We start from the raw sequence: 57,671 nt of genomic DNA on the forward strand, positions 1-57,671 counted from the left end.
CACGGGCTGCGCATCGTCGACGACCAGGTCACCGAGGACGAGTTCTTCCTGCTGGCCGAGCGCGGTTGACCCACCGCGCCCGGCCGGCAGCGACGCTCAGTAGCGGTAGAACCCCTGGCCCGCCTTGCGGCCCAGCTCGCCGTCGGCGACCTTCTGCTCCAGCAGCAGGCAGGGCTCGTACCGGTCCTGCCGGGTGCTCTCCCGCAGGTGCCGCAGGGTGAGTACGACGGTGTCCAGGCCGATCAGGTCCGCCGTCTCCAGCGGGCCCATGGTGTGCCCGAAGCAGCGCTTGAACACCTGGTCCACGACTGTCGGCTCGACCCCCTCCTCCTGCACGAGACGGGCCGCCTCGTTGAAGAAGACGTGCGAGACGCGGTTGCTGACGAAGCCCGGGAAGTCGCCCACCACGATCGCCTGCTTGCCGAGGGACCGCACCAGCTCCCCGACGTACGCCAGGCAGGCGTCCGAGGTGTTCCCGCCCCGCATCACCTCGACCGCCTCGGTGGCGTAGGCGGGGTTCATGAAGTGGATGCCGATGATCCACTCCGGCCGGGTCGTCTCGGCCGCCAGCCGCTGGATCGAGATGCTCGACGTGTTCACCCCGATGCCGACCTGCGGTGGCAGCACCGCGTCGAGCCGGGCGTACAGGTCCCGCTTGACCGCCCAGTCCTCGGTGACGTTCTCCACCACGAACTCACAGCCGGCGAGCTCGCCGAGGTCGACCGTGTACCGGACCCGCTCGGCCAGTTCGGCACGGGACAACCGGCCGAGGCCCGGCCGCAGTACCGGCGCGAAACGGACCCCCTCGGCCACCTTCGTCGCCGCCGCGGCCAGGGTCTGCTCGTCGCGGTCCACGAAGACGATCTCGAAGCCGTGCAGCAGGAAGTCGACCCCGACACTGGTGCCGATCGCGCCCGCCCCCACCACGCCGATGCGCCGCCGCACCGCTGCTGACTCGCCCATCACGCCTGGTCTTCCTTGTTGTCGTACGCGGTGGAGAACTGCTCCACGACCCAGGTGCCGAACTGCACCGGCTCGTAGTGCGGCGGGTCGTCCTCGCCGCAGCACTCCGGCACCGGGGCGATCACCGCGTCGAAGGCGGGCTCGAAGAAGAACGGCATCGAGTAGCGGTGCCGCCCGCCCGGGAACCGTACCCGGTGCCAGGTGGCGGTGTAGCGGTCGTTCGTCCAGCGCTGCATCATCAGGCCGATGTTGACCAGGAGCGTGCCGGGGATGTGCGGCGCGTTGACCCACTCGCCGTCCGGGTTGCGGACCTCCAGTCCGTCCACGCCGTCCTGCTGGACGATCGCGAGGAACCCGTAGTCGACGTGGGCGCCCATACCGAACTCGACGTCGTCGAGGCTGCGGTCCGGCTGGAACGGCGGGTAGTGCGACAGGCGCAGGTCGCACAGCTCGTCGCCGGCGTACTTCTGGAAGAACCCGGCATCGAGGCCCAGGCTGAGCGCCATCCCGGTGGCGAGCTGCTCGCCGAGCCGGGTGAGCGACGTCCACGCCTCCATCATCACCGGCCGGAACTCGGGCAGGGCCGTCGGCCACTGGTCCGGGTCGTCCAGCGGATGCCGGCCGGCGCGGGCGCTCTTCGTTGCCGCGATGGTCTCGGCGTCCCGGCCGGACAGCGGCTGGAGGTCGAGGCACTCGTGGTAGTCCCGCTTGGTGGCGGTCACCTCGGCGAGCATCGGGATGTAACCGCGGAACTGGCTCGTCTGACCGAGCCGGAGCTTCATCTTCTCCTCGATCGGCAGGTCGAAGAAGGCCCGCGTCTGCGCCATCATCCGCTCGGAGAGACCATCGGGGAGACCATGGTTGCGCACGTACAGGAACCCGACGTCACGGCAGGCGTCGCCGATGCGGCGTACCGTCTCGTCGAGTGCCTGCGGGTCCGGATCCGGGACGACCAGGGCACCCACGTCGATGACCGGGACCTCGTGGAACGTCTGCTGCCTGCTCACTTCGCCACCTCCTGCTGGTCGGCGCTGCGGGGGAAGATCTCGTGCACCCGGGCCCACTCGCGCTCGCCGACCACGAACGGCTCGACGGCGTCGCCCTTCTCACCGGGACGCAGCCACGGGTTGTCCGCCGCGACCGCGACCGCCACGTCGGTGCCCTCCGCCGCGACCGCCTCCGCCGGGTCGATGGGACGCAACACGCTGCCGAGCTCCGGGATGAAGAAGGAGATCACCGACACCCGGTCGCCGCGCAGGTTGTCGGTGTGCACCCGGTGCCGGCAGGCCGGGTAGTAACCGCCGCTCCACAACCCCATCAGCTCGCCGGTGAAGACGACACACGCGCCCGGCGGCGGCGACACCAGCAGCCACTCGCCGTCCTGGGTACGCACCTCGAGGCCGTCGGAGTCCTGGATGCTCACCGTGAGCATGCCGCTGTCGGTGTGCTCACCGAGCCGGACGTCCTCCCCCCGGTACTCGTCGGTGTCCCGGTAGTAGATCAGCCGGGAGAACCAGTGCAGGTCCTCGCCGAAGGCCGAGTCGGGCCTGCCGAGGACGTCGTGCTGCCCCATCGACCGGGCGAGCGCCTCGACGACGGTCCGGCCGACCTGCGACACCCACTCCGTGTAGCGGTCCACGGCAGGCCGGAACCCGGGCAGCCGGGCCGGGTCGGGCCACTGGTTCCCGCCGTACATGACGAACCAGTCCTGCGGCTCGACGTCGGCCGGCGGGGTCGCCTCCCGTCCGAACTCCCAGGACTCCTTCAGGTCCGCGATGCCGTTGGTCGACTCCTCACGCGGCGCGACGAAGCCCCGGTAGTGCGGCGAGTGCCGGACGCTGATCGCCGACTTGACCTCGTCCGGGGCGTGGAAGAACCGGCGCGTCTCGCCGAACAGGTCCTCGAAGGTCTCCGCGCCGATCCCGGGTCGCAGGTCGAGGTAGAAGAGGCCGATCTGCCTCGTCGCCTGCCGTACCGCCGTGACGGCATCAGGGTCGTGGGCGGCCAGCGCACCGATGTGCACGGTCGGAATCCTCATGATGTCACCTCCTCGATCTGTCGTAGCGAAGTGTGCGGACCGGCGACGACGGCCCGCACCGTCGCGACGAGACGATCCGTCCAGTCGGCCACCTGCGCGGCGTCGTACACGTCCGTGCGGTAGTCGACAGTCAACTGCATGTGGTCACCCGACTCGATGAGGTCGAACCGGAGGTCGACCAGGGCCGCGCGGGCCGGTACCGGGCGGAACCGCGCGGACAGGCCCTGGAACTGCGGTGCCGCCACCGTGTGGTCGAGGTTGAAGACGGTACGCAGCGGGAAGACCCCGTCGCCGCCCAGCAGGTCGGCGAGGTCGGCGAGCGGCAGCTGGTGCGCGAGGCCGTCGAGCACCGACTGCCGCAGGGCACGGTGGTGGTCCTGGAGCGTGCCGTCGCGGTCGAGCCGGCTGCGGATCGGCAACATCTCGGCGCAGTAGCCGACGACGGAGACACCACGCGGATAGTCGCGCCCCGCCACCGGCACCCCGATCACGACGTCGTCGGTACCGAACTGGTGGTGCACCACGAGGGCGTACGCGGTGAGCAGGACCTGGAACGGCGTGCTGCCGAACTCCCGCGCGGCCTTGTGCACCGCTGCGGTCAGCTCGGCGTCGACGATCGCGAAGTGCCGGCCGCCCGCGTCGTCCTGCCCGACCGGCGCGGAGTACGGGGAAACCCCGGCGAGGGCCGCCTGCCAGTACGCCCGCCCACCCGCCACGTCCCGCAGCGCGAGCTGGGCGAGGTGGTCGGTGTACTGCACGGCCGGCCCGGTCGGGCCGGTGCCGCCGTACGCCGCCGCCAACTCGTCGAGCAGCACGGTCATCGAGATGCCGTCGGAGACCAGGTGGTGGGCGTACAGCACCAGGTGCCGCTCCCCGCCGCCCTGGACCAGGAGGAACCGGGTCAGCGGCCCGGTGGCGAGGTCGAACGGCGCGGTGAGCAGGTCCTGCCACCACTGGGCGTAGGACTGCGCCGTCCCGTCGAGGTCGACGACCTCCAGCTGCGGCGGCGTACCGCGCAGCGGCCGACCGTCGCGGAACACCACGCGCAGTGCCTCGTGCCGGTCCACGACGGAGTCGACCGCCCGCCGCAGCGCCCCGACGTCGACCGGACCGGACAGCTCCACGTCCTCGGCCACCGTCCAGTCGGGGGCCTGGGGCATGGCGGCGGACCGGGCCAGCAGCGCCGCCTGCGCCGGGGCGACCCTCGGTGGAACCTCGTCGGTGACGAACCCACCGCCCCGCATGGCCAGCACGGCCTCGGTGGCGGCGGTGACGACCCGCTCCACGTCCGCCCGGGTGTGCGCGGTCGACAGGAAGCAGGTCCGGCCCTCCCAGAGGTAGATCCCCCGCAGCAGCAGGTGGAAGTGGAACACCTCCATCGCCAGCGGCTGGTAGGCGTAGCTGGCGTTGCCCTTCCAGGTGAACCGGAACAGTGACCCGTAGTGCAGCACCCGGATCGGCGCACCCTCCCGGCGGAACATCGTGTTCAACGTGGTGGCCAGGTATTCGGTCTCGGCGTTCAACCGGTCCTGGAGGGCGCCACCCTGCTCGCGGAGGTGCCTGAGCATCGCCAGCGTCCCCGCCACCGTGGCCGGGTGGTTCTCGAAGGTGCTGCCGATGTAGGTGGTCTCCGGCACCGCCTGGCCGGGGCCGTCCTGCCAGGCACCGCCGTCCACGGCGTCCAGGTAGCGGGCCGCACCGGCGACCACCCCCACCGGGTGACCACCGCCGATGCACTTGCCGTACGCGGCGAGGTCGGCCTCGACGCCGAACCACTCCTGCGCGCCGCCGAGCCTGACCCGGAACCCGGTGATCACCTCGTCGAAGATCAGTGGAACGCCGGTCCGTGCGGTGATCTCACGCAGCCGGCGCAGGAACGCCTCGGGCCGTACGCCCGGGTTCCGGCTCTGCACGGCCTCGACGAGCACGCCGCCCAGCTCGTGGGCGTGCTCCTCGATGATGCTCAGCGACCGTTCGCTGTCGTAGGGCAGGATCAGCGCGTCGGCGGCGGCCGACGGCGAGATGCCGGGCGCCATCGGCACCGAGACGAGCGGGTCGCCGTGCACGTCGGGCAGGGCCAGCACCCGGTCGTCCTGACCGTGGTACGAGCCGGCGAACATCACGAACCGGGACCGGCCGGTCGCCGCGGCGGCCACCCGCAACGCGCCCCGGACCGCGTCGGTGCCGCTGACCGTGAAGAAGGCCCGTTCCTTGCCGGTGAGCTCGCAGAACAGCCGGGCCACCTGGTCGGTGCCGTCGACCACCGGACCGACCGAGATCCCCCGGGCGGCCTGCTCGGCGACGGCCTCGGCGACGAACTCGGGATCGTGCCCGCAGAGCAGCACCCCGAAGCCCATCGCGAGGTCGACGTAGTCGTTGCCGTCGATGTCGGTGAGGTGCGATCCGGCGGCGCTGTCCGCGACGATCGGATAACAGGCCCGCCGGGTCTCCGGGCGTACCGTCCGCATCCGGGTGTCCACCCGGTACGCCCGGTGCGTGCGCGCCCGTTCGAGCGACCCGGCGGTCCGGGCGGTGAACGCGTCGAGCAGTTCGTCGAGGTGGTGGCGTTGCTCGTCGGTCAGCTCGGACCGGGCGGCCTTCGCCACTGTCGGCACCCCGGCGGCGACCGGCGACGGGGGCGGCCCGGAGCGTGCCGCCGTCCGGTCGACCGTCCCCGGCGTCCGGGGGGCGGGCGCGGCGGGCACCGGGGCGCCGCCGAGCAGGTCGAGCTGCCGGTTCATCAGCGCGATCTGCGCCTGGACCAGCTCCCGCAGCCCGCCGTCGGCACCCGGCTGCGCCGTCGGCCGCACCGGTTCCAGCTCTCCCACCGGCCCGGCCGGTTCCACCTGCCCGACCGGCACGGCCGGCTCCGTGGGCCGCTGCGGTGCGGGCGGACGACCGTGCGCCCGGAGGTCGTCGGCGAGGGCGGTGACGCTGTCCAGCCCCTCGAAGAGCTGGCCCACGTTGAGCCGCACGCCGTAGCGGTCGTTGACGTCCTGAACGAGCCGGGCCATCACCAGCGAGTCGGCTCCCAGCTCCAGGAACGAGGCGGTCGGCGACAACAGGTCCGCCTCGGTCTCGAGGTAGTCGGCGAGCTGCTCGACGACGAACCGGCCCGGATCGTCCACCGGCCCGGACACCACCGCCGGCCCGGATTCCGCCGACCCGGGCACCACCGCCGGTGTCGGCAGCGCCGCTGCTGCCGACACCCGGTGCGGTACGGGTGCGGCGTCCGCCGGTGGGCGGGCCGGTGCCGGCTCCACCCAGTGCCGGCTGTGCTGGAACGGATATCCGGGCATGCTCACCGGGGTCCTCCCTGGCCCGTGCAGGCCGTGCCGGTCGAGGTCGACGCCGATCGTGTACAACTCCACGGCGGCGGCGGCCAACTGCTTGCCGTCGTCGACGTTCTGCACCAGCGACGAGGCCCAGACGATGGGCGTGCCGGTCCAGTTCTGCCGCCCGAGCAACGTCAGCACCGGTGCCGCGCTCACGTCGAGGGCCACGTCGCAGCCGTGTCCGACGAGCGACCGCACGCTGTCGGTGAACCTCACCGGCTCGCGGAGCTGCCGGCACCAGTAGTCGGCGTCGATCCGGTCCACCACGGCACCCGTCACGTTCGAGATGAGCGGCACGGTGGGGGGCGCGTACGTCAGCCGGGCGGCGAAGGCCCGGAACTCGTCGGTGACCGCGTCGACCATCGGGGAGTGGGGTGCGTGCGGCACCGTCACCGTACGGTGTTGCAGGCCCCGCTCACCGCAGGCGACCAGGGCGGCGGCGACACCGTCGCGGGGGCCGGCGACGAGCGTCTCCCGTGGGCCGTTCCAGGCGGCCACGGTGACCTCGTCGATCCCGGCCAGTGCCGCCTCCACCTCGGCGGCGGGGGCGAAGACGGCAGCGGTGCGTCCCCGGCCACCCGTGGCGGTGTCGATGAGCTGGGCCCGGTGTGCCACCAGGGACAGGCCCTCGGTGAGCCCGAACACCCCGGCCACCTGCGCAGCGGCGAACTCACCAGTGGAGTGGCCGAGCACGACCGACGGCTCGACACCCCGGGCCTGCCAGACCCGGGCCAGCGCACACTCCACGGCGTACACGGCGGGTTGCGCGTAGCGGGTCTCGTCCAGCCGGGCGTCCGGCTCGTCGGCATAGAGCAGGTCGACCAGCCGGACCTCCCAGCCGGCGTGCTCGCTCAACCAGCTGTCGCAGGCTTCGACGGTGTCCCGGAAGACGGGGTCGGCGGCGTAGAGCCCGCGACCCATGCCCGGGTACTGCGATCCCTGGCCGCCGAACAGGAACGCGACCACCGGGCGGCGCTTGGCCTCCCGCTGTCGGACCCGGGCCTTCCGACCGTCGAGGTGCCCGCCGAGCTGTTCTGCGGCGGCGGCACCGCTGGTCGCCGAGAGCGCCAGCCGGTGCTGGTCGCCGGCGTACGCGGCGGAGGCGGCGCAGACGTCGGCGAAGGCCTCCGGGGTCTGCGCGGCGGCCAGCACCGGCACCACCCCGCCCGCGAGCGTCCGCAGCGCCTCCGGGGTACGGGCGGACAGGGTCAGCACCCGGTGCCCGCCGGCCGGGGCCACCGGCACGGCACGCTGCGGTGCCCGGCCCACCACGACGTGGGCGTTGGTGCCGCTGAACCCGAAGGAACTCACCCCGGCCAGCTCGCCCGCCAGGTCGGTGCTCTCGGTGGGCACGGTGACCGGCGTGGACTCCCAGTCGACGTGCGGGTTGAGCCGGCGGAGGTGGGTGGCGGGCGGGATCTCCCCGTGCCGCAGCACCAGGATCGTCTTGATCAGCCCGGCGATGCCCGCCGCGGCCTCCAGGTGCCCGATGGTGGCCTTGAGCGCGCCGACCGGCAACGGCCGCGAGCGGTCGCCGAAGACGGCGGTGAGCGCGTCCGCCTCGACCGGGTCGCCCAGGGCGGTGCCGGTGCCGTGCGTCTCGACGTAGCCGATCTCGTCCGGGGTCGCGCCCGCGTTCGCCAGGGCCGAGCGGATCACCGACTGCTGGGCGAGCCCGCTGGGCGCGGTCAGGCCGTTGGTCCGGCCGTCCTGCTCCACCGCGCTGCCCCGGATGACCGCCAGGATCTCCTCGCCGTCGGCGAGCGCCTCGTCCAGCCGGCGGAGGACAAGCACGCCGCAGCCCTCACCCCGGCCGTAGCCGTCGGCGGCGGCGTCGAACGCCTTGCACACCCCGTCCGGGGCCAGCGCGCCACCGTCCATGAAGGCGGTGAACGTCTCCGGCAGCAGCAGCGCGTTGACGCCACCGACCACCGCGAGCTCGGATTCGCCGGAGCGCAGGCTCGACACCGCCAGGTGCACCGCGCTCAGCGACGACGAGCACGCCGTGTCGAGGGAGATGTTCGGACCACGCAACCCCAGGTGGTACGAGATCCGACCACCCGCGACGCTGCACGCGTTGCCGGTGACGCCGTACATCGCCGTGCTGCCCGCACCCTGCCGTTCGGCCAGCCGGGCGTACTCCGACTCGGCGATGCCGACGAACACCCCGGTGCGGGTCCCGGCCAGTGTCCTCGGGTTCCGGCCGGACGACTCCAGCGCGTGCCAGCTCACCTCCAACAGCAGGCGCTGCTGGGGATCCATCTGCCGGGCCTCACGGGGTGAGACGTTGAAGAACCCGTGGTCGAAGCCGTCCAGGTCGGGCAGGAAACCGCCCCGGGCCCGCCACGGACGCCCCTGCGCGTCCACCGGCGGGGTGTCCCACCGCCCGGCGGGCACGTCCCCGATCGCACTGCGACCCTGCCGTACCAGCTCCCAGAACTGCGCGACATCGGCGGCGCCCGGGAAGCGGCAGGCCATGCCGACGACGGCGACGGGCCTGGTCGCGGCGCCCTGCAGTTCGGCGACGGACGCGCGCAGGGTGCGGATCGTCCGGGCCGCCTTGCGCAGCCGGTCGAGATCGTCGGAACTCTCCGTCGACAACTCACACCATCCCTTCGTCGAGTTCCCCGAGCTCCTCGTCGAGGATGCGGCGCAGGTCCTCCGCGTCCGCCTCGTCGAGGTCCCGGGCGGGTGGCCGGCGGGCACCCGGTGCCGGGGCTGCGGACGGCGGGGGTGCCAGCAGGGCCAGCAGGTGGCCGGCCATCTCCCCCAGCGACGGGTGGTCGAAGACCGTCGACGCCGGCACCGACACCGACAGGTCCCGTTGGATCCGCTGACGGAACTCGATGAGGACCAGCGAGTCCACCCCGACCTCGGCGAAGAGCGTCCGGTCGTCGAGCGGCACCCGGGCCGGCAGCCCGGTGAGCCGGCGGACCACGCCCGCCAGGTAGTCGGTCATCGCCGCCGGGGTGCGGGGCCGGTCCACAGTGACGGGCGCGGCCGGCGACGCGGCGGTCCGGGTCTCGGCGGTCCGGGGCGCGGCCGGGCTCCGGTTCGGGTCCACCACGACCGTGGCGGGCGTGGCGGTGCCGGCGGTGAGGAGCCGGCGCAGGACGGCGGCACCGGTGTCCGGGTCGATCTTGCGGAGCCCGGTCAGGCTCGCGGCCATGCCGTCCCCCGCCCACGGCCCCCAGGCGATCGAGAGCCCCGGCAGGCCGTCGGCCCGGCGGCGGGCGACCAGGCCGTCGAGGTACGCGTTCGCCGCGCCGTACGCCCCCTGACCGCCGCGTTCCTCGACGGCGGTGACCGAGGAGAAGACCACGAAGAACGCCGGGCGGTGTTCCCGGGCGACCCGGTCGAGCACGGCCCCGCCGTACACCTTGGGGTGCAGGACGGTGGCGAACCGCTCGGCGGTCTGACCGCGCAGGACACCGTCGTCGAGGGCACCGGCGGCGTGCACGATCCCGCCCAGCGTGCCGGTACGCGCGACGGCCCGCCGCACGTCGGCCTCCACGGCGACGTCGCCCCGGACGAACTCCACCTCGACGCCACGCCCGCGCAGGTCGTCGAGCACCTGGTCGGGCGGGGTGCCGCGCCCCATCAGGACGATCCGTCGTGCGCCCGCGTCGGCAAGCATCCGGGCCGCCCGCCGGCCCAGCGCGCCGGTGCCACCGGTCACCAGCACCCCCGACCCCGCGAGTTCCACAGGCGTCGGCGGCACGAGCACCAGCTTGCCGGTGTGCCGGGCGCGCTGCATGTACCGGTACGCCTCGGCGGCCCCGGTCATCGGGAAGGCGCGCAGCGGCAGCGGGGACAGCTCGCCCGTGTCGAACCGGGGCAGCAGAGCGGCGAACAGGCGGGCGACCACTGTCGGATCCTGCTCGGCGACGTCCCCGAAGTCGAACCGGTGGTACCGCACGTCGGGGCGGACCCGCCGGGCCTGCTCGGCGGTCCAGACGCCCACCCGGCCGAGTTCGACGAACCGGCCGCCGTCGGCCAGGGACCGCAGGCCGGCGGCGATGCTCTCCCCGTTGAGGCTGTTGAGCACCACGTCCACGCCCCGCCCGTCGGTGAGTTCCCGGACGCGGTCGGCGAAGTCGGTGCTGCGGGAATCCAGCACGTGGTCGACCCCGATCCGCCGCAGGACGTCGTGCTTCGGCGCGCTCGCCGTACCGAACACCTCCGCGCCGGCGGCCCTGGCCAGCGCGACGGCTGCCTGCCCGACACCGCCGGCCGCGGCGTGGATCAGCACCCGCTCCCCGGCGCGCAGCTGCGCCAGGTGGTGCAGGGCGTACTGCGCGGTGAGGAACGCCAGCGGCAGCGTCGCCCCCTGCGCGTGACTCATGCCGGCGGGCAGCGCCGCCGTGTGCTCCGCCCGGACGGTGACGTGGGTGGCGAAGGCATGCTCGGTGTACACGACCACGTCGTCACCGACCGCCCGGTCGGTGACCCCGGCCCCCACCGCCACCACGACCCCCGCGCACTCGAAACCGAGCGGGACGTCGGCGGCCCGGGTGATGCCCCGGTCGTCGGCGTAGTGCTCGGCGAGCATGCCGAGGGAGACGAGCACGTCGCGGAAGTTCAGCCCCGCCGCGCGCACCTCGATCTCGACCTCGCCCGGTCCGGGCGGCCGGCGGTCGAGCGGGACCGTCGTCAAAGCGTCCGGGCTGCCGTAGGAGGTGAGGACGAGCCGCGTCGGCCCGGCCGGGCCGGGCGGATCCACCTCGGCGAACACCTCCCGGTGGGCCTGGCCGGCGCGGATCACCAGCCGGTCACCGGAGTCCGCAGCGGCGATCCGGGCCGCGGCCTCGGCCAGGTCCGCCTCGTCCGCCACGTCGACCGCCCGGCAGCCCAGGTCGGGATACTCGGCGGCGACGGTACGCGCGAAGGCCCAGACCGCGGTCTGCGACGGTGCCACCACAGTGGCGTCGACGGGCTGCCCGCCCCGGGTCAGCAGGGTCAACCGGGGCGGGGTGTCCCGGTCGCCCAGCCGGCGCACCTGCCGGAGCAGGGTGTCCAGGAACCGGGTGGTCGCCCTGGCGTCGTCACCCGTCGGCGCGAACGCGACCACGACGTGGGCGGCGCGGTCGCCCTCCTCGCCGAGATCGCCGTCGAGGTCACGTCGGGGGCAGCCGAGTGCACCGGCCACCGCCGCCGCCCACGGGGTGTCCTCGGCGAGCAGCAGCGGTCGCTCCGGCCGGGCCGGGTCGACCGCCCCGGCCGGCTGCCACTCCTGCCGGGCGAACCAGCCGCTTTCCCACCGGGGGGCGGCCAGGGCGTCCCGGTCGACGACCCGGTCCTGGAAGGCTTCGAGGAGACCGACCGGCTCCCCGTCCGGGGCGAGGATCGTCAGGTGCCAGGCGTCGTCGGCGGCCCGCCGGGCGTGCACGTACCGGGCCCGGTGCAGGGCCGGGCCGTCGAGGGTGAGCCGGCCCAGCGCGAAGGGCAGCCGGGCCACGGTGTCCGTCGCGGCCCGCATCGCCTCGGTGAGCTGGAAACAGGCGTCCAGGAGGCCGGGATGCACGCTGTCCGGGCGCGGTGCCGGCGGGTGCGGTTGCGGCGACAGCTCGGCGAACGCCTCGTCGGCACCGACCCGCACCGCCGACAGCCACCGGAACGTCGGCCCGAGGTCGACGCCGCCCGCCGCGAGTCGCCCGTACAGGTCGACCGGGTCGACGACCCGGTCGAGCCGGGACCGGAGCACCGCCGGATCGCGCCGTTCGCCCAGGTCGGGCGGGACGCCCAGCCGTACCTGCCCGACGGCGTGGATGACCGGTCCGCCGTCGGTGACCGTCTCCAGCGTGCACTCCCGCCGGGCCGCCGGGCCGTGCAGCCGGGCCCGGACCCGTACGGTGCCCTCCGCCGGCACGGCGAGCGGGGCGGGGAAGACCAGGTCGACGAGGTCGACGTGCCGGTCCCCGGCCTCGGCGCGGGCCGCGTCGAGGAGCACCGCCAGATGGAAGGCGGCCGGTGCCACCACGTCACCGTGGATCCGGTGCTCCGCCAGGGCCGAGGTCGCCGGGGTGAGCCGGGCCTGGGCCACCAGCGTGCCGTCCCCGGTGTCCTCGACGAGATCGGTGAACACACCGTGCTGCGCGCGGGTGGCCGGCGGCGGCTCGGGCAGCCAGTACCGTTCCCGCTCGAACGGGTAGGTCGGCGCGGCGACGCGTACGGTGTCGTGGTCGCCCTCGAACGCCCGCCAGTCGACGTCGACCCCGTGCTCGTAGCACTCGGCCAGGCCGGCGGCCAGGGTCGACCACTCCTGCCCGGGGCGGATGCTCGGCACGAACCGCACGCCCTCCCGATCGGCCAGGCAGTCGCGGGCGAAGCCCAGCAGGACCGGCTTCGGGCCGATCTCGACCAGCAGGTCGGCCCCCGCGTCGGCGGCGTGCCGGATCCCGTCGGCGAACCGCACCGGGCTCACCAGGTGGTCGGCCCAGTACGCCGGCCGGGTCAGCAGCTCCGGGTCGACGACGCCGTGCACGTTGGCGACGATCGGCAGCCGTGGCCGGCGCAGCGGCACCTCCGCGACGACCTCGGCGAACGCGGTGGCGGCCGACGCCATCAGTGGCGAGTGGAAGGCGTTCGACACCGCCAGCCGACGCACCCGTACCCCGTCGGCCCGCAGCCGCGCCTCCGCCTGCTCGACCTGGTCCGCCGGCCCCGAGAGCACCGTCTCGTGCGGGCTGTTCAGCGCGGCCACGGCCGTCCGGTCGAGATCACCGATGGCGGCGGCGGCGGTCTTCTCGTCCGCGGCGACCGCCGTCATGACCCCGGCGCCCGCCCCGCCCGCCATCAGCCGGCCCCGGGCGACCACCAGGCGCAGCGCGTCGGGCACGGAGACCGTGCCGGCCACACAGGCGGCGGTGAGCTCGCCGACGCTGTGCCCGACGAGGATCGCCGGGGCGACCCCCCACGACTGCCACAGCCGGGCCAGGCCGAGACCGAGCACGAAGAGGGCCGGCTGGGTCCAGGTGGTGTCGGCCAGGTCCGCGTCGGCACCGTCGAACATGACGGTACGGATGTCGGTGCCGGTCAGCTCCCGGATCACCGGCACGCACTCGTCCACCGCCGCCCGGAACACCGCCGAGGTGGCGTAGAGCTGCGCACCCATGCCCACCCACTGGGCACCCTGGCCGGTGAACAGGAAAGCGACCGTCGGTTTCCGCGCCGGGGCGGCCGATGCCGTGGTCCGACGCTCGACCAACCGCTCGACGAGCTCGGTGCCCGTCTCGCCGGTCACCGCCGCCCGTACCGGCAGGTGGGACCGGCCGGTGGCGGCGGTGAGGCACAGCGCCGTGACGTCGACGTCGGCACGCAGGGCGTCGGCGTACCGGTCGAGCAGGACAGCGAGGGCGGCCGGCGTACGCGCCGACACGGGCAGCACCCGGACCGGACGGCGGGGTGCGGTGGTGGCCTCCCGGGGCGGGGGTGGACCGAGCACGAGGTGCGCGTTGGTGCCGCTCATCCCGAACGAGCTGACCCCCGCGTAGCGGCGGTCCGCCGGCCAGGGCTGGTTGCCCGACGGGACGGCGAACGGCGACGCCGCCCAGTCGACGTGCGGGTTCGGCGGTTCGGCGTGCAGGCTTCGCGGGACGAGCCCGTGCGCGATGGCCAGCACCGTCTTGATCACCGAGGCGGCGCCTGCCGCGCCCTCGGTGTGCCCGATGTTCGACTTCACCGAGCCGAGCCAGACCGGCCCCTCGACGGCACCGAAGACCGAGCCGAGCGCGTCGACCTCGATCGGGTCGCCGAGCAGCGTGCCGGTGCCGTGGGCCTCGACGTAACCGATCTCGTGCGGGCCGACACCCGCCCGGCGCAGCGCCGCGTCGATCAGCGCCGCCTGGGCGGCCCCGTTCGGCGCGGTCAGGCCGCTGGCGGGACCGTCGTGGTTGACCGCGCTGCCCCGCACGACGGCGAGCACCGGATCCCGGTCGGCCAGGGCGTCGGACAGTCGCTTGAGCACGATCATCCCGCAGCCCTCGCTGCGCCCGAACCCGTCGGCCGCGGCGGAGAAGGTCTTGCACCGCCCGTCCGGCGACAGCGCGCCGGTCCGGGCCAGGGCCAGCGTGGTCTCGGGTGCGAGCCGCAGGTGCACCCCGCCGGCGAGCGCCACGTCACAGTCGCCGGCCCGCAGCGCCCCGATCGCCTGGTGCATGGCGACAAGCGCGCTGGAGCATCCGGTGTCGACCGCCAGGTTCGGGCCGTGCAGGCCCAGCACGTGCGAGATCCGGCCGGAGGCGAAGCACGCTCCCGTGCCGGTGGCGTCGTACGGGTCGACCACACCGCTGCGCCCGGTCAACCGGTCGACCAGCTTCGCGTAGTCGTTCTCGGCGTACCCGACGTAGACCCCCGTCCGGGAACCCCGCAGCAGCTGCGGTGACTGCCCGGCGTGCTCCAGCGCCTCCCAGCTGACTTCGAGCAGCATCCTGGCCTGCGGGTCGGTGCGGCCGGCCTCCCGGGGCGACATGCCGAAGAAGGCGGCGTCGAACCTGTCGACCTCGGCAACGAATCCGCCCCGCCGGCTGTACATCTTGCCGGGCGCGGCCCGGTCCGGGTCGTAGTAGCGGTCGACGTCCCACCGGTCGGCGGGGATGTCGGTGATGGCGTCCACCCCGTCGACGAGCAGCCGCCAGTACGCGTCGAGGTCCGGTGCCCCGGGAAAACGACACGCCATCCCCACCACGGCGATCGGCTGGTCGGCCCGTTCGAGGCGGCGTTCGAGCGAGTCGATGACCGCGACCGACCGTCGCAGCGCCTCACGCAGCTCAGCCTCGTTCACGTACTCCCCCTCCGGCGTCGGTCCGCAGTGCCTGCTGTGCCCGGAACCGGGTCATCACATGCCCTGGATCTCTCGGTAACCACGATCCACGCGGGCGAGCAGCGCGGCCAGTTCGTCGTCCGCGTCCGGCGCGGTGACCGCCGGCGGGACGGACGGCACGGGGTGCGGTGGCGGCGCATCCGGCAGGCCGAGTTCGGTGCGCAGCCGTTGGACGAGCCGGTCCACCGTCGGGAAGGTGAAGGCCACCGTGGAGGGCAGCCGGACACCCAGCTCCGCCTGCAACCGGGTGCGCAGCTCCAGCACGGTGAGCGAGTCGAAGCCCAGGTCGAAGAAGCCCTCGTGGTCGTCGACCGGCCCACCGATGCGCAGCACGTCGCGTACCACCGCCACCACGTGGTCCCGCAGGGCCGCGGTGTCCTCGATCCGTACCGTCCGCGTGGCGGGCTCCCCGGCGTCGCCCGGCGGGGTGGCCAGTGCGTCGAACATCCCGGGCGGGGCGGTCTCGGCGAGCGTGTCCCGCAACCGCGACCAGTCGGCCGGGGCCACCACCACCCGGGCCGGCACGTCGGGAGCGGCCAGCAGCGCGAGCAGCGTGCCGGTCCCGGCGGCCGGGTCGATCATCCGCAGGCCCGTCGCCTCGTGCAGCGCGGCCTCGCCGGTCGCCATCCCCGACCCGGCCCAGGGGCCCCACGCCACCGACAGCGCGGGCAGGCCCGCCGCGCGCCGACCGGCCGACAGCCCGTCGAGGTACGCGTTCGCGGCCCCGTACCCGCCCGACCCGCGCGTCGGCACCACTGCGGCGAGCGACGAGTAGGCGACGAAGAACCGGGGTTCCAACGGCCGGCTCAGCCGGTCCAGCAGGTGTCCACCGTGCACCTTGACCCGCAGCACCGCGGCGAACCGCTCCGGGGTCTGCTCCTCCAGCGGCCCGTCGTCCAGCACCCCGGCGGCGTGCACGATCCCGGCGAGCGGGGTGGCCTCGTCGAGGGCCCGCCGGACGTCCTGCTCCACCGTGACGTCGCCCCGGACGAGCCGGACGTCCACCCCGTCCTCCCGGAGCCGGTCGACGACCACCCGTGCGGCCTCCGACGGCGCGCTGCGGCCGAACAGCACCAGCTGTCGTACGCCGGCGGCGGCCAGGTCCTGCGCGAGGCGCAGGCCGAGCGCACCGAGACCGCCGGTGACGAGCACGGCCCCGGGTGGCGGCTGCCAGGGCTCGCCGGCGGGGACCGGCAGCGGCGCGAGCGCGGGCGTCAGCCGACGCCCGCCGGCCAGCCGGACGAACCGGTGTCCCGCCGGGGCGGTGAGCTCGGCCGCGAGCAGGCCGGCCCAGTCGTCCCCGGTGGACATCGCATCGTCTCCGGGCGGCGTCGCGTCGTCTGCGGGGGGTGCCGGGTCGTCTCCGGGGGGTGCCGGGTCGTCCCTGGCGGGCGCGACGACGTCGACGGCGAGGCAGTCGATGGCCGGGTGTTCGGCCTGCACGGTGCGGACCAGGCCCCGGAGGGCACTGTGACCGGGGTCGGGCGCGTCGACGGCCGCACCACGCGTCACCAGCACCAGTCGGGGCGGGGTGGCCCGCGCGGCGAGGTCCCGGGCGACCGACAGCAGCTCGGCGCAGGCGGCTGTCGTCCGCTCCGGATCCCCGCCGGTGGCCGGGGCGGCGTAGACGACGTCGCTGACCCGGGTGTCAGGCGTCAGCCGGCCGGTACGGCACGGCAGGGGCACCGCCCGGGCCAGCCGCTCGGCGTCCGGCCCGACGACCAGCGCGTCGAACGCGCGCGACGGGCCGACCGGCAGCGACTGCTCCTCCCAGCCGACCTGGACCACGTCGAGCGGGCGCGTCGGGCGGCCCGGGGCGGTGGTGTCGGTAAGCGCCCAGTGGCGTTCCCGCTGGAACGGGTACGTCGGTGCGGCCACGAACCGCCGGCCGGTGGCGTGCTGCCGGGTGACCGCGGTCCAGTCGAGGTCGGCGCCGCTGTCGTGGAGCCGGGCCAGGCTGTCCAGCAGGGTCTGCCGTTCCCGGCCGCCGCGCAGGCTGGGCAGTCGCCGGGCCTCCGGCCAGTCCTGACCGGCGACGCCCAGCAGCACCGGCTCCGGCCCCAGCTCGACAAGCGTGTCCACGCCCGCCTCGCGCAGCGTCCGCACCCCCCGCTGGAACAGCACGGGCCGCATGGCGTGCTCGCGCCAGTAGTCGGCGTCGATCGTCGTGCCGACCGTGCCGGTCAGGTTGGACACCAGGGGGATCCGGGCCGGGTGGTACGTGATGCCCCGGGCGAACGCGGTGAACGGCTCGGCGAAGTCGGCGAGCAGCGGCGAGTGGAACGCGTGCGACACGGTGAGCCAGCGGTGCGTCACACCCTGGGCGGCCAGCGCGTCGAGGACCGGCCGTAGTTCGCTCTCCTCGCCCGACAGCACCGTGCTCCCGGCACCGTTGACCGCGGCGACGGCCGACCGGGACGCCCCGGCCAGGAGCGGTTCGACCTGTTCGACGCCGCACCGGACGGCGACCATCACCCCGGGCGGGCACTGCTGCATGAGGCGGGCCCGCTCGGCCACCAGGCGCAGGGCGTCGGGCAGCGTCAGGATCCCGGCCACGCAGGCCGCCGTGTACTCCCCGACGCTGTGCCCCAGGACGTACTCCGGGCGTACGCCCCAGTCCTGCCAGAGCCGGGACAGCGCGTAACCGACGGCGACCAGCGCGGGCTGGGTGAAGCGGGTCTCGCCGATCAGCTCGCCGGAGTCGGACAGCAGCTCCGTCAGGGGCACCGGGAGCAGCGGATCCAGGACCTCGGCGCACTCCCCGACGGCGGCCCGGAACACCGGCTCGGTCCGGAACAGCTCGGCGGCCATCCCCGGCCGCTGGGCACCCTGGCCGGTGAACAGGAACGCCACCCGGGGGCGCTGTCCGACGGGGCCGGCCGGTCCCGGCCGCCGCAGGGCGGCGTCGAGCTCCTCGGCGGTCGCCCCGACGGCGCACCGACGCCAGGGCAGATGGCTGCGGCCGACGGCGGCGACCAGGGCGAGCGCCGCCGGGTCCGCCCCCGCCCGGAGCTGCCGGGCGTAGGCGTCGGCCAGGTCGGCGAGGGCCTGCGGGTGCCGCGCCGACAGGGGCAGCAGCAGCGGCCCGTCGGCGGGGACCGGACCGGCGACCCGGTCCGCACGGTCCGATTCGGCCTGGTCCGCATGGTCGGGACCGGCCTGGTCCGCATGGTCGGGACCAGCCTGGGCGGGAGGGCCGGCAGGCGTGGGCGGTCCGGCCGGGGGTGGCGGTTCGGCGACGACCAGGTGGGCGTTCGTGCCGCTGAAGCCGAAGGAGCTCACGCCGGCGATCCGGCGGGCGCCGGCCGGCCAGGGTTCGCTGCTGGACGGCACCCGGACCGGGATGTCGTCCCAGTCGATGCGGGGATTGGGCCCGGTCACCAGGGGGGTCGGCGGCACCACCCCGTGTCGCAGCACGAGCAGCACCTTGAGCAGGCCCGCGATGCCGGCGGCGGACTCGGCGTGGCCGATGGCGGCCTTGACCGAGCCGATCCGCAGCGGGTCACGGCGACCGGCGAAGACCACACCGAGCGCGTTGACCTCGATCGGGTCGCCGAGGGCGGTGCCGGTGCCGTGCGCCTCCAGGTATCCCACCGCGTCGGGTTCCACCCCGGCGTCGCGCAGCGCCGCGCGGATCACCTCCTGCTGGGAGGGGCCGTGCGGCACGGTGAGGCCGCTGCTCCGACCGTCCTGGTTCACGGCACTACCGAGGATCAGGCCGAGGACCCGGTCGTGCGGGCCGACGTCCGACGCCCGCTTGAGCACCACCAGACCGCCGCCCTCGGCGCGTACGTAGCCGTCGGCGGCGGCGTCGAACGGCAGGCAGCGCCCGGTGGGCGACAGCATGCCTGCGGTGGTGAGGCTGCGGCTCTCGTGCGGCGTGACCATCCGGTTGACCCCGCCGGCCAGGGCCAGCTCGCAGGTGCCGTCCCGCAGGTGCCGGACCGCGAGGTCCACCGAGACCAGCGAGGACGAACACGCCGTGTCGACCGACATCGCCGGCCCACGGGTGCCGAAGACGTACGCGAGCCGCCCGCTCGCCGTGCTCGGCGTGGCGCCGGAGGAGAAGTACCCGTCGACGTCGTCCTCGTGGGTCATGCCCTCGCGGTAGTCGATGTTGCTGATGCCGACGAAGACGCCTGTCGACTCCGGGACCGACCGGCCGGGGACGCCGGCGTCCTCGAACGCCTCCCAGGCCAGCTCCAGCAGCAGCCGTTGCTGCGGGTCGAGGGTGGCGGCCTCCCGCCCGGAGATCCCGAAGAACCGGGCGTCGAAGTCCCGCAGGGCACCGACGAAGCCGCCCGCGTCGACGAAGCTCCCGTCCACCGGCCAGCGGCCGTCCGGCACCGGCCCCAGGGCGCACCCCCCGCCGGCCAGCAGGTCCCAGTACGCCGTCGGGTCCGGTGCGCCCGGCAGCCGGCAGGCCATGCCCACCACGGCGATCGGCTCGTGCCGGCGGGCCGCCGCCGTCTCCAGTTCGTCGATGCGGGCCAGTGCCTTGCGCAGCAGTGGACCGTAGTCGGTACTCATCGGTTCTCGAGCCTCTTCGCCAGCAACGCGGCCACCTCGTCGATCGACTGTTCTTCCACCGGCACCCCGTCGGCCGGCCCGCTGGACGCCCCGTCGGTCGGCCCGCTGACCGGCCCGTCGGACGGGCCGCCGGTCGGCAGGTCGAGGACGGTGAGCAGGTGCTCGGCGAGCCCGGCCACCGTCGGATGGTCGAACACCGCCGTCTGGCCGAGCCGGACGGCGAACGCGCTCTGCAGCCGGTTACGCAGCTCCAACGAGGCCAGCGAGTCCAGGCCGAGGGAGAAGAGCCCGGCGTCGGTTTCCACCTGGGCCACGCCGAGCACCTCCGCGACGATGTCGTGGACGTACCCGTCGGCGAGTTTGCGCCGCTGGTCGGGCGGCGCCTCGCGCAGCCGGTCGGCCAGGCCGGCGGCGTCGGGCCGTGCCACCGGGTCGGCGGGCAGCAGGTCACGCACCGGGCCCGGCGGTGTGGCGTGGTGCGCGGCGTAGCGCGGCCAGGTGTGCGCCAGGACGGCCACCACGCCGTCGTCCGGCGGCGTGGCCAGGATGGCCCGCAGCGCCCCGGTGGCCTCGCCCAGCGGCAGCACGCCCTCACCGAGCCGGTCGAGGCGTTCCTCGATCCCGGCCCGGGCGGTCATGCCAGTCTGCGCCCACGACCCCCACTGGATCGACACCCCGGGGAGCCCGGCGGCACGCCGGGCCGCGGCGAGACCGTCGAGGTACGTGTTGGCCGCCGCGTAGTTGCCCTGCCCGGCGGTGCCGAGCAGCCCGGACGACGACGAGAACAGGACGAAGTGGGTCAGGGGTAGGTGGGTGGTGGCCCGGTGGAGGGCGAACGCGCCACCCGCCTTGGCGGCCCATGCCTGGTCGAAGCGTTCGGGGGTCTGCGTCTCCAGCAGCCCGTCGGCGAGCACGCCGGCGAGGTGGTGCACCCCGGTCAGCGGGGGCATCTCCTGCCCGACCCCGGCCACCAGCGCGGCGACCTGCCCGTCGTCGCTGACGTCGGCGGTGAAGGTACGCACCTCGACGCCTGCGGCGGTGAGCGTGGCGATCCGCTCCCGCGCCTGCTCGCCCGGCTCGCTCCGACCGACGAGGGCGAGGTGGCGTACGCCTGCGGCGACCAGCGTCGTGGCGACCTCGATTCCCAGACCACCCAGGCCGCCGGTGACGAGGTGGGTGCCGCCGGGGTCGATCGTCAGGTCGTCCGGCCGGTCGGTGTCCGGCCGCAGCCGCAGCACCCGGCGTCGCCCGTCGTGCAGCGTCACCTCGTCGGCGACCCGGGCCGCCGTCTCCGCGACGATCGCGTCCGGATCCTCGCCGTGCGCGGGCAGGTCGACCAGGGTCGGCAGGCTGTCGGGACGCTCCTGACCGAGGACCCGGGTGAGCCCCCAGAGCGCGGTCTGGGCGGGGCGCGGTGCACCGCCCCAGGCCTGCCGGGTGAGGACCGTCACCGACGGCGGGGACGGCAGCTCCAGCAGGCTCCGGAAGCAGTCCAGCAGCGACAGCGTCAGGTCCCGGGCCGGGCCGGCGTCGGGGCCCGGGTCGGGACGCTCCGCAGGCCAGGCGAGCAGTACGGCGTCCGGCTGCTCCCGGGACACGGCCCCGGCCAGGTCGGTGGCGTCGGCGACGACCCGGCAGCGCACCCCCTGACGCTCGGCCGCCTCCGCGACGGAGTGCGCCAGCTCGGTGCCGACGGCGATCCACGAGCCGACCCGTGCACCCGCCGGCAGGGCCGTCCGGGTGGTGCCAGGCGGCAGTGCCTGCTCCACCCACACCGGCCGGTACAGCCGACGTCGCCAGCGGGCGGCGTCCGCGTCCCCCGCCATCGCCTCGGCGGTCGCCTGGCGCAGCAGCACACCCGCCATGACGACAAGGACCCGTCCGTCGTCGTCGTAGAGGGTGATGTCCCCGACCAGCGAGCGCGGATCCGGGTCGTCGGTAGGCCGCAGCTCGGCGTGACACCAGGCGCTCCCCGACGTCCCGGCCCGGTGCAGGGTGACCCGCTGGGCGCCGACCGGGATGTACGTGCGCTCGGCGAACGGTCGCGGATAGGTCACCGTGAGCGCGAGCAGGCACGCCTCCAGCAGGATGGGATGCACCGCGTGCAGGTGGGCCGCCGAGGTCACCCGGGCCGGCAGTGCGATGCGGGACAGGCAGCCCGGACCGTCCCGCCACAGCTCCGTGGTGACCTGGAACCACTCGCCGAGGTCGATGAGCCGACCGCGTTCGCCACGGTAGATCTCCTCGGGGGAGACCGGTGTGACGAACCGCCGGCGCAGCGCCTCCAGGTCGGCGACCGGCGACGTCGAGCCGGCCGTGAGGGTGCCGGTGGCGTGCAGGGTCCACGGGCCCGTCTCGACCTCCGACCGGGAGTGGATCTCGACCGCGTGGCCGTCCGCCACCGGCTTCAGCACCACGTGCAGGTCGCGGGTCTCGGTGTCGTCGGCGAAGCGCATCGCCTGGTGGATGAGGAAGTCGTCGAGGGCGGGCCGGAGCAGCCCGATCTCCCCGGCGGCGGCGAAGGCGAGGTCCTGGTACGCGACCCCGGGCATCACCACGCGCCGGAAGATGCGGTGCTGCGTCAACCACCGGGGGTGGCCCGGGTCGACCTGGGAGACGAACCGGATCTCGCTGCTACCCGGCTGGTCCACCCGCTCCCCGAGGAAGACCCCGCCGGAGCGGCCCGGCCCGGTCCGCGTCGTCCGACGGGCGGGCTCGATCCAGTGCCGGGTGCGCTGCCACGGGTAGCCGGGCAACGCGACCGGTTCGCCGCGCCGCCTGTGCACGCCGGACCACGTCACCTGCCGACCGTCCAGGTAGAGCCGGCGCAGCGAGTCCAGCAGCTGTGCGCGTCCGGCGTCCTCGCGCAGGGTCGGCACCACCAGCACACCCTCGCGGGCGGCGAACCGGACCAGGGTCGGCTTCGGTGACACCTCGACGATCGTGGTGACCGCGTGGTCGGCGACGGCGCTGTCCACGCAGCGGGCGAAGTGGACGGTGTCCCGGGCGTGCCGCACCCAGTGCTCGGCGTCGAAGGCCGACACGGCCGCCCCGGTGCGGCCGGCGAGCACCGGAATGCGGGGCGGCCGGTGGTCCACCTGCGCGGCGACCGCGCGGAACTCGTCGAGCATCGGGTCCATCAGCGCGGAGTGGAAGGCGTGCGAGACGCGCAGCCGGTGCGACCGCCAGCCGCGACGGTCCGCCTCGACGCCGACCCGTTCGATCAGCTCGGCGGCACCGGAGAGCACCACCGAGTCATGGTCGTTGACCGCCGCCACGCTCACCTCGACGCCCAGCTCGGCGAGCAGGCCGGCGGCGGCGTCGGGTGGAGCGAGCAGCGACAACATCGCCCCACCGTCGGGCAACGCGTCCATCAGGCGACCCCGGGCCAGCACCAGGCGCAGCGCGTCCGGCAGGGACAGCACGTCGGCGAGGCAGGCCGCCACGAACTCACCCACGCTGTGCCCGGTCACGACGTCCGGCTGTACGCCCCAGGACTGCCAGAGCCGGGCGAGGGCGTACTGCACCGCGAACAGGGCGGGCTGGGCCCAGGCCGTCCGGTCCAGCTCGCCGCCGACCCCGTCGAAGACGAGTTCGCGCAGGTCGGTGCCGGTGGCCCGGCGGACCTCCTCGGCGCACTCGTCGAAGGCCGACCGGAACACCGGGTAGCCGGCGTGGAGGTCCGCGCCCATGCCGACCCACTGGGAACCCTGGCCGGCGAAGACGAAGGCGAGCGCCCCCTCGGCGCGCGGCGCGTGCACGGTCGCCCGCCCCAGCAGCTCCGCCGCCTCCCGGGCGTCGGTGGCGAGCACGGCGACCCGGTAGGGGTGATGGGTCCGCCCGAGCGCCGCCGACCGGGCGATGCCGGCGAGGTCGGCCCCGTCCTGGGTGAGTAGCGCCTGGTACCGGGCGACCAACTCGTGCGCCGCCTCCGGGGCACGGGCGCTGATCGGCAGCAGCACCGAACCGTTCGGCGTGACTGTCGGGTCGGACTCCGGGGCGCGCTCCGGCGCCTGGGTGAGGACGAGGTGGCTGTTGGTGCCACCCATGCCGTGCGAGCTGACCGCCGCCACCCGGTGCCGCCCCGCCGGCCACCGTTCGGTGCCGGTCGGCACCCGCAGCGCGCTGGCCCCGAAGTCGATCTCCGGGTTGGGCGTACGGAAGTGCAGGCTCGCCGGGATCACCCCGTGGTGCACGGCGAGCGCGGCCTTGATCAGCCCGGCGATGCCGGCGGCCTCGTCGAGGTGCCCGATGTTGCTCTTGACCGAGCCGACCGCGACGCTGCCCGGCGCCGCCCCGCCCACCGCCCGCAGGGCCTGGTCGAGCCCGGCCACCTCGATCGGATCGCCGAGCGGCGTGCCGGTGCCGTGCGCTTCGAGGTAACCGAGCTCGGACGCGCGGACCCCGGCGTCGGTCAGGGCGGCGGCCACCACCTCGGCCTGCCGGGCGGCGCTCGGCGCGGTGAAACCGAGCTTGTCCACGCCGTCGTTGTTGACCGCGGAACCGGCCACCACGGCGTAGATGCGGTTGCCGTCGGCGATCGCCGCCGAGAGCCGTTTGAGCAGCACGACGCCGCAGCCGTTGCTGAAGATCGTGCCGGACGCGTCGGCGTCGAAGACCCGGCTCCGGCCGTCCCGCGAGCGGATCAGACCGTCCTCGTAGAGGTAGCCGGCGGCCTGCGGCACCACCACCGACACGCCACCGGCCAGGGCGAGGTCGCACTCGCCGGCCAGCAGGGCACGTCGGGCCAGGTGCACCGCGACCAGCGAGCTGGAACAGGCCGACTGCACGTTGATGCTCGGCCCGCCGAGGTCGAGCCGGTAGGAGACCCGGGTCGGCAGGTAGTTCCGGTCGTTGCCCAGCTTCACCATGAACTGCTGGGTGTCGGCCTCGGTGAGCGGCCGGTCGGCGGCGTAGCCGAAGTGCGGCACCAGGTTGTTCACCAGGTAGGTGCTGATGCTGCTGGAGGCGTACACCCCGGTACGCGAGCCGGCCGGCACCTCACCGGCGTCCTCGAACGCGTCGACCGCGCACTCCAGGAAGATCCGGTGCTGCGGGTCCATCAGCGCGGCTTCCTTGGCGTTGATGCCGAAGTACGCCGCGTCGAAACACTCGGGGTCGGCGATCGGGCCCGCCATCCGGACGAAGTCCGGATCGGTCGACAGCGCCGGATCCTGGGACCGGACGTCCTCGTCGGAGCACTCCACGATCGCGTCGACGCCGTCGCACAGGTTGCGCCAGAACGTCGCCAGGTCGGGAGCGGCCGGGAAGCGGCCGGCCATGCCGACGACGGCCACCCGGTCGTCGTCGGCGCCGCCGGCCCGCCGCACGGCGACCGGTCCGGCGTCGGTGACTGTCGGGTCGTCCCCGCCGAGCCGCCGGGCCAGCGCCCGGATGGTCGGGTACTCGACCAGGTCGGTCGCGCCGACGCGGAGCCCCAACTCGGTGGTGAGCCGCCGCCGTACGGTGATCAGCTGGGCGGACACCCCGCCGAGGTCGAAGAAGCTGTCCCGGACCCCGACGTCGTCCAGCCCCAACTCCTCCCGCCAGATCGCGGCGATCCGGCGTTCCAGCTCGCTGCGCGGCAGGGCGGTGGCCGTCGGTGCCGCGCGGACCAGCCGGTCCGGCGGTCGCAGGCGGTCCCGGGCCGTCTTGCCGCTCGCGGTGAGCGGCAGCTCGTCGACCACCGCGAAGCCGTACGGCTGCACCGCCACCGGCAGTCGTCCGGCGACGATCCCGGGCACCTCGCGCAGGACGTCCCCGGCGACCGCGTCCTCGCGGAGCACGACGTGTACGACCAGCCGCGACCGCCCGTCGATCTCGTGCAGCGCTGCGGCGGCCTGGTGGACAGCGGGGTGGGCGCAGGCGGCGGCCTCGATCTCGGCCGGCTCGATCCGGACCCCGTTGACCTTGAGCTGGGCGTCGACCCGGCCCTGGTGCACCAACCCCGCGTCGGTGCGGCGGGCCAGGTCACCGGTGCGGTACCACCGTCCGGAGAGCCCGGGGGGAGTGGTGAACCGCTCGGCGGTGAGCGCGGGCTGGTCGCGGTACCCGGGGGCGACGCCGGCCCCGCCGACGTACAGCTCACCGGGCTCGCCGGCGGGGACCGGCCGGTGCTGCCCGTCGAGGAGCGCGACCTCGACGTTGTCGATGGGCCAGCCGATCGGGGCGATCAGCGGCCACCGCGTCACGTCGTCGGGCAGCGTGGCCACCGTCGCGTCCTGGAACTCGGTGGCGCCGTAGTGGTTGTGCAGCCGCACCCCGGTGCGTCCGGCGAGGACGCGCATCGGTTCGGTGAGCCGCAACTGCTCGCCCGTGGTGACGATGTGCCGCAGCGCCGGCGGCTCGGGCAGCTGCACGGCGGCCTCGGCGAACTGCGTCAGCGCCGGTACGGGGAGGAACACCCGCTCCACCCGCTGCGCCGCGACGAAGGTGGCCAGGGCGTACGGATCCCGGCGGTGGCCGTCGTCGGCGACGACGAGCGTGCCACCGAGGCAGAGCGCGGAGTAGATCTCGTGGAAGGAGAAGTCGAAGCTGACGGCGCACACCTGGAGGGTCCGCGACCCGTGCACCCCCGGTCGGGCGCTCTCGTGCCAGCGGAGCAGGTTGACAAGTGCCCGGTGCGGCATCGCCACGCCCTTGGGACGTCCCGTCGATCCCGAGGTGTGGAGCAGGTAGGCGGCCGCGTCGGGGTCGTCGTGGTCGGGTGCCCGCAAGGTGTCGTCCGGGGTCCACCACGAGGCGTCGAGGCGGTGCAGCCGCCCGTCACCCATGGTGGACGCCAGGCCCTCGGGGCCCGTCCCGGCGTCGTCGTCGGGGACGAGCAGGGCCGCCGGGTCGGCGTCGGTGAGCAGGTGACGATGGCGTTGCGCCGGGTCGGCCGGGTCGAGCGGCAGATAGGCGGCGCCGGTCGCCATGATGCCCAACTCGGCGGCGAAGAGGGCGGCTCCGCGTGGTATCCGGACGGCGACGACGTCGCCCGGACCCACACCGAGCCGGCGCAGCCGGTCGGTGACCGCGGCGGCGAGCCGACGCAGCGCCGCATAGCTGGTCTCGCCGGTGGCGTCGACGACCGCGACGTCCCCGGGGTGACGCTCGGCGGCAGCGGCGAACATCCCGTGCACGGTCTCCCCGGTACGGGTGACCTCCGGTCCGCTCAGGACCTGGTCCGGCCCCGCGAGGCTGCCGGTGGCGGACGTCCGGTTCCTGGCACCGCTCACGATTCTCCCCCCGTTCGTACCAGCGCTCGGTGATCGCTCATGGGATGTCGATGGGCGCTTCGTACCACCGCACCGGCGGGTCGCCGGCACGCAACGGGAGGAGGAAGCGGTCGATCTCCCGGTCGGCCAGCTGGTACGGCTGGAACGCGTCCCGGAAGCGCTCACGGATCGCGGCGGAGCGGGCGCCGTAGTCGGCCACCGTGAGCTGCCGCAGGATGGCCTTCTCCGGTTGCAACATGAACAGCAGCCATCCCTGCGCGCCGTGCAGGTAGCGGGAGTGGTCGTGCGGGTAGCAGGGCGCGAAGACGCTGACGAAGCACTCCTCACCCTCCAGCACGAGGTACCACTTCGGATCGGTGACCGTGGCCACGTCCAGGCCCGCCGGTGCCGCGCTGGTCAGCGTACGGATGAGGTGGTCGACGAACGCGCGGAACAGCCGGCCGAGGTCGTCGAGGGACTCGCCGAAGACGTCGGTCGGGAAGGCGAAGACGAAGCCGTCGAGGACGTCCCCGTCCAGGACCCGGACGAAGCGGCGTACCCAGGGCACGGCGGCGTCCATGTTCTGCGCGAACGACAGCGTCCGGTCGTACGCCGGCGGACCCCACAGGAACGACTTCTGGGCGAACGGACAGTACGTCTGGTCCTGCACGGGACGGATGAGCCGAACCGACTCGGCGCAGGACGGGTCGAACTCCACGTCGACGTCCCCGGTCGGGCGCCGCGCCGCCCGCAGCCGGGCCGTGAGCCGGTCGGCCAGGTCGTCGGCGGAGTCGAAACCGGCGCAGGCCGCGAGGATCAGTTCCGGCAGGACAGGGTGCAGCCCGGTGACGTCCGGCCGGGTGCCGGGCGACACGTCGGAGCGGTAGTAGGCCAGCGCCCGCACGACAGTCTGCGCCGGTTGCCGGAGCCGGTCGGGAAGGTCGGCGGGCGGGTGCGGTCCGGCCGTCGGGGCGATCGCGTCCGCCAGGTCGGCGCTTCCCGACGTGCTGGTGAGCGCGTGTTGGAGCACGCAACCGTACTGGTTCGCCAGGCAGAGGGCGATGGCGACGATCTCGACGAGGGAGTCCCGCCGGGCGTGCTCGTCGGTGGCGGTGGTGAACGCCCGCACCTGCGCGGTCAGGTGGTCACCGGGCAGGCCGGGTGCCCAGCACTCGCCGGTGTCGACGACCATGCGGCGGAAAGCGTCCTGGAGGCGTTGGACGTGCAACTTCATCGATCATCCCTTCGCTTGAGGGTCGCGGCGGGGAGCACACCGATGCGGTGCCGGGTCGGCGTCAGCCCAGGAACATGCTCCTGAGGCGCGCACGGGCCACGGACAGTCCGCCCACGGCCAGGACGACGAGATACGCCACGTGCAGCAGCGCGCTCGGCACGGGTGCACCGAGGAAGAACATCCGGGCCAGCTCGACGCCATGGTAGAGCGGCGACAACTGCACCAGCCACTGCAACGGCGCCGGATAGCTGGACAGCGGGAAGAAGGTGGTCGAGAAGAGGAACATCGCGGTCGAGGCCAGGGTCACGTAGTCCAGTTGGGCCTGGGAACGCAGCGTGGTGGCCCAGGCCATGCCGACGGCGGCGAAGGCGAAGGAGACCAGCAACCCCACCGGGACCAACACGACGGCCCAGGGTGTCGAGACCAGACCCATGGCGGTGAGCACACCGAGGAAGACGGTGCCGTAGAACCCGCCGCGCAGGACCGCCCAGCCGACCTCACCGAGGACGATGTCGAGCGGGCCGACCGGGGTGGTGAGCATCGCCTCGTACAGCTTGTCGTAGCGCAGCTTGAAGTAGATGCTCATCGTCTCCGAGATCGCCCCGTTCATGGCGGAGGCCGCCAGCAGCGCGGGAGCGACGAAGTCCACGTAGGGCACCGTGCTGCCGTCGGCCAGCGTCACGTCCGGCACCAGCGAGCGGAAACCCACAGTGACCGCGAGCAGGTAGAACAGCGGCTCGACGACACCGGAGATCAGCACCGCCCAGGCCCGCAGATAGAGCCGGGCCGAGCGCTCGACGATGACCCGGGCGAGACCGGCGTACTCGTCGACCGGCAGTATCCGCCGCAGTACGCCGCGCCGCTGGTGCGGGATTCCCGGGCGGGTCTGGGTGGTCGTCATACGACCAGCCGCCGGTAGAACTGGCGTCGCGCCGCGACGGCACCCACCGTGAGCAGCACGACGAGGTACGCGACGTGCAGGACGGCAGCCGGTGCCGACAGGCCGCCCAGCGTCAGGCCGCGCGCCAGTTCGTTGCCGTGCCACAGCGGGGAGATCCAGGCGATCGGCCGTACCGCGAGGGGCAGCGCCGAGATCGGGAAGAACGTGCCGGCGAACAGGGTCATCGGCAGCACGACGAACCGGTTGATGGCGACCAGGCCGTGCCCGTCCCCGCGCACCGTCGCGGCGTAGGCGGCGACCGGCGCCGCGCAGGCCGCACCGGTGAGGACGGCGACCGGCACCGCGAGTACGGCCCACCCGTCGACCCAGCCGCCGAGGAGGATCCCGATCAGCAGGAAGACGACGGCCCCGATGAGCAGCCGGAGCGTGATCCACAGCAGTTGCCCGGCGAGGAGCTGGCCCGGGGTCACCGGGGTGGCGGTCACCGCGATGAAGTCCCGCTGCCACTGGAAACTCGACAGGACCGGCTTGCCTGCCTCGGCGACTGCCGTGGTGAGGACGGTGCTCACCATGAGTGCCGGCGCGATGTACTGCACGTAGAGGTAACCGCCGGTCGCCGGGCCGGGCTGCACCTGCGAGCCGAAGCAGAGCCCCATCGCGCCGAGGAACAGCAACGGTTGCAGCGCGGAGGCCTGCAACGTGGTACGCCAGCTGCGCCGGTACCACCGCCAGCAGGCCTCGACCCGGAGCGTGGCCGCCCGCCAGACACCGACCACCCGGCCGGTGGCCTTCGGTGCGGTGGCCACCGTGGTCCCCGTCATCGTCAGTCCACCAGCTTTCGGCCGGTCAACCTGAGGAAGACGTCCTCCAGGGAACTGCGCCGGACGAGGCTGGAGACGGGATGCATGCCGGCGGCGGAGACCCGATCGAGGAGGTGCTCGCCGCTGTCGGAATACAACAGGAAACGGTCGGGCAGCGCCTCCACCCGCTCGGCGAGACCTTCGAGGGCAGTCCGTTCCATCGGTCGGTCGACGGGGAAACGGAGTTCGAGCACCTCGCGGCTCGAGTACCGGGCGATGAGGTCCGCCGGGGAGCCCTCCGCCACGATACGACCACCGTCCATGACCACCAAGCGGTCGCAGAGCTGCTCCGCCTCGTCCATGTAGTGGGTGGTGATGATGAGGGTGACGCCGGCCTGCTTGAGCTGGTAGAGCCGCTCCCAGAGCAGGTGGCGGGCCTGCGGGTCGAGGCCCGTGGTGGGTTCGTCCAACAGGACCAGTTCGGGGTCGTTGACAAGCGCCCGGGCGATGGTGAGCCGGCGCTTCATGCCGCCGGACAACGGCTCCACATGGTCGTTGGCCCGGTCGGAGAGCCGGGCGAACTCCATCAACTCGGCGGCCTTCTCCGCCACGTGCGCCCGGGACAGCCCGAAGTAGCGCCCGTAGACGAGGAGGTTCTCCCGGACGGTGAGCTCGTTGTCGAGATTGTCCTGCTGGGGCACGACGCCGATCCGGGCGCGGATGTGCGGCCCCTGGGCGTGCGGGTCCATGTCGAGGATCCGCAGCTCACCGCTGGATCGGGGGGAGATGCAGGAGATCATGCGCATCGTCGAGGACTTCCCCGCGCCGTTGGGTCCGAGAAATCCGAACACCTCGCCGCGCTGGACCTCGAAATCGATGCCGCGGACGGCCTCGAAGTCCCCGAAGCGTTTCTGGAGAGCCTTCGCCGACACGACCGGTGACGTCGGAAGAGCAGCATCAATCATGGTGTGGGGAACATCCTCGGATCCATCGCTCCGTGACCAACAGTGGACCTGTTCAGCAGGGCAGATCGGCTTCCGGTCGGCGTCCTGTCCAGGTGTCGACGTGTCGGAATTGCGAATGTCGAGGGCACGCCCACGCCCCATGGCTCTGCCTACCGATGTTCGTCACCCCCCAGTGGTCGGCGTCGCCACGCTACTACAGCGTTCTCCCTGCTCGCAAGCAAGATCATAAATGGACGGAGGGCTCGGTGAGCAGCTCCCGAGGGGGTGCTGAGCTCCGTCGATGGCGTCGGCGCGGGGGTGGCGGACGGGAACAGCCACGGTGCCGGCGATGGCCACCGTGGCTGTTCCTCGACGTCCCGGCGCTCAGCCGAGCGGTCTCCGGCCGCTGTCCCGTGGGGCGGCCGGCGTCAGGGGCGTGACCGTCTCGTCGGTCAGGGACTGGTGCACGAGATGTTTCCGGGCGCCGCGCTGCTGCTCCCGTTGGCCAGGAAGCCGAAGGTGGTCGAGGCGTTCGCGCCCAGGGTGCCGTTGTAGTCGGCGTTGCGGACGCTGATCGTGCCGGTGGTGCCGGTGTTGACGCCGTTCCAGACGTTGGCGACGGTCTGCCCGCCGGCGAGCGTCAGCCGCACCGTCCAACCGCTGAGGGTGGCGGAGCCGTTGTTGGCCACGGTGACCTCCCCCTGGAATCCACCGGCCCAGCTGTTGACCAGACGGTACGTCGCGGTGCAGGCACCCGACGGCGCGGTGGTCGGTGGCGCGGTGGTCGGCGGTGCCGTGGTGGGCGGTGCGGTGGTCGGCGGTGCGGTGGTGGGTGGCGCGGTGGTGGGTGGCGCGGTGGTCGGCGGTGCGGTGGTGGGTGGCGCGGTGGTCGGCGGCGTGGTCGTCCCCGGCACCGAGGTGGAGGCGGCGTTGAGGGCGTTGAGCACGGAGGTGTACGCCGGCTTGGGGTTGCTGTTGCGGTCGAACAGCAACGGGTTCTCGTTGCCCCGCCAGGAGTCGCTGTCCCGGATGCCCCAGGTGGTGATGCCGACGCAGCGGGGGACGTTCATGCAGGCCTGGGTCAGGCCCTGGTACTGGCTGGTCGAGGCGTTGGTGACGTCGGCCTCGGTCAACGCCACGTCCACCCCGAGGGCGGCGAAACTCGACAGCGTCTGCTGGAAGTTGCCGGGCAGCGAGCTACCACCGGTGAAGTGGGTCTGGAGACCGACGCAGTCGACCGGGACACCACGGGCCTTGAAGTCCTTGATCATGTTGTAGACGCCCTGCGTCTTGCCGTACGACCAGTTCTCGATGTTGTAGTCGTTGTAGCAGAGCTTCACCGACGGGTCGGCGGCCCGCGCGGTCCGGAACGCCACCTCGATCCAGTCGTTGCCGGTGGACTGGAGGTTCGACGAGCGTCGGCTGCCGTTCTCGGCGAAGGCTTCGTTCACCACGTCCCAGTAGGCGAACTTGCCCTTGTAGTGGGCCATCACGCCGTTGATGTGGCTGATCATCGCGGACCGCAGGGCGCTGCCGCTGAGGCTTCCCCAGAACCTCGGCTGCTGGGCGTGCCAGGCCAGGGTGTGGCCCCGGAACCGCATGCCGCGCTGGGTGGCCCAGTTGTAGATGGCGTCGCCGTTACGGAATTCGAACTGGCCGGGGTTGGGCTCGGTCGCGTCGGGCTTCATCTCGTTGACGGCCGTCATCATGTCGAACTCGCGGCTCGCGATGTTCAGGAAGCCCGAGTCGTTGAGCCGGTCCGCCCCCATGGCGGCGCCGAAGTACCTGCCGCTCCGCTCGGCGGCAGCCTTCAGGGTGGTCCCCGGCGGGCCGTTGAGATCGGCGTGGGCGAATGTCGTCATGGTCACCGAGGACGCGGTGACCAGCAGGGCGCAGATGCCGCCGACGAGCAGCCGGGCGCGGCGGCGGGTACGGCGTTTCGGTGGTGTGGGTACGTCGTTCATGTATGCGTTTCCTCCTCGATCTCTGGCGGGAAGCGGTGCCGTGGAGGGCCGCCCCGGTGGGACGGGCCGCCCCGGAACCCGGGGTCCCATGCATTGCTTGCCACCTGCGCGCCGCCGAGGTCGAGTCCTGTGCTGCCTGGCGCCTAGCCCTTCGGAAGCGGGCAGGGTGCAGCGTTCCCTCGCACAATATATCGAGTTGCATCGATCAGCAACGCGACTTCGGGTCTACCCGCGCGCCGCCCGGTCCTCGATCAACAGGGCGCGACCGGTGTCACCCGGAGGGTGGTCGGAGCGGTAGGGGAGCCGACCGACTGCCCGGCCGCTCAGGTCGCCGCGAGCGGGACCCTGCGCAGAGGACCGGGTCCGCCCCGCACCGGTCTACAGGGCGACGAGTTGCCACTCCTGGTTGGCCCCGGTGCCGGTCGGCCACTGGATGACGTTCGCCCCGTCGGCGGTCGACCCGCCGGACACGTCGGCACACCAACCGGTGCGGACGTTGACCAGCCGGTGGTAACCGCTGCTGCCGGCGGGCACGAGCCTCCACCACTGGTTGTCGCTGTTGGCATCGGTCGACTGCTCCAGTGCCGCGCCCTGGGCGGAGCCGCCGGGGCTGCCGAGCACCTTGCCGCTGTGGGCGCTGCGCAGCCGGTAGGAACCGTCGGGGTTGGGTTCCAACGACCACCGTTGGTTGGCGGCGCCGGTCCAGGTCCACTGGATGACCCGTGCGCCGTCGGCGGTGGACGCGCCGTTGACGTCGAGCACCTTGCCGCTGTTGCGGTTGACCAGCCGGTAGCTGGCAGCCGGGGCGGTCGCGGTGAGGCCCAGGGTGAGCTGGACAGTGGTACCGGCGGGCAGCGTGACGACCCGGGCGTGGTCGCCGAGGGTGGAGGAGGTCACCGTGATACCGGGGGTGGTCGTGACGGTGGCGATGCCCCGTCGGCAGATCAGGCTGATGTCCTGGGTGATCGCCGAGGTCAGGGTGACGGTGGTGGTACGGCTGCCGGTGTCCCAGCTGAGCCGCTGGACGTGGATGCGGTTGCGGCCGCGTACCCCCGTGATGGTGCCCCGGGGGAGTTGGTCGGGTAGCGCGGGCAACAGTTCCAGGACACCCGGCCGGGTGTAGACCAGCGCCTCGGCGAGTACTGCGGGGATGGCGTTGGCGGCGTCGGCGTTGTAGATGTCCAGGTTCGGGTTGTGGGAGGTCATCAGGGACCGGAACACCATGTTCCGGCCGAGGATCTTCAGCAGGTTGCCGTACACGCCGGGGCCGTCCTTGAGGCGGGCCCGGGCCAGGGCGCGGTGCAGGCTGCCGTGGGCCGAGAGGTTCTCGTCACCGCGCAGGTCCAGTGCCCGGCGGGCGGTGCGGACGAGGTCGGGCCGTTGCTCCGGGTTGATCTCGTGCAACGGCCAGGCGCCGTACAGGTGGTGCACGTGCCGGTGGTTGTAGTTGTCGGTCAGGCCGGGCCAGGACCATTCGGCAAGCGCGCCGTCGCCGTTGACGGTGTAGCCGGGGAGCCTGGCCAGCAGCGCGGTCCAGCGTTGCACGCCCTGCCCGTTGCCCTGCTCGACGCCGAGCGTGTTGGCCGCGTCGATGGCGGCCGTCAACGCGTGTCGACCGGCCATGATGTCGCCTGTCGCGTTGATCGCGAGGAGCTGACCGGTGCTGGCCGGCCGGTTCTCCATCGAGAAGGACGGGACGAAGACCACCTTGCCGGCCGAGTCGGTACGGGTGAGGAAGTCCTCGTAGAAGAGGGCCAGCTCGATCAGGGCGGGGCCGAGCTGGTCACGCAGGAAGGCCGCGTCCCCGGTGGTCTGGTAGTACTCCAGCAGCGGGTAGAGCAGCCAGTCCGCACCGCCCGTCCAGCATTGCCCGGGGAAGCCCGTGTCGAAGTGCAGCATGTAGCCGTACTCGCCGTCGGTGCGGCTCGGGGCCAGGAAGCCGCGCGCTCCGTAGAGCCGGCGGGCGTTCTCCCGCCAGTGGGCGAGCTGCCCGAGGACCAGGGTGCGGTACCCCTGCATCGCGTCACCCAGGTCGAGGATGTTCCCGCCCGCGACCTGGAGGTTGATGTTGGCGTCGGTGGTGAAGTCGTCGGCCCAGGCTCCGGTCCAGGTGCCGGTCCAGATCCCGGTGAGGCGCGGCGGCAGGATCCCGCTGGAGCTGACGAAGAGGTACCGGCCCGAGTCGTACAGCCGCTCCAACAGGGCGATGTCGACGACGGAGGGGTTGGCCTTCTGGCGGGCGACCAGTTGACTGGTGGACAGTTGCCGGTCGGCGGCGGAGACGCCCAGGTCGATACCGGAGCGGTCGTACATCGCCTGGTGCTGCGGGGCGTGCCGGCCGAGCAGGGTGGCGTAGTCGACGGTCAGCGCGGCCAGTGCGGCCTGCAACGGCTGCCCGCTCCAACCACCGGCCGTCTCGTACCGGTCGAGCTTGGTCAGCAGCAGGATCCTGGTGGCCCGGGACACCACGAGCGCCGAACCGCTCACCGTGATCGACGCCTGGCCACCGTCGGCCACGACGCGGGTGACCCCTTCGAACCCGTACGCGCCGCCGGACGGATAGGTGCCGCGCACGTCCAGGTACCCGGAACCACCGGCCAGCGTCGCGGAGACCGTGTAACCGACGTTGCCCGGTACGCCGTCCAACCCGGTGTTGACGCGCAGGGTCGCGTCCAGCGTCTGCCCGGCGGCCGGCAGCAGTTCGTGGACGACGACCCGGTCGGCGCGCGAGACGAAGGCGCGGCGTAGCCAGGTCCCCGAACCGTCGGTCCAGGCGTGGCTGACCTCGCCGGTGCGGAAGTCGGTGATCCGGGCGTAGTCGTTTGCCGTCGTCATCGCCGGCGTGCTGATCTGTAGCTCGTGGCCGGGGTGGTAGGTCTGCGTCCAGCGCAGCGCCCAGCCGTTGACGAAGGTCGCCGTGGCCCCGCTGTAGTTTCCGGACATGGCCTGGTCCCGGGCGCGGGAGAGCTGTCCGGAGGTCACCGGCGGCAGCACGCCGCGGGAGCCGTTCGGCAACACGAACCGGTGGTGGTTGAAGATCACCTTCTCCAGTGTCGGCGTTCCGTGGAGCACCGCACCGTACTCACCGTTGCCGGTCAGGAAACCATCGGTCCACGCGGTCGCCGCCGCCGTGTCGTGGATCCCCCGCTCGGGCAGCGTGACCTGCGCCGGGACGGCCGCGTCCGCCCGTGCGGGCAGCAACCCACCGGACAGCGCGGCAGCGCCGGCCGACAGCCCCGCGCCCGCGAGCAGTTGCCTGCGCCTGATGGGATGTTCGGAAAGACCCACGCGTCGAACCCGCTGTCTGCCAGGAAACCCGACCCGGATTTCATCGATGACTATCGACTCAATTCGCCGCCATCCTAAGAAGTTTTGTCGATATGTGTCAATGTGTTGTGGGGCGTGTGCGCAGGCCCGCGGGCCGAGGGTGCCGACCGGTGGGGGTCACGGGGTGAAGCTGGCGTAGTAGGACGCCGCCATGTCCTCGTCGCCGTGTCCCTGCTCGGCCGCGCGCCGGAACCGTTCGGCGCCGGCGGCCACGACGTCGAGGCGTACGCCGTGGTCCAGGCCCGCGGCGACGATCAACCGGGCGTCCTTCTCGGCGGTCCCCACCGCGAAGCTCGCCGGTGACAGCCGGCCCTGCCGCACGAGGTCGGTCTTGGTGTGCAGGTAACCCAGGTCGAGCGGGCCGTCCTTGATCACCTCGAAGAAGCGGTCCGGGTCGACGCCGAGCGCCCCGGCCAATGCGAGCAGCTCGGCCGCGCCGTGCGTCACCGTGAGCACCCAGCCGTTAGCCACCAGCTTCAACCGGGTGCTGTCCCCCCGCGCGCCGTCCTCGCCCAGCCACACCACCCGGGCCGCGATCGCGTCGAGCACCGGGGCGAGCCGCTCCCGACCGGAGGCCGGCCCGGCGGCGAGCACTGTCAGTCGACCGGCCTCGGCGGGCTCCCGGGTGCCGAGCACCGGCGCGTCGTAGAAGGCCACCCCGTGTTCGGCGGCGACCCCGGCCAGCCCGGCCACGTCGGCCAGGCTCGCGGTGGTCGTCTGGAGCCAGAGCGCACCCGCCTTCAACCCGGGCGTCGCCTGCCTGATCACGTCGCGGACGGTCCCGCCGTCGTACAGCATCGTGATGATCACGTCGGCGTCGCGTACCGCGTCGGACGGGGAGGCCGCCACTGTCGCACCGGTCCCCGCCGCCTTGTCCGGCGAGCGGTTCCACACGCGTACGGCATGGCCCGCCCGGACGAGATTGCGGGCCATGGCGGCGCCCATGATGCCCGCGCCCAGAACACCCACGGTCGGTTCATCGGTCATGGACCCATCCTTACCGACGGCGGGGTGGCGGCATCCTCGACACGGCATCTCGAAAGTTTTCCGAAACTCGTTGACACTTTCGAAATGCCGCTGCAATACTCCGAGCACAGTGACATCAACGCATCTCAATAGATATCCGCCTCGTCAGGTGTGTCCCAGTTCTCAGGAGGACCTGCGCATGATCGCCAGTATCGGTGGCTCCCGCCGCCCGTCCGTCCCCCGAGCATCGCGCCGCACCGTCCGGTTGGCCGCGCTCGTCACCACCGTGGCGCTGGGTGCCGTCGGTCTCGCGGTCGCCGCGACCCCGTCCAGCGCCGCCGCCTGCAACGGCTACGTCGGCCTCACCTTCGACGACGGTCCGACCGGCAGCACCGGCGCACTGCTGTCCGTGCTGCGCGCAAACAACGTCCGGGCCACCATGTTCAACGTCGGGCAGAACGTGCAGGGCAACCAGGCCGCCGCGCGGGCCCAGGTCGACGCCGGCATGTGGGTCGGCAACCACAGCTGGAACCACGCGCACATGACCTCGATGGGTCAGAGCCAGATGCAGTCGGACCTCTCCCAGACCAACTCGGCGATCCAGGCGGCCACCGGTGTCCGGCCGCAGCTGTTCCGCCCGCCCTACGGGGAGACCAACTCGACCCTCCAGTCGGTCGCCTCGTCGCTCGGCCTGCGACAGGTGATCTGGGACGTCGACTCCCAGGACTGGAACGGTGCCAGCGTCGGCCAGATCGTCTCCAACGCCGGCCGGCTCCAGGCCGGCCAGGTGATCCTGATGCACGACGGCATCCAGAACACCCGTGACGCGATCCCGCAGATCGTGGCCAACCTGAACAGCCGCAACCTCTGCCCGGGGATGATCTCGCCGAGCACCGGCCGGGCGGTGGCCCCGGACGGCACCCCGCCGACCACCGGCACTCCGACCACCCCGCCCGGCAACCCGACCACCCCGCCGCCCAGCGGGGGCTGCACCGCGACGGCGACGTACCCCAACGTCTGGGGCGACAGGTACAACACGTCGGTGACGGTCCAGGGGGCCGGCAACTGGACGGTGGTCGTGGCGGTGACCGCGCCGCAGAAGATCACCACCACCTGGAACGGCGCCCCCAGCTGGGACGGCACCGGCAACGTGATGACGATGCGGTCCAACGGCAGTGGCAACACCTTCGGCTTCACCACGATGATGAACGGCAACAGCGGCGCCAGACCGCAGATCCGGTCCTGCACCACGGGCTGATCGCGGGTGGCCCGCCGAGGCCACCGGTACGGCTCGGGTGAGGGGCCGTCAATCCCACCTCGCCGGCCGACCCTCCCCGGATGCAGGATCCGTCGCATCCGGGGAGGGCCGGCCGGCGGTGGTGCTATCCGGGCAGGTGGGGGGTGGCGGCGAACTCGACGAGCTGGAGACGACCGCGGGCATGGGCGTAGCGGGTCAGTGAAGTGTTGGCGATCGGGGTGGTGGCGAGGATCGCGTCGAGGTCGGTGAACGACAGTCCGTCGAGGAGGTGACGCACGGCGACGACCACGGCGTCGTGGGCCACCACCCACACCCGGCGGCCGGCGTGGCGGCTGCCGAGGTCGGCCAGGGCGGCACGGACGCGGGCGACGACGTCGTCGAACGTCTCCCCGTCCGGTGGCCGGTAGGCGTAGAGGCCGTCGGCGGCGAGCCGGGCCGCCTCGGTGGGGAAGCGCTCGGCGATCATGAGGGGCGTCAGGAGCTCCAGGTCACCCATGCCCCGGTCGACCAGCCGGTCGTCGAGGTCGGCCGGTGGGTGGGTGACACCGAGGGCGGCGGCGGTGTCCGCTACCCGGGCCCAGGTCTGGCGGGCCCGCAGGTAGGGGGAGCAGACGACGTGCTCCGGGAGCTGGTCGGCGGGCTGCGCCGCGAGCCAGTGGCCGAGCCGGGTGGCCTGCCGCCGGCCCAGCGGGGACAGGTCGATGTCGGCGTCGCGCCCGGTAAGGCCGTGCGCGGCGACGCCACGGGTGTGGGCCTCGGCGAAGGCGACGTTGGCGAGGCTCTGCCCGTGCCGAACGACTGTCAACTCTGCGACGGTGTCCATGGGTGATCCGCGGGCCCTCCGGGCTGCGTCCGAAACTATCGAGTCACACGTCCGAAACTACCGGTTGAAAAACCCGGACATGTCTGCCAGCCTGAAACGCATCGATGTCTGTGAACGTTAACAGGATCTTGGTAAGCCGTACCACCACCCACCACAGGAGGTAGCGACAGTGCGAGGACAGGCATACCACCCCCCGCCCCTGGAACACACCCACGCGGACCGGGTGTCCCCAGGCCTGCGGGGACGGCTGGCCAAGCTCGCCACGGCCGGGATCGCCGCCGCCGTCGTCGGGTTGTTCACCATGACGGTGGCGACGGGGTCGGCGTCGGCTGCCGACAACCCGTACCAGCGGGGCCCGGACCCCACCCGGGCCAGCGTCGCGGCGGTGAACGGCCCGTTCGCCAACACGTCGGTCGCCGTCCCGACCGGGTACGGATTCAACGGCGGCAGGATCTACTACCCGACCGACACCAGCCAGGGCACCTTCGGCGCCATCGCGATCTCGCCGGGTTACACCGCGTTGTTCTCCGTCGAGCTGGCCTGGATGGGGCCGTGGCTGGCCTCGCACGGCTTCGTCGTGATCGGCATCGAGACCAACAGCCGCAACGACTTCGACACGGCCCGGGGCACCCAGTTGCTCGCCGCGCTTGACTACCTGACCCAGCAGAGCCCGGTGCGCGACCGGGTCGACCCCACCCGGCTGGCCGTCTCCGGTCACTCCATGGGTGGCGGTGGAGCGCTGAGCGCGGCGCTCCGGCGTGCGTCGCTGAAGGCGGTGGTCGGCATCGCGCCGTACTCGCCGTCGTCCAACCTGGCCAACGACCGGGTGCCCACGATGATCTTCTCCGGGCAGGCGGACACGGTGGTCACCCCGTCCTACGCCACCGGTCTGTACAACAGCATCCCGGCCACGACGGAGAGCGCCTACCTGGAGGTCGCGGGCGCCGACCACGGGTTCATGGTCGGCCGGTCGAACCCGGTGCTGATCCGGACCATGCTGCCGTTCCTCAAGATGTTCGTCGACAACGACGCCCGCTACAGCCAGTTCCTCTGCCCGCTGGCGGACAACAGCGGCGTGGTGACCTACCGCAGCACGTGCCCGCTGCTGCCCACGACGCCGACCACCCCGCCGCCGACCCCGTCGGACACCCCGCCGCCGACGCCGACGAGCACCCCGACCACGCCGCCGACCACCGGCCCGCCCGGCACCGCCAGCCTGGTCGTCGGCGCGCAGTCCGGCCGGTGCCTCGACGTGCCCAACGCCTCCCGCGCCAACGGCACCCGGGTGCAGCTCTGGGACTGCAACAGGCAGGCCAACCAGTCCTGGACCTACACCTCGACCAAGCAACTACGGGTGTACGGCGACATGTGTCTGGACGCGGCGGGTTCCGGCAACGGCGCGGCGGTCCAGATCTACGGCTGCCACAGCCAGACCAACCAGCAGTGGAACGTCAACGCCAACGGCACCATCAGCAGCGTGCAGTCCGGGCGGTGCCTGGACGTCTGGAGCACGGCCAACGGGGCGCAGATCCAGCTCTACGACTGCCACGGTCAGACCAACCAGCGGTTCACCCTCACGCCCCTCGCCTGACTCCCGACCGACCCGGCGGACAGGCCCCTGACCCACCGGGTGCGTCCACCGTTTCGCAGGGCCCGTGCCGGGCCGTGCCCTCCCGCACGGGAGGGCACGGCCCGGCACGGTGCCGTACGCCAGCTGGTGACTTCTTCTCAGATTCGGCCGTTCGCACTGCTAATCGAGGTTGGCGGGACAAGCTGTGTCCGGTTTGCGAGGCTTAGCGGGTGCGGAGGGATGATCCCGCGCCACACCCGACGGCCGGGGGGCGGCGTCTGGTGGCCCGTGACCCCGGGGCCATCGGCGATGTGAGCTGGGTCGAACTCTTCGTCGATCTGCTCTTCGTGTTCGCGTTCCTGGCCGTCACCACGCTGATGGGCGAGCACTTCAGCCCTCTCGGGCTGGTCCAGGGCGTGCTCGTGATCCTGCTCATCTGGCACTGCTGGACGCCGTGTGTCTGGCTCGGCAACGTGGTGCACCTCGACCGGGGGGTCATGCCCCCGATCATGCTCGGCATCGCCGCCGCCCTGCTGGTGATCGGGGTCGCGATACCCGAGGCGTTCACCGACCGGCAGGGCGGGCTGCCCGGCCCGCTGGTGCTGATCTGTGGGTATCTGCTGATCCGGGCGACCGCCATGGTCATCCTCACGTTCGTCCGTCACCGGGGCGAGGGTGGACGGCGGTCGGCGGTCGCCGCATGGTTGATCTTCATCGCCGGCGGGCTGGTGCTGCTCGCCTCCGCCCTGGTGCCGCCCCTGCTGCCGGCGACCGTCGATGCCGCACTGGTGCAGGTGGCGCTGTTCGCGTGCGCTCTCCTGATCGACTCTCTCATCCTCGTGGTGGCCAGCAGGGGCGGCTGGCGGGTCGTCTCGCCGTGGCATCTGGCCGAACGGCACGCCCTGATCGTGCTCATCGCGCTCGGCGAGACGATCATCTCGATCGGTGCCAGCGAAGGGCTCGGGGTGGACCGCCCGGTGACCCCCCAGTTGGCCGCCGGGGCCGTGCTGGGCATCATCGTGGTCTTCGCGCTGTGGTGGAGCTACTTCGACCTGGCCAAGGTGATCATCGAACGTGCGCTGCACGCCAGCGCCGGGAAGGACCGCACCAGGGTCGGGCGCGACGTCTACAGCGGGCTGCACCTGCCCATGATCGGCGGGTTGATCTTCTTCGCGCTGGGACTGAAGCATCTCAACACGCACGCCACCCCGGAGAGCGCGCACCCGTGGCCCTCAGCCGGCACCACCATCCTGTACGGCGGCGTGCTGCTCTATCTGGGAGCGCTCGTCGCGGTGGAGTGGCGGGCGGTCCGGCTGCTGGGCCGGGGTCCGCTGACGGGGGTGGGGCTGCTGCTGGCGCTACTGACGGTGGTCGGTCGGATCTCCGAGGTGCAGGCCCTGGTGGTGCTGGTCGTCGCCACCTGCGCGATGGTGGTGCTGGACAACACCGCCTTCCGGCAGCGGCACCGGCAACTCCACGAGTCGGTCGAGTCGGACAAGATCCCCGTCGGGGCGGTCGACCCCCGGGGACTCTTCGTCGACCTCGTGTTCGTGTACGCCTTCATCGAGGTCACCGCGGTGATGAACCGCTTCCCGACCCTGCTCGGGCTCGCCCAGGGCATGATCCTGCTGGCCCTGCTCTGGTGGGCCTGGACGTCGTACACCTGGCTCGCCAACGCGGTCCGGCACGACAGCACGGTGGTGCGACTGAGCACGGCAGGCATCATGACGGCGGTGCTGCTGATCGGGCTGGCGATCCCGCAGGCCTTCGAACCCCTGCCCGGCAGCCTGCCCGGCCCGCTGCTGGTCATCGGGTGTTACATCGCCATCCAGCTCATGCAGGCGTTGATCTTCCGGCAGATCGTCCGGGAGAACGCCGAGCTGCAGGGCACCCGCAACCGGTTCGGCGCCACGGGGGCGACCATCGTCATCCTGCTGGCGATCGCCGTCGTCGAGTTGACCGCCCCCGACACGGTGACCCGGCACCCCGCCATGACGCTGCTCTGGGTGGCCGCGCTGCTCGTGCAGTACGTCGCCGGTTACCGGGCCGGTGGGCGGCTGTGGCGGATCAGGCTGGTCCGGCACTGGGCCGACCGGCACGCCCTGGTCATCCTGATCGCCTTCGGCGAAGCGGTCCTCTCCGTCGGCGTCGCCATCGACGAGGAACCGATCGCCGCCCCTACCCTGGTCGTCGTCGTCGCGTCCGTCGTCGCCCTCGGCACCATCTGGTGGAGCTACTTCACCGGCATCGACGCTGCCCGGATCACGCTCGCGGCCTACGAGGGGGACCGTCAGGTCCGCGCCGCGCGGGACGCGTACACCTATCTGCACCTGCCGATGGTGGCCGGCATCGTCCTGGTGGCCTACGGCCTGCACCAGACCCTTGCCGCGTCCCAGGACCGCGACAGTGCCCTGCTGGGCCACTACACGCTGTTCCTCGGCGTGGCGTTGTACCTGCTCGGCAACCAGATGTTCTGGCTGCGGATCTTCCGGACCGTCAGCCGTCACCGGCTCATCGGCGCCGGCGTGGTGACCGTCCTGGCGCCGGTGACCGTCGCGCTGCCCTCCGTCGTCTCACTGGTGCTGCTGACCGTCATCGGCGTCGTCTTCGCCGTCGTCGAGGCGGTGCAGGAGGGCGACCCGCGTACCCGGCGGCCGGCCCGGACGTGACCCCGGGGTCCACCGGGCCCGTCGGTGCGCTCTCAGCCCACGGTGCAGGGGATGCCGTTGAGCACGAAGCTGGCCGGCGGCGCGTTGCTGGCGGTCCATCTTCCCTGGATGCCGAAGCTCGCGGAGCCGTTCGCCGCGAGGACGCGGTTCCAGTCGACGTTGCGGGCCGTCACCGTGGCGTCGCTCTGGCTGGTCGTGGCGTTCCAGGCGGAGGTGATCTGCTGGTCGCCCCGGAAGCTGAAGGTGAGCGTCCAGCCGTCGACCGGAGCGGTCGCGGTGTTCTGGACCGTCACGGCGGTGACGAACCCGCCCTGCCACTCGGACTGGTTCTGGTAGGTCACCCGGCAGGTGGACGGCGGCGGGGTGGTCGGCGGGGTGGGCGTCGTCGGCGCGGTGACCGTGTTGGAGGCGATCGACACGTTGCCCACCGCGTCGCGGGCCCGCACGTAGAAAAGGTTGCGCAGCGGCGTCGACAGCGCGAGGGCGACGGTGTACGTCGTCGCCGGCACCGTGGCGACCAGGACCGAGGTGTACCAGCCGTCGAAGCGGTAGACGTTGTAGCCGCTCACCCCGACGTCGTCCGTCGACGGTGACCAGGAGAGCGTGGCGGTGGAGTCGGTCACGTCGCCCAGGGTCAGGTTCTGCGGAGCGCTCGGTGGGGTGGTGTCCGGTCCGGTGTCGGTCACCGGGGTCACCACGGTCACCGTGTCCGACGAGGCGGAGCGGTGGCCGACGACGTCCCGGGCGGAGACCCGGAACGAGTACTGCCGGCCCGCGCGGAGGTAGTTGCTGATCGTGGTGGTGGTGACGTTCCCGACGCTGGCCGCGACGACGACGTCGTCGAAGGCCATGTAGTAGGTGATGTCGTAGCCCGCGATGGCGCAGCAGCCGGGCGTCGCGGCCGTCCAGGTGAGGGTGACCGACCCCGCCCGGACCTGGCTGGCGGTGACGTTCGTGGGCGCGCTCGGCGGGAAGGGCGAGGTGTCCGGCGTGCTGGGCGGCGTCGTGGGTGCCGGGGTCGGCGTGGACGGGGGTGTCGTAGCCGCTCCCGGGAGGGAATCCGCCGCACCGGCGGGCATGGGGGCGACCTCGGGGTGGCTGCCGGCGACCGGCCCGGCGGGCGTCGCGGTGCCGGCACCGGCGGCCGGTACGGCGATCAGCCCGACGCCGAGCATCGCGATCGACGAGACGACGGCGGCCAGCAGGCCGGGCCGCACGCGGCGGCGCAGGGAGGACGAGCGCATGCCTGCCATGGGTCAACGGTGCGACAGCACATCGACGCTTGTCAACAAACTGCACCAGCCGGTGGGTTGGCCCGGGCACCAACTGCGGCGTCAGCGCCGCCGGGTCGGAAACGCCGGCAGGTCGGTGTTCCGGGGCACGGCGTCGTGGTGCTGCTGCGCGACGAGGGTGGCGGTGATCTGGTGGGGCGGCACCGGACGGCCGAAGTGCCAGCCCTGCCCGTTGTCGCAGCCGGTCGCGGTCAGCTGGTGGGCCTGCTGGGCGGTTTCGATGCCCTCGGCGGTCACGACGAGGCCGAGCTTGTGCCCGAGCGACACGACGGTGCTGAGGAAGTCGTCATCCGCGCCGGGGCGGCGGGCCCCCGGTCGTCGGGTCGGTTGCGTCGACGGACGGGTCAGGCTGGCGTCGAGTTTCAGACCGTGCAGGGGGAGGGAACGGAGGTTGGCCAGGTTGGCATAGCCGATGCCGAAGTCGTCGATGACGATCCGGACGCCGAGTGTCATCAGCGCGGCGAGGGTCTGTGTCACCGGGTCGGTCAGGTCGATCACGGCCTGTTCGGTGACTTCCAGGTGGAGCAGGTGCGGTGGCAGGCCGGTCCGGTCGAGGATCTGTGCCACCGCCCCGGCCAGGCCGTTCTGGTGGAGTTGGCGTACCGAGACGTTCACGCTCACGTACAGGCCGGGTTGGATCCGTTGCCAACGGCTGGCCTGCCGGCACGCCTGTTCCAGCAGTTGGCGGCCGAGCGGCACCACGAGGCCGGTGCGTTCGGCGAGGTCGATGAACCGGCCGGCGGTCAGCAGGCCGAGTTGGGGATGCCGCCAGCGGGCCAGGGCTTCCACCCCGGCCAACTGCCCGGACCGGAGCGCGGCGATGGGCTGGTAGGCGGCGGTGAACTCGCCCCGGCGCAGCGCCGCCGGCATGGCCGCCGACAGCCGGTACCGGGTGGCGTCGGCGTTGCTGCGGTCCTGGTCGAACTGGCGCAGGGTGGCCTTCCCGTCCGCCTTGGCCCAGTGCAGCGCGATCTCGCTGGCGCGCATCAGGGTCGCGGCGCCACCGTCGGCGACGGTGCCCTCGGCCACTCCCGCGCTCGCCGTCAACGGCACCTCGGTGCCGTTGACGCGGAACGGGGTGGCGAGCGCGGCGAGCGCCTGATCGGCGATCTTGGTGGTGTCCTCGGCGCAGGTGGTGTCCCGGACCAGGATCGCGAACCGGTCGCTGTCCAGCCGCGCCACCAGGTCGATCCGCCGGTCGGTGAGCGCGTCGAGCCGGTCGGCGATCTCGCGGAGCAACAGGTCACCCACCTGATGCCCGAGTACGTCGTTGACCGCCGCGAAGTCGTCGACGTCGAGGCAGCAGACCCCGACCCGGCCGATCGGCACCTCGTCGGCGGACAGCCGTCCCAACTGCTCGGTGAACAGGGTCAGGTTCGGCAGTCCGGTCAACTGGTCGTGGGTGGCGAAGCGACGGAACCTGGCCTCGCTGACCCGTAGCGCCTCCTCGGCCCGGGTGCGGGCGGCCAGCGCGGCCAGCCGGACGGTGTCCTGGGCGCGCAGGCTGCGATCGTGTGCGGCCGCCGCGAAGCCCGCCGCGAGTTCCGCCAGCAGGCCGTTCAGCCGGGCGGTACGGGTGGGGTCGGCGGCGATGCCCAGGTCGCCGGGCAACCGCGAGCCGATGACCGCGATCGTCCCACCGAGCGCCTCCGGCGCCCCGAAGCCAGCCGCCACCAGATCGGCGCCGATCCGTTGCCCGTCGCCGGGTTCGCCCGGTGCGGCGAGGATCGCGGCGACCACGCGGTCCGCCAGCCCGGCCACGATGCGGTGCCGCTGCTCGGCGCTGATCGGCACGTAGTGGGCCCGGTGCAGGGCCGTGGCCCATGCCGTGACGAACTCCTCGACGCCCGGACCGCTCCGGTCGTCGACCCCGTCGGCATCGGGCCGGTCACTCACCTGCGGCGTCCGACTCCGACATAGAAACTCATCCGCTCCGGGTGCTCCCCGACCTCGGCCGGTGACTCGGGACGCCACAGCGGTGACCACACCACACCGGGGTCCACCAGGTCGAGACCGGCGAAGAAGTCCTCCACCTGAGCGCGGGTGCGGGCGGTGACCGGCGTGTTCGTCCGGCCACTGAGCCGGGCGCCCTCGCCCATCTCGTCCGGCCGACTGTCGGTGGTGACGTGGCTGATCGCCACGCAGCTACCCGGGGCCAGCGCCGTCCACAACCGCCTGATCAGCCCGTACGGGTCGTCGTGGTCGGGAACCGCGTGCACGACCGAGACGAGCAGCAGCCCGACCGGCTGGTCGAGATCCAGCAGCCGACGGGTCTCCGGGTGGTCCAGGATGACCTCCGGATGACGCAGGTCCTCGAGTAGCGCGACCGCGTTCGGCTGGTCGGCGAGGATGTGCGTGCTGTGCGTCACCGCCACCGGATCGATGTCCACATAGACCACCCGGGTGTCTGGATCCACCTGCTGGGCGATCTCGTGCACATTGCCCACCGTCGGAATACCGGACCCGATGTCCAGGAACTGCCGGATCCCCTCGTCGAGCATGAACCGCACCGCCCGGTGCAGGAACTCACGGTTCGCCCGCGCGACCAGGCGGAGATCCGGCACCGCCGCCAGCGCCTGCCGGGCGAACTCCCGGTCGACCTCGAAGTTGTGCGACCCCCCGAGCCAGTAGTCGTAGGCTCGCGCCACGCTCGGCCGGCTGAGATCAACATCTGCTGGCGCCCACTCCGGCCGTTCCATCGCTGCCCTTCCCCACCACCACAGGTGACGTGACCGCCGCCACTATAAACGGAACTCTCCCCTGCCGCACCGCACCGAGATCAGGACGCCCGCCCCGCAGGTCCACTGACGCCGCCGCCGTCCGTCCACACGGTACAGACAACGGGGCTCTCCTGCTCCGGAGCGGCGGCCGGCAGCCGCGGTCCGGCCACCGCGGCCTTCCTTTGCGCCCGCCAGGTACGTGTCCACCGGTCGGCCCGTGCCGACCACGTCTCGGCGACCGCCTCGACCAGGCCGTCCTTGTCGCCGAAGAGGCGGTAGATCGTGGGCGCCCGGACCCGCGCCCGCTCCGCGACGCCCCGGGTCGTGACTGCCCGGGCGCCGCCCCAGGTGACCAGCCGCCGCCGGTCGATGCCACGTCCGGTATCCGAATCCATGCTCACGCTCCTTGCCCGGTCGACGAGTCGTGCGCTGGCAGTGATGCGCTCTGCTCCATCCCCGCAGTCAAGACGCACGGACGTCGCGGTGGCGTATGCGTTCGAAAGTGACGACGGTCACAGAAAAGTGGGATCCGGCCCGGATCGCCCCGTCGTCTTACCGGGTGTGAGAACCGACCTGGACGCGGCCGACGAGGGTGAACTCGTGCGGCGCGTCGCCCGTGGTGAACGACGGGCGTTCGACGAGCTCTACCGGCGTACCGCGCCGTGGTTGGAGGTGCGGCTGCGTCGGCGCTGCGCCGACCCCGACGTGGTCGCCGAGGTGCTCCAGGACACCTACCTGACGGTCTGGCGGGCGGCGGGCAGCTTCGCGGGCACCTCGGCCAGGGGCGGCGGCGGGGCACCGGGAAGTGCCGTGGGCTGGCTGTGGACCATCGCCGCCCACCGTCTGGTCGATGCGTTCCGCCACCGGGCGCGGAAGGGTCGGGTGCCGCAGGTGCAGCTGATGCCGAGCACGGCCCCCGCCGCCGAGGACGAGGTGATGGCCGCCCGGATCGGCCAGGAACTGGAGCAGGCCCTGCTCGTCCTGCCGCCCGGGGTCCGGGCCGCCCTGCGGGCCACGGTCCTCGACGGGCTCTCCACCCGCGAAGCCTCGGTGCTGCTCGGCATACCGGAGAACACCGTGAAGTCCCGCGTCCGCCGTGCCCGGATCGCCCTACGGGAGGCGCTGTCATGACTACCCATCCCAGTCTGACCCAGATCGACCGCTATGCCGCCGGGGATCCGGGCCTCGACGAGCCCGGCGTCTGGGCGATCGAGGTGCACCTCGAGGACTGCGCCGACTGTCGCGCCCGCCTGGCCGGCAGCACCACCGTGGAGAGCCGCGCGGTGATCGATCGGGTCGCGATGGTGCTGGACCGCGAGCTCGCGGCCACGCCGACGCCCACCGGCCGGAGCCGGCCCTGGTCGGTGCTGCGCCACCGCTGGTTCGTCGGCACGCTGCTGCCGTGGCTGGCGATGACCGCCACGGTGCTCGCGTGTGCTGCTCTGCTCGGCGCGCTGTGGGTCGGGGTTCCCTCGCTGGTGCTGCTTGTCGCACCACTCGCTCCGTTGCCCGGTGTGGCCGTCGCCTGGCATCGTCGGGCCGACCCGGCCTGGGAGTTGATCGCCGCTACTCCCGCCGCCGGTCTGACGATGCTGCTGCGGCGTACGGCTGCGGTGCTGGCGTTCGTCATTCCCGCGCTGGCTCTGGTCGGCGCCGGCACCGGGGTGTCGCTGGCCCTGATGCTGCTGCCCTGCCTGGCGTTCACCGCCGCCACGCTGCTGCTGGGAACCCTCGTCGGGGTGCGCCGCGCCGCAATCGGGGTGATCACGGTCTGGACGCTCGCGGTGATCGCCCCCAGCCTCGCCGCCGCCCGGATGCCGGTGCTGCTGTCGGCGGAGAGCGCCCGCAGCTGGGCGCTGGCCACGGTCCTCCTGACCGTCATGGCCCTGCTGCGGGTCAACGGAGCCCGGCGGCTTTCCCACCACGACTAGCACCCGCACCGACGGGAGCCCGCGACCGGCTCCCGGACCCGAGATGCGGCCACCCACGCCGTGTCACCACGCTGCCCTGTGGCGACTACTGAAGGAGATGACGATGATGCGCGCCGTGAGTGCGGTCGAGACGACCGCCACCACCAATCCCTGGGCGATCCACGCGGAGGGCCTACAGGTACGGGCCGGACGGCATCTGGCCGTCGACGGCCTGGATCTGACCCTCTCCACGGGCGTGCACGGGTTGCTCGGCCCGAACGGTGCGGGAAAGACCACGCTGATGCGTGCCCTGGCAACCGTCCTGGCGCCGGCCGGCGGTCGGCTGACGCTGCTCGGACACCCGGTCGACGGCCGCTCCGAACTGCGATCGGTGCGCCGCGCCCTGGGCTATCTTCCGCAGCAGTTCGGCTACTACCCGCGGTTCACCGTGCGTGAGTTCGTCGGCTACCTGGCCTGGCTCAAGGAGATGCCGAAGGCGGGCATCCCGGCGGCGGTGCAGCGGGCCATCGACCGGGTCGGGCTCACCGCCAAGGCCGACGCCCGACTGAAGACCCTCTCCGGCGGCATGCTGCGCCGGGCCGGCATCGCACAGGCCATCGTCAACGACCCACGGCTCCTGCTGCTCGACGAGCCGACCGTCGGCCTCGACCCGGAACAGCGCCTCGACTTCCGCGAGCTGCTGCGTGACCTCGGCACCGACAGTTGCGTGCTGGTCTCCACCCATCTGGTCGAGGACGTGGTGGCAGCCTGCACCGACGTCGTACTGCTGAACGAGGGTCGCCTGGTGTGGCGGGGCACCCCGGACGTGCTCTCCGCCCGGGGCGACCAGGGCCACGCCGGCGACAGCCCCGCCGAGCGGGGCTACTCCGCGCTCCTTCGTCAGCACCGCGCGGAGACCGCCCGATGAGCGGCCGTACGGTGCCGACCGGCACCGCACGACAGCACGACGCGAAGCCGGGTGCCGGCACGCGCATCCTGGCGGTCGAACTGCGCCGCTCAGCCGCGCTCGGCGCCGCGTTGATCACGGTGGTGGTCGGGGTCGGCGCGCTGTACGCGGCGACCGGCCGGTGGTCGAGTGGCTGGATGGCCCTGGCCCTGGCCGTCCGGGAATACCTGCTCCTGTTGTGGCCGCTGGCCCTCGCGGCCGGGGCCTGGCAGGGCCGCCGCGAACACCGGGCGAGGGTCGGCGAGTTGTTCGCCACCACCGCCCGACCGCGCGCCGCACGGATGCTGCCGGTGCTCGGCGCGATGGCCCTCACCCTCGCGGTCGCCTACCTGCTGGTCACCGCGGCGGGCGTCGCCTGGATCATCACCACCGCCTCGTACGTGCCCCTGCTGAACTTCGTCGTCGTGACCGGGGTCGGTGCGCTCTCCCTGATCGCCGCGGCGTGGCTCGGACTGGGGCTCGGGCGGTTGCTTCCTGCCCTGGTGACCGCCCCGGCGCTGGGGGTGGGCGGCGTACTGCTTGTCTTCTTCGCCACCATCGGGCCGTCCGACCGGGTGGCCGCGGTGATCTCTCCGGCCCACGGCTCCGGCCCGTTCCACGACTACCAGACCATCGACAACCGGGTCAGCGGCGCGCTGGCGATCTCGATGATCGCGCTCGCCGTCACCGGTCTGCTGCTGTTCGTCGCCGGTGGCTGGCGGGCGCGGCTGACGGCGGTGCTGCCGGTGCTGCTCGGGTTCGTGGTGGCGCTGGTGGTCGTCCCCCGCGACCGCGACGTGCTCAACTGGCCGGTCGACCCGGTCGCGCGGGAACTGGTGTGTACCGACGACACCCCGAGGGTGTGCGTCAGCCGCGTCCATGCCAACGTGCTCGACACGGTGACCCCGCTGGCCCGGGAGGGCCTGACGGCGCTGGCGAAACTGCCGGACGCACCGACCGCCGTGCACGAGGACACCCGCACGATCGGGTTCGACGAGGCCTGGCCGGTTCCCGAGGACGGTGTCGTCACGATCGAGGTCCGGCTGGACAGGCGTGGCCGGCTCGCCCACCCGGCCGCCGTGGTTCCCGAGATCGTCAGAAGGCTGGGCGTGCCGTACGACGGGAAGTGCGACAAGGGCGACGAGGTGGTCGAACGGGCGGCGGCCTACTGGCTCCTGGACCGTGAGCCGCAGTCCGACGTCGAGGTGGTGCCCGGGATGGTCGAGGAGGAGCCCGGGATCAACCCCGCAGCGGTCACCCTGTGGCGGGGGCTACGCGACCTGCCCGAGTCGGAGGCACTGGCCCGGGTCACGGCGGTCCGCGACGCCCTCGCGGCCTGCACGGACCCCGCCGGGATGCTGTCCGGGACCGGCAGGTGACCTGGACCCTGCTGTACCTGCGCTCGCGACGCGTACCGCTGGCCCTGGCGACGGCGCTCGGCGGCGCGGCGCTGGTCTGGGCGCTGTACCTGGTCTATGCCGAGGAGCGGGACGCCACCCCGATGGTGGTCGTGCTGACCGTCCTGTTGATGGTCTCGGCGCTCGCACCCACCCTCGCCGGCCCGGACGGAAACCTGGACCGGACCGCGTCCTTCCGCTGGTCCTGGCGGCGTGCTGTGCACCTGCTCGCCGGGTTGGTGCTCGTCCTCGTGGTCCTGCTCGCCACCCGGCACACCGGGGCCCGGTTCGGACCGGCCGCTCTGGTGGCGCGCGACGCCGCCGGTCTGCTCGGCCTGACGGCACTGTGCGCCACGGTGCTCGGCGCCGCCCGGTCGTGGTTCCTGCCGCTGGGCTGGACCACCATCGCGGCCATCTACCCGCAGGAGGGCACCTGGGGGGCGACCGCGACGTGGCAGGGCCAGCCGCCCGACAGTCGGGCCGCCACGGTGGCGGCGGCGGTGCTCGCCCTCGGTGGGCTGATCACCTATGCGATCGCCGGCCCGGCCCGACAGGAACCGTCGGAGTGACCCGGAGCCACCGGTACGCCTCCCGGCAGTGTCCGTCAGGCGTGCCGGTGGGATCAGGGCCGGGCCGCCGTCACCGAGCCCCACCCGGGGCGACCACGATCGTCTACACTCGACGGTCAGTCACGCATGCCCCACGAATCCGCGCCTGTTGCCCCGTCGGGTCAGGCCCTCGCGGCACGAGACGACGGTGTGCGGTCCGGGGCGGAGCCTCGAAGAGGAGTTGCCTTGCGCACAGCGCGTCACGTCATGCCGATCGCCCTGGCCCTTGCCCTTGCTCTGGTCCCGTCCCTGGACGCCGCGGCCAAACCCGTCGCCCAGCCCGTCGGCCAGCCGGTTCATCAGGTCCAGCCCGACCACCGCCGGCTGCGCATCATGATCACCAACGACGACGGCTGGATCGGGCCGGGCGGAGCGAGCACCCCGCTGATCGTGGCACTGCGCGACGCCCTGGCCGCCGACGGCCACGACGTCACGGTCGTCGCCCCGGCGACCAACCAGAGCGGCACCGGCACGTTGATCACCTATCCGACGGTGAACCTCGCCAACCCCGAACCCCGGGTGTGGACCGTGACCGGCACCCCCAGCGACGCGGTGATCGTCGGTCTCGACGCCCTGTTCCGCAGCGGACCGCCCGACCTCGTCGTGTCCGGGATCAACCCCGGCGGGAACTACACCTCCGTCGTCAACCACTCCGGGACCGTCGGCGCGGCGATCGCCGCCCTGGAGAACGACGTTCCGGCCATCGCCGTCAGCATCGACGGCAAGACCGTCGACCAGTCCCTGGCGCTCAAGGACCGGGTCGCCGCGTACACCGGTGACGTGGTGGCGGCGCTGGCCCGCAACGCCCGGGGCGGTGCCCTCCTTCCCGAGGGTCTCGGTCTGAACATCAACTACCCCGGCGGCACCGCGGTCACCGGGACGAGCCTGACCCGGGTGGACCGGAACGGCTACCTCCGCTTCGGGTTCACCAACACCACGGGGGCGCCCGGCCAGCCCGGGACGTACGCGCTGTCGATCGGTGGGCCGACGGGTACGCCTGCTCCCGGCAGCGACTGGAGCGCACTCCAGGCCGGCAGGATCAGCATCAGCCCGATCGACGCCGACCTGAGCGCGAACCCGCGCGGTGCGACCCGGCTGCACTTCCTGGAGCGGCTCACCCCCTGACGCCCCTGGCCGTCACCTCCCGTCCTCGGACGGATCGACGGCAGGTCGCCCCACGGCTGGCGGGACGATGCGTAGCGCGCGGGGTGGTCAGGGCTGAGGATGACGATCGCGCCGGCGTCGATGCCCCTCGGGGCGTCGACGCCGGCCTCGTCACCACCGGTGTTGCCGGGGCAGGCATCGACATGCTGGAATGGCTGAGAGCGCCGCGGCACGGGGGCAACCGCGCTGGGAACGGCGAGCGCGGGAGCAGCGCAGGCCGGCAACGCGCCGCTTCGGCGTATGTGCCGCCGCGGCACCGGGCCGGTCCACGACGACGGGCGGTCTGTCCCGCCGTACGTGACCCCGCCACATTTTCCGCGACCACCGAGACGTTCGGCCGCTGCTGGCCGGAGGTGCCCGACGCGAACCTGTCGACGCCCGCCGACCGGCACCGCAGTGACCGACGCTCGCCGAGCCCGTTCTGCTTCCACCCAACGGTGGGAACGCGATGTCATGGAGGACGACCATGCGCAGTTTCCTCGCGGTGTTCACCGCCGCCCTGATCCTCGGCACCACGGCCGGCAGCGCCCCGGCCGGTGCGGCCGGTCCGACCGGTGCCGCCCCGCGCTCCTGCCCGCGTGGCGTGCTCTTCTGTGAAGACTTCGAACGGCTGCCCCGGGGTGGCCCCAGCACGTTGAACTGGGGTGTCGACACCCGCAACGGCACCCTCACCGTGGAGCGTGCCCGCCACGGCAACCAGGTCCTGCACATCCACACGGTCGACAACGGACGCGCCTTCCTGCGGGTCGACGACTTCGCGGCGCCCGGCAACCGTTTCTACGGCCGGATGCGGCTGCGCGTCGATGCCTTTCCCACCGCTCCCGACTGGGCGCACTTCACGCTGGTGGAGGCCACCGGCACCGACAGTTCGGAGGTCGTCCGCCCGATCGGCGGCCAGTACGCGCCCACGGTCCCCGGGACCTTCTGGGGGGTGGGCGCCGACGGCGGCCCGACCGGCGACTGGACCAACTGGCGGGAGTCCGCCCCGGTCACCGAGGACGCCTGGCAGTGCTTCGAGTGGAAACTCGACCCGACGGACAACCAGGTAGCGGTGTGGATCGACGGCGTGGCGAACCCGGAACTGACCGCCTCCACCACGGCCCACGGAGGCAACGACGTCCCGTTCGTGCTGCCGAAGGTCGACACCGTGAAGATCGGCTGGCAGCTCTACCAGGGTGGCACCACGCCGGGCGAGTTTGACCTCTGGATCGACGACATCGCCCTGTCCACCAAGCGGCTCGGCTGCTGACGCCGGTCCGGTCAGGACGATGGACCGTCGTCCTGACCGGACTGAGGCCGGGCCCGTCGAGCCCCGGAGCCCGTAGATCAGGTGCGCCCGGGCGGGCAGGGGTTTCCCGACCGGGTCGCCGGGGGTAGAGATCGCACCGTCATCAGCCAACCCCCGAAGGAGACTCTCATGTCGGCGCAGGCGTTTCTCTATGTCGTCGCGGTCATCCTGCTCGTGCTCGCCGCGCTGCCCATCCCGACCCGTGGTTTCTCGCTCGCCCTGCTCGGGGCGGCGTGCGCCCTGCTGGCCTACGCCTGGCCGGTGATCACCGGCTAGCCGTCGTCGGTGGGTCCGGGACCGGGCGGTGCGGGCCGAGGTGGCTGCGCTCGCCCTCGTGGTCGAGGATGCAGAGGATCTCGGCCGGACCGTCGTGTGCGCCGAAGGCGTGCGGGACCAGGGTGGAGAACTCGGCCGCCTCGTTCGTGCCGACGAGGATCGTCCGCTCGCCGAGACGTAGCTCGATCGTGCCGGAGAGCACGGTGAACCAGTCCCGGCCCGGGTGCACCCGTAGGTCCGCCGGCACCTCCCGGCTGATCCGCATCTTGGCGACCGTCTGGTTGCTGCCCCGGGAGAGCAGCCAGGTGGTGACGCCGCGGTCCTCGTCGCAGTGCGGACGGATCACCACGTCGTCGTCGGTGTCGGACTCGACCAACCGGTCGAGCGTGATGCCCAGCACCCGGGCGATGGTGGCCACCTGGTCCAGCGCCACCCGTCGGTGCCCGGTCTCGATCCGACTGAGCGTGGAGGGGCTGATCAGGCAACGGTGGGCCAGCTCGTCAAGCGACCAGCCGCGCGCCACCCGCAGGCTGCGGATCCGCTGGCGTACCAGGGTCTCCAGATCCTTGTCTTGCTTCATAAGCAAGATGCTATGCCCAAGAGGCATGACGGGGCTACCGTCTGCCCATGGCACACGACTCCCTGATCGAGCTGCTCGACCTGGACGCAGAGGTCCTGCACGACTACTTCCGCGACGTGATCGGCTGGGTCGGCCGCGAGGCCACCGAGCGACCTCACGTCGTCGACCTCGGCGCCGGTAGCGGCACCGCCTCCCTCGCCCTCGCCCGGCAACTGCCCGGTGCGACGATCACCGCGGTCGACCTCTCCCCGGAGATGCTCGCCCACCTGCGCGCCCGGGCCGATTCCGCCGGGCTGCGCGACCGGATCCGTACCGTCGAAGCGGACCTCGACCAGCCCTGGCCCGACCTCGGACCGGTCGAGGTGATCTGGGCCGCCGCATCGATGCACCACCTGGCCGATCCGGCGGGCGCGCTCGCGTCGGCGTTCGGCGCGCTGCGGCCGGGTGGGTTGCTGGTGATCGCCGAACTGGACTCGTTCCCCCGCTTCCTGGCCGGCACGCCGGACGAGGAGGTGGAGCTGCGTGGTCACGCCGAGGCGGCGAAGCGTCGGCACGAGGCGGGTCTGCACATGCACGAACACTGGGGGGACCGGATGAGGCAGGCCGGGTTCAGCTCGGTGACCGAGCGGCACTTCGAGATCGACCTGCGCCCTCCGCTGCCCGCCGCCACCGTCCGTTACGCGCAGGTGTCGCTGAGCCGGATGCGCCACGGCTTGGAGGGGCGGCTCTCCGCCGTCGAAGTCGACAGCCTGGAGCGGATCGTCGCGGGCCTGTCGGACCGGGCCGACCTGAGCGTCCGCACCGAGCGGACGGTCTGGCTGGGCCGCCGCTGACCAACCGACCTGCGACGGCCGTGCCGCCGCCGGGGACCGGCCGTTGTTGTCGAGGTCGCCGCGATGCCGGTCAGCTTCCGGTCCGACCCGGTCGCACCAACCGGTCGAGCAGGTCGACGAGGGCGTGCGTGCTCTGCGGGGGCGGACCACCTCCTGAGGCACCGGTAGGCGGTAGCCGGCGGCGAGCCGGACTGGCTCCTAACCCTGCCGCCGGCCTCGCCGGTGCTCAGGCTTTGCGGGCCACCCCGCCGACGATGGTGTGGTAGGTGGCGGTCTGCCTGGTGTCCTCCTCGCCGTCCGGGTGCCACTCGGCCAGCGGGACCAACCCGGGCGGCAGCAGCTCCAGGTCGCCGAAGAAGCCCAGGATCTCGTCACGGGTACGCCAGCGACCGGTGCCGAGGGTCTCGTTGAAGACCTTCTCCACCGCCCGCGCCTTCTCGGACAACTCCGGCTGGGCCGCACCTGGGTCGTAGAAGTGCGAGATGGCCAGGTAGCTCCCCGAGGGGAGGGCGTCGATCAGCCGCCGGGCGACGGCGGTCGGATCGTCGTCGTCGTGGAGGTGGTGCAGGATCGCCAGGAGGAGCAGCCCGACCGGCTGGTCGAAGTCGATCAGCTTGTGTTCGCGCAGGTGCGCCAGCAACTCCTCCGGCTGCCGGACGTCGGCCCCGACCACGGTGGTGGTCCGGGCGTCCGCGAGCAGGGCCCGGCCGTGCGCGAGGGCCATCGGGTCGTTGTCCACGTAGACCACCCGGGCGTCCGGGTCGACCTGGTGGGCGATCTCGTGCACGTTGCCCCGGGTCGGCAGCCCGGAGCCGAGGTCGAGGAACTGGCGGATGCCGGCCTCGGCGGCCAGGTAACGGACCGATCGACGGAGGAAGGCCCGGCAGGCCCGCCCAGCCTCGGGGCCGTCCGGCGTGACCTGCATCGCCATCTCGGCGGCGTGTCGATCAACCGCGAAGTTGTCCTTGCCGCCGAGATAGTAGTCGTACACCCGGGCGATGCTGGGTCGGGTGGTGTCGACGCCCGGCGGCGCCGCCTTCTCGCTCGTCAACGGTTCGATCCCTCCGAACGGGGGCCATGGTCGGTCGCAGATTGGCGGGGAGACCAGGACGCTCATGGCTGCCAAGCCGATGCCGCCCACGAGAGTGGGACGGATGTGTCCTGAGGGTAGATGAGCACGCTCCCAACGTCGATTCCGCGGGTGTCGGCTACTCGGCAGGGATGCGTGCCAACCAGGACCGCTGGCCCGCTCCCCGGCCCTCACCGTCTCCACAGTCGACGTCCCGACGGTGCCCGGGGCGGCGACCCGTGAGCT

Annotated in this window: 34 protein-coding genes (1 of these 34 running past the window's edge); 13 read left to right on the forward strand and 21 right to left on the reverse strand. The window is 72.7% G+C overall.

What is annotated here, in order from left to right:
• Positions 1 to 69: the final stretch of a hypothetical protein gene (locus OHQ87_RS25585; protein WP_328341918.1), read on the forward strand. The gene continues 840 nt to the left of window position 1, outside the view; the window shows 69 of its 909 coding nt (coding positions 841-909); its start codon lies beyond the left edge, outside the window; its stop codon occupies positions 67 to 69.
• Positions 70 to 96: 27 nt separating this feature from the next.
• Here OHQ87_RS25585 and OHQ87_RS25590 read toward each other — a convergent pair whose 3' ends face one another.
• The 14 genes from OHQ87_RS25590 to OHQ87_RS25655 all read right to left on the reverse strand — a co-directional run bounded on the left by OHQ87_RS25590 (position 97) and on the right by OHQ87_RS25655 (position 37,043).
• The gene (locus OHQ87_RS25590) at positions 97 to 963 is read right to left on the reverse strand and encodes a 3-hydroxyacyl-CoA dehydrogenase family protein (RefSeq protein ID WP_328341920.1); all 867 of its coding nucleotides are present in this window, start codon (positions 961 to 963) and stop codon (positions 97 to 99) included.
• Positions 963 to 1,970 carry an isopenicillin N synthase family dioxygenase gene (locus OHQ87_RS25595; RefSeq protein ID WP_328341921.1) on the reverse strand — a complete coding sequence of 336 codons (1,008 nt, stop codon included), beginning with the start codon at positions 1,968 to 1,970 and terminating at the stop codon, positions 963 to 965. Before OHQ87_RS25595 ends, OHQ87_RS25590 begins: the two co-directional genes overlap by 1 nt.
• The gene (locus OHQ87_RS25600; protein ID WP_328341922.1) at positions 1,967 to 3,001 is read right to left on the reverse strand and encodes an isopenicillin N synthase family dioxygenase; all 1,035 of its coding nucleotides are present in this window, start codon (positions 2,999 to 3,001) and stop codon (positions 1,967 to 1,969) included. Before OHQ87_RS25600 ends, OHQ87_RS25595 begins: the two co-directional genes overlap by 4 nt.
• Positions 2,998 to 8,937 carry an aminotransferase class III-fold pyridoxal phosphate-dependent enzyme gene (locus OHQ87_RS25605; protein ID WP_328341924.1) on the reverse strand — a complete coding sequence of 1,980 codons (5,940 nt, stop codon included), beginning with the start codon at positions 8,935 to 8,937 and terminating at the stop codon, positions 2,998 to 3,000. The genes OHQ87_RS25600 and OHQ87_RS25605 overlap by 4 nt, the downstream gene beginning before the upstream one ends.
• Position 8,938: 1 nt before the next feature.
• Complete coding sequence (locus OHQ87_RS25610) at positions 8,939 to 15,118, reverse strand: type I polyketide synthase (RefSeq protein WP_328341926.1); 6,180 nt, start codon at positions 15,116 to 15,118, stop codon at positions 8,939 to 8,941.
• 54 nt (positions 15,119 to 15,172) lie between these two features.
• On the reverse strand, positions 15,173 to 19,687 hold the full coding sequence (locus tag OHQ87_RS25615) for a type I polyketide synthase (RefSeq protein ID WP_328341928.1): 4,515 nt from the start codon (positions 19,685 to 19,687) through the stop codon (positions 15,173 to 15,175).
• The gene (locus tag OHQ87_RS25620) at positions 19,684 to 26,907 is read right to left on the reverse strand and encodes a type I polyketide synthase (RefSeq protein WP_328341930.1); all 7,224 of its coding nucleotides are present in this window, start codon (positions 26,905 to 26,907) and stop codon (positions 19,684 to 19,686) included. Before OHQ87_RS25620 ends, OHQ87_RS25615 begins: the two co-directional genes overlap by 4 nt.
• Before the next feature lie 37 nt (positions 26,908 to 26,944).
• Positions 26,945 to 28,120 (reverse strand): hypothetical protein, encoded by a 1,176-nt coding sequence (locus OHQ87_RS25625; RefSeq protein WP_328341932.1) that lies wholly within the window; start codon positions 28,118 to 28,120, stop codon positions 26,945 to 26,947.
• Between the two features lie 61 nt (positions 28,121 to 28,181).
• Entirely contained in the window at positions 28,182 to 29,021 is an 840-nt protein-coding gene (locus OHQ87_RS25630; RefSeq protein WP_328341934.1) for an ABC transporter permease, read from the reverse strand.
• Entirely contained in the window at positions 29,018 to 29,842 is an 825-nt protein-coding gene (locus OHQ87_RS25635) for an ABC transporter permease (RefSeq protein WP_328341935.1), read from the reverse strand. Before OHQ87_RS25635 ends, OHQ87_RS25630 begins: the two co-directional genes overlap by 4 nt.
• Before the next feature lie 2 nt (positions 29,843 to 29,844).
• Positions 29,845 to 30,786 carry an ABC transporter ATP-binding protein gene (locus OHQ87_RS25640; RefSeq protein ID WP_328341937.1) on the reverse strand — a complete coding sequence of 314 codons (942 nt, stop codon included), beginning with the start codon at positions 30,784 to 30,786 and terminating at the stop codon, positions 29,845 to 29,847.
• A gap of 431 nt (positions 30,787 to 31,217) precedes the next feature.
• Positions 31,218 to 32,729: an endo-1,4-beta-xylanase gene (locus tag OHQ87_RS25645; RefSeq protein WP_328341938.1), complete on the reverse strand. Its 1,512-nt coding sequence runs from the start codon at positions 32,727 to 32,729 to the stop codon at positions 31,218 to 31,220.
• A gap of 378 nt (positions 32,730 to 33,107) precedes the next feature.
• Positions 33,108 to 36,017: a glycosyl hydrolase family 95 catalytic domain-containing protein gene (locus OHQ87_RS25650; protein WP_328341940.1), complete on the reverse strand. Its 2,910-nt coding sequence runs from the start codon at positions 36,015 to 36,017 to the stop codon at positions 33,108 to 33,110.
• Between the two features lie 156 nt (positions 36,018 to 36,173).
• Positions 36,174 to 37,043, reverse strand: a complete 870-nt coding sequence (locus OHQ87_RS25655) for an NAD(P)-dependent oxidoreductase (protein ID WP_328341942.1) — start codon at positions 37,041 to 37,043, stop codon at positions 36,174 to 36,176.
• Between the two features lie 178 nt (positions 37,044 to 37,221).
• Between OHQ87_RS25655 and OHQ87_RS25660 the strand changes: the two genes are divergently transcribed.
• Positions 37,222 to 38,280: a polysaccharide deacetylase family protein gene (locus tag OHQ87_RS25660; RefSeq protein ID WP_328341944.1), complete on the forward strand. Its 1,059-nt coding sequence runs from the start codon at positions 37,222 to 37,224 to the stop codon at positions 38,278 to 38,280.
• 124 nt (positions 38,281 to 38,404) lie between these two features.
• Here the strand turns inward: OHQ87_RS25660 and OHQ87_RS25665 are convergent, their stop codons facing one another.
• On the reverse strand, positions 38,405 to 39,103 hold the full coding sequence (locus tag OHQ87_RS25665) for a histidine phosphatase family protein (protein ID WP_328341946.1): 699 nt from the start codon (positions 39,101 to 39,103) through the stop codon (positions 38,405 to 38,407).
• A 223-nt stretch (positions 39,104 to 39,326) separates the two neighbouring features.
• On the opposite strand from OHQ87_RS25665, the gene OHQ87_RS25670 reads away from it, so the two are divergent.
• Both OHQ87_RS25670 and OHQ87_RS25675 read left to right on the forward strand, forming a co-directional pair.
• Positions 39,327 to 40,694, forward strand: a complete 1,368-nt coding sequence (locus tag OHQ87_RS25670; protein ID WP_328341948.1) for a poly(ethylene terephthalate) hydrolase family protein — start codon at positions 39,327 to 39,329, stop codon at positions 40,692 to 40,694.
• A 260-nt stretch (positions 40,695 to 40,954) separates the two neighbouring features.
• A complete protein-coding gene (locus OHQ87_RS25675; protein ID WP_328341950.1) occupies positions 40,955 to 43,342 on the forward strand; it encodes a low temperature requirement protein A in 2,388 nt (795 codons plus the stop codon).
• Between the two features lie 32 nt (positions 43,343 to 43,374).
• Here OHQ87_RS25675 and OHQ87_RS25680 read toward each other — a convergent pair whose 3' ends face one another.
• From OHQ87_RS25680 to OHQ87_RS25695, 4 genes are all read right to left on the reverse strand, one after another.
• Positions 43,375 to 44,595, reverse strand: coding sequence for a cellulose binding domain-containing protein (locus OHQ87_RS25680; protein ID WP_328341952.1), 1,221 nt, complete (start codon positions 44,593 to 44,595; stop codon positions 43,375 to 43,377).
• 81 nt (positions 44,596 to 44,676) lie between these two features.
• The gene (locus tag OHQ87_RS25685) at positions 44,677 to 46,530 is read right to left on the reverse strand and encodes a putative bifunctional diguanylate cyclase/phosphodiesterase (RefSeq protein ID WP_328341954.1); all 1,854 of its coding nucleotides are present in this window, start codon (positions 46,528 to 46,530) and stop codon (positions 44,677 to 44,679) included.
• On the reverse strand, positions 46,527 to 47,333 hold the full coding sequence (locus OHQ87_RS25690; RefSeq protein ID WP_328341956.1) for an SAM-dependent methyltransferase: 807 nt from the start codon (positions 47,331 to 47,333) through the stop codon (positions 46,527 to 46,529). The genes OHQ87_RS25685 and OHQ87_RS25690 overlap by 4 nt, the downstream gene beginning before the upstream one ends.
• An 80-nt stretch (positions 47,334 to 47,413) precedes the next feature.
• Positions 47,414 to 47,749: a helix-turn-helix domain-containing protein gene (locus tag OHQ87_RS25695; RefSeq protein WP_328341958.1), complete on the reverse strand. Its 336-nt coding sequence runs from the start codon at positions 47,747 to 47,749 to the stop codon at positions 47,414 to 47,416.
• Positions 47,750 to 47,915: 166 nt separating this feature from the next.
• Between OHQ87_RS25695 and OHQ87_RS25700 the strand changes: the two genes are divergently transcribed.
• The 8 genes from OHQ87_RS25700 (at position 47,916) to OHQ87_RS25735 (ending at position 54,943) form a co-directional block, all read left to right on the forward strand.
• Positions 47,916 to 48,485, forward strand: a complete 570-nt coding sequence (locus OHQ87_RS25700; RefSeq protein WP_328341960.1) for an RNA polymerase sigma factor — start codon at positions 47,916 to 47,918, stop codon at positions 48,483 to 48,485.
• The gene (locus OHQ87_RS25705; RefSeq protein ID WP_328341962.1) at positions 48,482 to 49,285 is read left to right on the forward strand and encodes a hypothetical protein; all 804 of its coding nucleotides are present in this window, start codon (positions 48,482 to 48,484) and stop codon (positions 49,283 to 49,285) included. The genes OHQ87_RS25700 and OHQ87_RS25705 overlap by 4 nt, the downstream gene beginning before the upstream one ends.
• A 103-nt stretch (positions 49,286 to 49,388) precedes the next feature.
• A complete protein-coding gene (locus OHQ87_RS25710) occupies positions 49,389 to 50,192 on the forward strand; it encodes an ABC transporter ATP-binding protein (protein ID WP_442930599.1) in 804 nt (267 codons plus the stop codon).
• Positions 50,189 to 51,589 (forward strand): hypothetical protein, encoded by a 1,401-nt coding sequence (locus OHQ87_RS25715; protein WP_328341964.1) that lies wholly within the window; start codon positions 50,189 to 50,191, stop codon positions 51,587 to 51,589. The genes OHQ87_RS25710 and OHQ87_RS25715 overlap by 4 nt, the downstream gene beginning before the upstream one ends.
• Positions 51,586 to 52,176, forward strand: a complete 591-nt coding sequence (locus OHQ87_RS25720) for a hypothetical protein (RefSeq protein ID WP_328341966.1) — start codon at positions 51,586 to 51,588, stop codon at positions 52,174 to 52,176. The genes OHQ87_RS25715 and OHQ87_RS25720 overlap by 4 nt, the downstream gene beginning before the upstream one ends.
• Positions 52,177 to 52,401: 225 nt before the next feature.
• Positions 52,402 to 53,340 carry a 5'/3'-nucleotidase SurE gene (surE, locus tag OHQ87_RS25725; protein WP_328341968.1) on the forward strand — a complete coding sequence of 313 codons (939 nt, stop codon included), beginning with the start codon at positions 52,402 to 52,404 and terminating at the stop codon, positions 53,338 to 53,340.
• Positions 53,341 to 53,845: 505 nt separating this feature from the next.
• A complete protein-coding gene (locus OHQ87_RS25730) occupies positions 53,846 to 54,628 on the forward strand; it encodes a hypothetical protein (protein ID WP_328341970.1) in 783 nt (260 codons plus the stop codon).
• A 168-nt stretch (positions 54,629 to 54,796) separates the two neighbouring features.
• Positions 54,797 to 54,943 (forward strand): hypothetical protein, encoded by a 147-nt coding sequence (locus OHQ87_RS25735; protein WP_328341972.1) that lies wholly within the window; start codon positions 54,797 to 54,799, stop codon positions 54,941 to 54,943.
• Here OHQ87_RS25735 and OHQ87_RS25740 read toward each other — a convergent pair.
• Positions 54,933 to 55,523 (reverse strand): helix-turn-helix domain-containing protein, encoded by a 591-nt coding sequence (locus OHQ87_RS25740; protein ID WP_328341974.1) that lies wholly within the window; start codon positions 55,521 to 55,523, stop codon positions 54,933 to 54,935. The two genes, OHQ87_RS25735 and OHQ87_RS25740, sit on opposite strands and share 11 nt — an antisense overlap.
• Before the next feature lie 47 nt (positions 55,524 to 55,570).
• Between OHQ87_RS25740 and OHQ87_RS25745 the strand changes: the two genes are divergently transcribed.
• A complete protein-coding gene (locus OHQ87_RS25745; RefSeq protein WP_328341976.1) occupies positions 55,571 to 56,356 on the forward strand; it encodes a class I SAM-dependent methyltransferase in 786 nt (261 codons plus the stop codon).
• 226 nt (positions 56,357 to 56,582) lie between these two features.
• Here OHQ87_RS25745 and OHQ87_RS25750 read toward each other — a convergent pair whose 3' ends face one another.
• On the reverse strand, positions 56,583 to 57,407 hold the full coding sequence (locus OHQ87_RS25750) for an SAM-dependent methyltransferase (protein WP_328341978.1): 825 nt from the start codon (positions 57,405 to 57,407) through the stop codon (positions 56,583 to 56,585).
• Between the last annotated feature and the right edge of the window lie 264 nt (positions 57,408 to 57,671).

The sequence above is a fragment of the Micromonospora sp. NBC_00421 genome, from assembly GCF_036017915.1.
GTDB lineage: Bacteria > Actinomycetota > Actinomycetes > Mycobacteriales > Micromonosporaceae > Micromonospora.

Excerpts from the sequence above, each read along its gene's own strand:
- OHQ87_RS25590 (WP_328341920.1), bottom strand. The coding sequence starts at position 963 with ATGGGCGAGTCAGCAGCGGTGCGGCGGCGCATCGGCGTGGTGGGGGCG.
- OHQ87_RS25600 (WP_328341922.1), bottom strand. The coding sequence starts at position 3,001 with ATGAGGATTCCGACCGTGCACATCGGTGCGCTGGCCGCCCACGACCCT.
- OHQ87_RS25615 (WP_328341928.1), bottom strand. The coding sequence starts at position 19,687 with ATGAGTACCGACTACGGTCCACTGCTGCGCAAGGCACTGGCCCGCATC.
- OHQ87_RS25625 (WP_328341932.1), bottom strand. The coding sequence starts at position 28,120 with ATGAAGTTGCACGTCCAACGCCTCCAGGACGCTTTCCGCCGCATGGTC.
- OHQ87_RS25630 (WP_328341934.1), bottom strand. The coding sequence starts at position 29,021 with ATGACGACCACCCAGACCCGCCCGGGAATCCCGCACCAGCGGCGCGGC.
- OHQ87_RS25635 (WP_328341935.1), bottom strand. The coding sequence starts at position 29,842 with ATGACGGGGACCACGGTGGCCACCGCACCGAAGGCCACCGGCCGGGTG.
- OHQ87_RS25640 (WP_328341937.1), bottom strand. The coding sequence starts at position 30,786 with ATGATTGATGCTGCTCTTCCGACGTCACCGGTCGTGTCGGCGAAGGCT.
- OHQ87_RS25645 (WP_328341938.1), bottom strand. The coding sequence starts at position 32,729 with ATGAACGACGTACCCACACCACCGAAACGCCGTACCCGCCGCCGCGCC.
- OHQ87_RS25655 (WP_328341942.1), bottom strand. The coding sequence starts at position 37,043 with ATGACCGATGAACCGACCGTGGGTGTTCTGGGCGCGGGCATCATGGGC.
- OHQ87_RS25660 (WP_328341944.1), top strand. The coding sequence starts at position 37,222 with ATGATCGCCAGTATCGGTGGCTCCCGCCGCCCGTCCGTCCCCCGAGCA.
- OHQ87_RS25665 (WP_328341946.1), bottom strand. The coding sequence starts at position 39,103 with ATGGACACCGTCGCAGAGTTGACAGTCGTTCGGCACGGGCAGAGCCTC.
- OHQ87_RS25680 (WP_328341952.1), bottom strand. The coding sequence starts at position 44,595 with ATGGCAGGCATGCGCTCGTCCTCCCTGCGCCGCCGCGTGCGGCCCGGC.
- OHQ87_RS25690 (WP_328341956.1), bottom strand. The coding sequence starts at position 47,333 with ATGGAACGGCCGGAGTGGGCGCCAGCAGATGTTGATCTCAGCCGGCCG.
- OHQ87_RS25695 (WP_328341958.1), bottom strand. The coding sequence starts at position 47,749 with ATGGATTCGGATACCGGACGTGGCATCGACCGGCGGCGGCTGGTCACC.
- OHQ87_RS25705 (WP_328341962.1), top strand. The coding sequence starts at position 48,482 with ATGACTACCCATCCCAGTCTGACCCAGATCGACCGCTATGCCGCCGGG.
- OHQ87_RS25710 (WP_442930599.1), top strand. The coding sequence starts at position 49,389 with ATGATGCGCGCCGTGAGTGCGGTCGAGACGACCGCCACCACCAATCCC.
- OHQ87_RS25715 (WP_328341964.1), top strand. The coding sequence starts at position 50,189 with ATGAGCGGCCGTACGGTGCCGACCGGCACCGCACGACAGCACGACGCG.
- OHQ87_RS25730 (WP_328341970.1), top strand. The coding sequence starts at position 53,846 with ATGCGCAGTTTCCTCGCGGTGTTCACCGCCGCCCTGATCCTCGGCACC.
- OHQ87_RS25735 (WP_328341972.1), top strand. The coding sequence starts at position 54,797 with ATGTCGGCGCAGGCGTTTCTCTATGTCGTCGCGGTCATCCTGCTCGTG.
- OHQ87_RS25740 (WP_328341974.1), bottom strand. The coding sequence starts at position 55,523 with ATGAAGCAAGACAAGGATCTGGAGACCCTGGTACGCCAGCGGATCCGC.
- OHQ87_RS25745 (WP_328341976.1), top strand. The coding sequence starts at position 55,571 with ATGGCACACGACTCCCTGATCGAGCTGCTCGACCTGGACGCAGAGGTC.